Below are 55,919 nucleotides of genomic sequence, written 5' to 3'. Positions count from 1 at the left end.
GCGCTGCGCTACGCCGTGCGGGCCGTCAGCGAGTCCCGGCGCGGCCTGACACTGCGCGGGCGCCGCGGCCGGGTGCTCGCCGGAGTCTTCGCCGACCTGCTCGCCTGCGACAGCCTCGCCGTCACCGGTCTGAGGCTGCTCGACCTGGCGCCCCAGCACGCACTGGTTCCCTCCGCCGCCGTCAAGTACGCCGTGTCGGCACTGCTCCACGAGGACCTCGACGAACTCGCCGCGGTACTCGGCGCCCGCGGCTACGACACCGGCCCCGCCTACGGCGGCTTCCCCAAACTCGTGCGCGACCTGCCGGTGGCCGGGCTCGGACACGCCGGCACCGCCGACACCCAGGCCGTCCTCGTCCCCCATCTGCGCACCCTCGCCCACACGGCCCGCGACGCAGACAGCGGGCAGGAAGCACCCGGCGCCCTGTTCACCCCGGGTGCCGGGCACAGCACGCTCGACTTCACACGGCTCGACGCCAAACCCCGCGATCCGCACAGCGGCTGCGACGGCCTGCTCGCCGCACTGCCCCACGCCGCCGCCCGCCTCGACGGCACCCGGGACCGCGGCCCCAGGTGGGCCGCGCTCGCCGACCTCGCCCGCGCCTTCGCCGCCGAGGTGCACAGCCTCGCCGAACGGTGCGCCGCCCTCCTGGAGCGCCCGGACACCGGGGCGCTCGCACCGGCCGCCTACGTCCTCGTCGACCGGTACTGCCTGCTGCTCGCGGCCGCGTCCTGCCTCGGAGTCCGCGAGAACGCCGGCCCCGCCACCCCCGACGGCCACCTGCTCGCCGAGCCCGAGTGGGCGCTGACCGCCCTGACCAGGTTCGGCCGCCGCCTGGGACTGGACGTGCCCGACCTGCCGGACGGCGTCACCCAGGAACTGGCGGCCCATCTCGTGGACCGCTACCGCGACGGGCGCAGCTTCGACCTCTACGGGATGCGGCTCGCGTGAGACCCAGGCCCGGCAGAAACGATCCGGCCCGGAATGCCGGCCGGCCCGGGAGCCGGCCGCCGGGCCCGCAGGACGACGCTGGGAGGCGAACACCATGAACCACAGGGAGCCTGTGGCCGCACGCGGCGACGACGGCCGCGTCACCGACGACATCGACACCCGTGACGCCGTGGGCGTCCTGGGCACCCTGCGGCGTCTGAGCGCACTGGGCGCCGCCGCCACCGCGCACGGTCGCGCCGTCGCACCGCCCGTGCACATCCCGCGCCCGGACAGCTCCTGGCTGCGCATACGCGAGGACCTCCTGGACCGCGGGAGAACGGTGGCGTACGCGACGTGGACCGAGTGGTTTCCCGCGGTGCTCACCACGCCGCGCCTCAAGGCGCTGCTGGGGCGGGACTGGAACCGCTACACCGGCACGAACGACCCCGCCGTCCGCAGCCGGTTCGCCGCCTCCCGGCTGCTCATCAAGTACACCGCGGCGGCCGCGCTCGGCATCGGGCCCGAGGACATCGACATCGCCTACCGTCTCGGCGGCCGCCCCTACCTGCGCGGCCTGGACCAGGTGGAGGTCGCGCTGACGCACACCGGTGAACTGATGGCCGTCGGGATCAGCCGGATGGGCCGGATCGGACTGGACGCCGAGTGCGCGGACCGGCGCTTCGACCTGGACCTGATGCTCGGCCGGATGTGCACACCGGCCGAGGTGGCCGAACTCGACGCGCTGCCCGCGCAGCACCGGGCGGCGTGCGTGCTGCGGCTGTGGACCCTGAAGGAGGCGTACACCAAGGCGCTCGGGCAGGGCATGCGGCTCGCCTTCACCGAGTTCGGCTTCGGCCTCGCCCCCGGCGGCCTGCGCACCCCCGACGGTGCCGCGGCACTCGGCGAGGAGTGGGCGTTCGCCACCCATCCGGTGCTCGGCCGCTACCTGATCAGCGCGGCCTGCCACGACGCCGGGCTCGACCCGGCCGGGGACACCTCGGTCACCACCATGCTGGACCCGCGCCTGCTCACGGCGATGACCCCGCCCGGGCAGCAGGGCCCGGCCGTGGACATCTGAGCCGCGGGATCAGCCCCGTACGGGGGGCTCGCCCTCGGTGAACAGGACCCGGAACGACAGCTCGCCGATCCGCCACCCGGCAGCCGTCCTGCGGGCCTCGCCGGAGGCGAGCGTCCCCGCACGAAAGAGCGGCGGCCGGTCCCCGCCCGGGTGGTGCACGTGCGTGGTCAGCACGTTGGCGCGGAAGACCGCGCTGTCCCCGGTGACGCTCACCACCGCCGGCGAGCCCAGGTGCTGGGTGCGCGCGAACGCCGCGAGCGAGGCGCGGTGCCACTGGGCGAGTCCGGCGCACCCCTGGTGGCGGCTCATCGGGAAGGTGACGGCCGCGTCCTCGGTGAACAGGCTCCGGGCCCACGCGTCGTCAAGCTCCTCGTCGTCGAGCGTCACCAGATAACGGCCCACGAGTTCGGCGACCACTGCGGCGTCCGCGGAATCGGCGGCCGCGGCCGGATCGGCGGGCAAGAAAGGGGAAGTCACCGCTCGAGCATGGCGCCGGGCGCGGCGGGCGGACCAGTCCCCTGCCAGAGATCTGACATTACCGGCGAAGTTCTGTCATGGATTGCGCAAATCCTGTACCGGACTCGCTTTACCGTTCCTCCATGGCCCGGCAATACTCATCAAACACCAGTCGGAAGAGGGAAGATGGACACCTTTGACGCGGACGTGATCATAGTAGGAGCAGGGCCCACCGGACTCATGCTCGCGGGCGAGTTGAGTCTCCATGGAGTCTCCGCCCTGGTCCTGGACCGGCTTGCCGAACCCATCAAGGAATCCCGCGCCCTCGGCTTTTCCGCGCGCACGATCGAGGAATTCACACAGCGCGGACTCATATCCCGGCTCGGTGATGTCGACGTCATTCCGTTCGGTCATTTCGGTGGAGTGCCGCTCGACTACCGGGTCCTTGCGAACGGCTCGTACGGAGCCCGCGGAATCCCCCAGTCGCGCACCGAGGGCATGCTCGCCGGCTGGATCGCGGAGCGCGGCGTCGAGGTGCGCCGCGCAGTGGAGGTCACCGGCGTCGAACAGGACGACGACGAGGTCCGCGTCCACGTGGCCACCGCCGAGGGCACCGGCACGCTCCGCGCCCGCCACGTCGTCGGCTGCGACGGCGCCCGCAGCGTCGTGCGCACCAGCGCCGGCATCGACTTCGAGGGCACCGCGCCCACCGTCGAACTGCGCTTCGCCGACATCGCCGGCGTACAGCTGCGCCCGCGCTTCAGCGGCGAGCCGGTGCCCGGCGGCATGGTCATGGTGCTGCCGCTCGGTGCGGACCGCAGCCGCGTCATCTACTACGACCGCGCGCAGCCGATGCGCACCGGCCAGGGCCCGATCACCTTCGACGAGGTCGCCGAGGCGTTCCACCGCCTGTCCGGCGAGGACATCAGCGGCGCCACACCGCTGTGGGTCTCCTCGACCACCGATGTCAGCCGGCAGGCCACCCAGTACCGCAAGGGCCGCGTCTTCGTCGCCGGCGACGCCGCCCACATCCACCTGCCGATCGGCGCCCAGGGCATGAGCGCCGGCATCCAGGACGCCGTCAACCTCGGCTGGAAGCTCGCGCTGGACGTCAAGGGCCTGGCCCCCCAGGGGCTGCTCGACAGCTACCACCTGGAGCGCCACCCGGTCGCAGCCCGCATCCTCGCCAACACCCTCGCCCAGCGCACCCTTTACCTCGGCGGCGAGGAGGCAGCGCCGCTGCGGCAGGTCTTCGCCGAGCTGGTGCGGCACCAGGAGGTGCAGCGCCACCTGGTGGGCATGGTCACCGGGCTCGACATCCGCCACGACGTCGGATGCGACCGCCACCCGCTGCTCGGCCGCCGCCTGGAGGACAGGCAGGTCACCCGGGACGGCGTGAAGCAGGGCGTCCTCTCCTTCCTGGAGCCGGGCCGCGGCCTGCTGCTCGACCTCACCGGAAGCCAGGAGCTGCGTGCCGCCGGCCGGGGCTGGTCCGACCGCGTGGACACCGTCACCGTGCAGGACGCCGAAGACGGCTACGGCCTGGGCGCCGTGCTCGTCCGTCCCGACGGCTACATCGCCTGGGTGGGCGCCGGAGGTGAGGGACCGGCCGCCGGTGCCACGGGCATGCCGCTCACCGACGCGCTCGCCCGCTGGTTCGGCCCCGCCGCCTGACCGGACCTGTTGACCGCACCCACGTATCTTGAGGAAGCGAAAAAGCCATGCCGATCATCTCCGCCGAGGACAACTACCTGACCGTCCTCAACCTGTTCACCACCGACACCCCCGAGCACCAGGAGCAGCTGCTCACCGAGATGGGCAAGATCGTCGACGCGGCTGCCTACGAGGGATGGATCTCCTCGACCGTGCATGCCGGGCAGGACACCCCCGGCACCGCCAACCTGATCCAGTGGCGCAGCGGCGAGGACCTGGAGAAGCGTTACGACGGCGACGAGTTCAAGCACCGCACGCTGCCCGTCTTCCGCGAGATCACCACGGCCATCCGGCTGCTGCAGAACGAGATCGTCTTCTCCCAGACCCACCCCGCTCCCGGCGGCCGCGTCGAGGTCTCGCCGGGGCGCGACGACTACACGGCCATCGAGGTCCACCGGGTCGCCGAGGCCGACCAGGCCGAGCTGGTCAAGCTCCTGGGCGAGGGCCAGCAATGGCTGGTGAACGTCCCCGGCTACCGCTCGCACAGTGTCTTCAAGGGGCTGCGCGCCATGTTCGTCGAGGGCGCCTTCGCCGTCGTCTACTCCCAGTGGGACAGCAAGGAGAGCTACGAGGCGTTCCGCGACCTGCCCCACGCGCGCAAGCCCAAGCCGCGGCAGACCAACGACGAGCGCATCGCCGAGCTGCAGACCGCGTGCGACGCGAACACCTACCGCGTCGTGCACACGCGCGCCGCAGGCGAGTAACCCGGCCCGCGCACCGGGTGGCGCGCGCCGGCCCCACGGGTGCCGGCCGCCGGCCGGCACCCGCGCCCCGCGCACCCCAACGGACCCGCCAAGGAGCGAGAACTATGCACAGCACGCTGATCGTGGCCCGCATGGCGCCCGGCTCGAGCGCGGACGTCGCCGACCTGTTCGCCGCGTTCGACGCGACCGACATGCCGCACCGGATGGGCACCCGGCGGCGCCAGCTGTTCGCCTTCAACGGCCTCTACTTCCACCTCCAGGACTTCGACGAGGACAACGGCGGCGAGCTGATCCAGGGCGCCAAGGACGACCCGCGTTTCGTGCGGATCAGCGACGACCTCACACCGTTCATCGACCCCTACGACCCGGCGACCTGGCGCTCCCCGGCCGACGCCATGGCACGGCGCTTCTACCGGTGGGAGGCGTCCGCCTGAGCGGACGGCACACCACCGGCGGGCCGCCGGCCGGCCGGTGCGCACCACACAACGATCAGCTGGGGCGCGCCACCGCCCCGAGACCGAAGGAAGCACCCCATGGCCAGTACCCAGTTCACCCTCGACGACCTCCGGCGCATCCTTCGCGAGGCCGCGGGCGCGGACGAGAACGTCGACCTCGACGCAGACATCCAGGACACCACGTTCGCGGTCCTCGGCTACGAGTCCATCGCGCTGCTGGAGACCGGCGGCCGCATCGAGCGCGAGTACAACATCGTCCTGGACGACGACGACCTCGGCGACGACCTCACGCCGCGCGACCTGCTCGACATCGTCAACGCCCAGCTGTCCCCCTCCGGGGCCCGGGCCGCCTGAAAGGGAGCACCCCATGTCCGACTCCACCCGCAGGGTCGCCCTCGTCACCGGCGCGACCAGCGGCATCGGCCTGGAGGTCGCCCGGCTGCTGGCGCAGCAGGGACACCAGGTGTTCATCGGCGCGCGCGACGCGGACAACGTCGCCCACACCGTCAAGGCGCTGCGCGAGGAGGGCCTCGACGTGGACGGCCGGCAGCTCGACGTCCGCGACGCCGCCTCCGTCAAGGAGTTCGTGCTCGGTGCCCTCGCCGCGTTCGCCACCGTGGACGTGCTCGTCAACAACGCCGGCCGCTCCGGCGGCGGTCCCACCGCGGACATCACCGACGAGCTGTGGAACGACGTCATCGACACCAACCTCAACAGCGTGTTCCGGATGACCCGTGAGGTCCTGACCACCGGCGGCATGCGCGCCAAGGACCGCGGCCGGATCATCAACATCGCCTCCACCGCCGGCAAGCAGGGAGTCGTCCTGGGCGCCCCCTACTCGGCCTCCAAGCACGGCGTCGTCGGCTTCACCAAGGCCCTCGGCAACGAACTCGCGCCGACCGGCATCACCGTCAACGCCGTCTGCCCCGGATACGTCGAGACACCGATGGCCCAGCGGGTGCGGCAGGGCTACGCCGCGGCGTACGACACCAGCGAGGACGAGATCCTCAAGAAGTTCCAGGCCAAGATTCCACTCGGCCGCTACTCCACGCCCCAGGAGGTCGCGGGCCTCGTCGGCTACCTCGCCTGCGACACCGCGGCGTCCATCACCGCCCAGGCACTCAACGTCTGCGGCGGCCTCGGCAACTTCTAGGCCGCCCACCCACCGGGAGCCCGCGCTCCCGCCGCCCGCGCACAGCCGGTACCACCGAGGAGAAGCCGTCATGACGACTCGTGAGGTCGAGCACGAGATCACCATCAGCGCGCCTGCCGCCGCCGTCTACCGTCTCCTCGCCGAGGTGACCAACTGGCCGCGGATCTTCCCGCCCACCATCCACGTCGATCGCGAGGACAGCGGCGGCGGCCAGGAACGCATCCGCATCTGGGCCACCGCCAACGGCGAGCCCAAGACCTGGACCTCGCACCGCACCCTCGACCCCGGGGCCCTGCGCATCACCTTCCGCCAGGAGGTGCCGGCACCGCCGGTCGCCGCCATGGGCGGCACCTGGATCGTCGAACCCCTCGACGAGGGCACCTCACGCGTCAGGCTCCTGCACGACTACCGGGCCATCGACGACGACCCCCACGACCTGCTGTGGATCGAGCGGGCCGTGGACAAGAACAGCACCAGCGAACTGACCGCGCTCAAGGAGAACGTCGAGCGCGTCCACGCCGCCGACGCGCAGGAACTGACCTTCTCCTTCACCGACACCGTCACGATCCACGGCTCGGCCAAGGACGCCTTCGCCTTCGTCAACGAGGCCGGGCTGTGGCCCGAGCGGCTGCCGCACGTGGCCCGGGTCCGCTTCACCGAGGACACCCCGGGCCTGCAGGAACTGGAGATGGACACCCGCGCCAAGGACGGCTCCACGCACACGACGAAGTCCTACCGGGTCGTCCTGGGCCACCACCGCATCGCCTACAAGCAGGTCACGCTGCCGGCCCTGATGACCCTGCACACCGGAGTGTGGACCTTCGAGGAGACCGAGGGCGGTACCACGGCCAGCTCCCAGCACACCGTCACCCTCAACACCGACAACATCGCCCGGATCCTCGGCCCCGAGGCAACCGTCGCCGATGCCCGGGCCTATGTGCACGGCGCGCTCAGCACCAACAGCCTCGCCACCCTCGGCCACGCCAAGGACCACGCGGAGCGGAACCGCTGACATGGCCGGCGCCCCGCACCCGCACGGCCGGCCCTCGCACACCGGGCCCGCCGAGACGCTCGACACCCAGGTGATCGTCGTCGGCGCGGGCCCCGTCGGCCTGCTGCTCGCCGGTGAACTGGCGCTGCGCGGCATCCAGGTGACCCTCGTCGAACGGCGCCACGGCCCGACCACCGAGTCGAGGGCCTCCACCCTGCATGCCCGCACCATGGAACTGCTGGACAGCCGGGGTCTGCTCGCGGACCTCGGCAGCCCGCCGTGCGAGCCGCGCGGTCACTTCGGCGGCATCCCCCTCGACCTGACCCTGCCCGGCCCCTACCCCGGACAGTGGAAGGTGCCGCAGACCAGGACCGAGGCCATCCTGGAGGAGTGGGCCCTCGGCCTCGGCGCCGACCTCAGATGCGGCCACACCCTGCACGCCGTGCGGGACCACGGCTCCCACGTCGAGGCGGCCGCCACCAGCCGCCACGGCACCCGTGTCACCCTGCGCGCCGCCCACCTCGTCGCCTGCGACGGCCAGGACTCCACGGTGCGCCGCCTGACCGGCGCCGATTTCCCCGGCACCCCGGCCGCCCGCGAGCTGCTGCGCGCCGACGTCGAGGGCGTCGACATTCAAAACCGGCGCTTCGAACGCCTCCCCGGCGGCCTCGCCGTCGCCGCCCGCAACCGGGCCGGCGTGACCCGCGTGATGGTGCACGAGTTCGGTGCCGCGGTCCGCGAACGCGCCGGCGCCCCCCACTTCGACGAGATGGCGGCCGCCTGGAAACGCGTCACGGGGCAGGACATCACCGGCGCCACCCCGCTGTGGGTGGGCCACTTCGACGACGAGAACCGGATCCTGGCCCGCTACCGGCACGGCCGCGTCCTGTTCGCCGGGGACGCCGCCCACCGGCAGATGCCCATCGGAGGCCAGGCACTCAACCTCGGCCTCCAGGACGCCTACAACCTCGGCTGGAAACTCGCCGCCGCCGTCGACGGCACCGCACCCGCCCCTCTCCTCGACACCTACGACACCGAACGCGCCGCCGTCGGCGCCGCCGTCCTCGGCAACATCCGGGCCCAGGCCCTGCTGCTGCTCGGCGGCCCCGAGGTGGAAGGGCTGCGCACGGTCCTCGCCGAACTCGTCGCCCACGAGGAGGTGCGTGCCCCTCTCGCCGCAATGATCAGCGGCCTCGACGTCCGCTACGACGTCGGGGGACCCGAGCACCCACTGCGGGGAGCGCGGCTGCCGCACATGCGGCTGCGCGTCGGCGAGACCGTCTGCACCACGGCCGAACTGCTGCGCTCCGGGCGCGGGCTGCTCCTGGGGCTCGGCGCCCCGCCACCGCGGCTCGACGCCACCGCGGCCGGCCGTGTCGACACGGTCACCGCGCACCCGGCCCCCGGCTCACCGCCCGAACGGACACCGGCCCTGCTGGTGCGGCCCGACGGCCACGTCGTCTGGGCGGGCGGCAGAGACGGCAACGGGCTCGCCGAGGCGGCCGGGCGGTGGTTCGGCATTGCCTGAGCCCTCGTCCCCCAACCGCAGACCTCCCGTCCTCGCCGCCCCCCCCGCCGAGCACGGACCACTGATGATGAGAGGGATTTGACGACCATGCAGGACACCACGATGGACGCCGACGTCATCGTCGTAGGCGCAGGCCCGACCGGACTGATGCTCGCGGGCGAACTGCGCCTGGGCGGGGCGGAAGTGATCGTCCTCGACAAGCTGCCCGAGCCCACCGGCCAGTCCCGCGGCCTGGGATTCACCGCCCGCGCGATGGAGGTCTTCGACCAGCGCGGGCTGCTCCCGCGCTTCGGGCAGGGCGAGACCCTGGAGGTCAGCCCCGTCGGCCACTTCGGCGGAGTCCAGTTCGACTTCACCGCCCTTCAGGGCGCCCACTTCGGCGCCCGCGGCATCCCGCAGAGCCAGACCGAGGCCGTCCTCGCCGCATGGGCCACCGACCTCGGTGCCCAGATCCGCCGCGGGTACGAGGTCCTCGCCGTCGCCGACGGCTTCCTGGACGGCGACCACGTCGAGGTCACCGTCAACACCGCCAACGGCACGCGGCAGCTGCGCGCGCCCTACCTGGTGGGCTGCGACGGCGGCAAAAGCACGGTGCGCAAGCTCGCCGGCATCGACTTCCCCGGGACCGAGGCCACCCGGGCGATGTTCCTCGCCGACGTGACCGGCCTCGACCTCAAGCCCCGCTACCTCGGCGAAACCCTGCCCAACGGCATGGTGATGGCCGCCCCGCTCAAGGAGGGCGTGCACCGCATCATCGTGTGCCCGCACGGCGCCGCCGCCCGCAGCGCCGACGACACCGTCACCTTCGAGGAGGTCGCCAAGGCCTGGGAGCACATCACCGGCGAGGACATCAGCGGCGGCGGCGCCGAGTGGGTCAGCTTCTTCAGCGACGCGACCCGCCAGGCCGCCGAGTACAGACGCGGCCGCGTGCTGCTGGCCGGCGACGCCGCGCACATCCACCTGCCCGCCGGCGGCCAGGGCCTGAGCACCGGCGTCCAGGACGCCGCCAACCTCGGCTGGAAACTCGCCGCCGTCGTCACCTCACGCGCCGGCGAGGCCCTCCTGGACACCTACCACGCCGAGCGCCACCCCGTGGGGCGCCGCCTGCTGATGAACACCCGCGCCCAGGGCATGGTCTTCCTCGGCGGCGACCAGGCCGAGCCGCTGCGCCGGATCATCACCGAGCTGACCGGCCACGACACGGTCCGCCGCCACCTCGCGGGCATCGTCTCCCACCTCGACATCCGCTACGACGGCATCGACGGCGGCGAGCCCGGCGACGGCGGGAGCACGCACCCGCTCCTGGGGCGCCGCCTGGGCAAGACGCCGCTGACCGGACCCGGCACAGACACCGACACCTTCGCCCTGCTGCACACCGGACACGGTGTCCTGCTCGACCTCGCCGGCGACCCCGGCCTGCGCGAGGCCGCCGCGCCCTGGGCCGGCCGCGTCGACGTCGTCACCGTCACCGCCCGCACGGCCGACCACGAGGCCGTGTTCGCGGGCGCACAGGCGGTGCTGGTCCGGCCCGACGGACACGTCGCGTGGACCGGCGCCGGCACCGTGGACGGCCTCGCCACCGCCCTCGCCCGCTGGTTCGGCGAGAGCGCCAAAGACTGACCTGTGCAGTGAGGGGTGCCGCCCAAACCAGCGGGCGGCACCCCTCACTGCTGCGCGGGAGCTACCGGCAACTGGCCTCCACCACCGAGATCGCCGCGGGCGTCTGCACCACCCGCTCCAGCCGGAAACCGGCCTTCGCCAGCAGTTCCCCGTACTGCCCGGCCGTCCGCTCCCGGCCGCCCACCAGCAGCATCAGCCACAGGTCGACCAGCTTCGAGGAGTGCGCGGCGTTCGGCTTGTCGGGCACCACCATCTCCATCAGCAGCAACCGTCCGCCCGGCCGCATCGCGGCCCGCACGTTGCGCAGGATGCGCAGGGCCTGCTCCTCGGGCCAGTCGTGCACGATGTGCTTGAGCACATAGGCGTCCCCGCCCTCGGGCACCGGCCCGAACAGATCGGCGGACACCACCTCGCACCGCTCGGCGACCCCCTGCCCGGCCAGGTAGCCGGCCGCACCGTTGTCGTCCACCCGGGGATCGGCCAGGATGCCGCGCACACCCGGCGACTTCCCCAGGATCCCCGCGAGCAGCTCACCGCGGCCCCCGCAGAAGTCGACGACCGTGCCGAAACGCGAGAAGTCGTACGCCGCGACAACCGGCTCGGTCTCGGTGGCCGACATCGCGCCCATGCCCTTCATGAACACCTCGCCGTACTCCGGCTTGGCCTCCATGAACTCGAAGGCGGTCATACCGCGCAGCTTCGGCAGGCTCGGCTCGCCGGTGCGCACCGCCTCGACGAAGTGCGACCAGTCCTCCCAGTGGATCGGGTGGCCCATGAGCACGGCGATGCCACGCATCGACATCGGCGCGTCCTCGAGCAGCGCCGCCCCCATCGGGGACATCTCGAAACAGCCGTCCGCGCGCTCGGCGAACACGCCGTTCGAGGCGAGCAGCCGCATCAGCCGCTGCAGGGTCTGCGGATGGGCGCCGACGCGCTCGGCGAGCCGTTCGGCGGACAGCGGACCGTCTCTCAGCGCCTCGGCCACGCGCAGCTGGGCGGCGGCGTAGAGGGCCTGGCTGAGCATGGCGCCCTGGACCATCTCGAGCAGCGAGAACGGTGCCGGGGCCAGCTTGCGTGCCAGCCGCTGCAGACCGGTACGCACACCTTCGACGACCCGCACGACGCGGGCGGGCGGCAGGGGCATGGGTTCCTCCGTGGTGGGCGGCGGGCGGCCAGAGGGCCTGCCCGCGGGCGGGCGGGGGCGACGCGCAGCGGACGCGACGGTCCGCGTGCACGAAGGACACCAACGCTCCGGCGGCGCGGACGGGCCGCGCTCGCAGCCGACTCGAGCAGACGCCGCGGCCCTCCAGCTGGTCCCCACCCGCGCTCCGGGGGCAGTCGAGGCAGCCCGGTGACGATCGGGACCGTCCGGCTCGGCCTGGCCGAGCAGAGTCCCGTAAGGGGGCCGATCCCGTGAAGAAGCTTGCTTCGTCCGCCGCGCTGTCGGAGCGCGCCGATCGCATCGCCGCACGCTCCCGCGCCGGCAACTGGAAGAAGCCCCCGCGACGCATCGAGGCGTCCGAGTGCATCACCTGCGACAGCTGCCTGCGCGGCTGCCCCGCGGAGTTCGGCGCGATCTTCGACCGGGGCCTCGACGTGGTGATCGTCCCGGAGCTGTGCTCGGGCTGCCCCGCCTGCGTGCTCGAGTGCCCGGTCGACTGCATCTACGTCGACGAGGACTGGACCCCCACCGGCGACGCGATGTGGAACCACGTCGAACTCACCGCCGCGAGGGCCGCATGAAGGAGCCCGCCGGGCGCCCCGAATCCCGCCGCGCCGCCCACGCGAAAAAGCGGATCAGCCGCCGTCCCAGCCGGCTCGGCACCCCCGCCGGCAGCACGGCCAAGCCGGACCGGGTGAGCGACCCCGACGCGGGGTTCTCCGGGCTGCTGCGACGCGTGTGGCGACGGGCGAGCGAGGCCGGGGACCCGCGAGCCGCGCTCGACGTCCTGCTCACCCTCGACGGACACGTCCCCGCGGACGTCCCGCTGCGGGCCCTGAACCGTGCCGAACAGGCGGCCCTCGTCGCGCTGTTCAACCTGAGCTGGCGCGACCCGGACAACCTCGGTGACAGCCCCGCCGACCCGCCCGGGGCCCCTGCGGCAGCGCCCGCGCGATCGGCCTCCCCGCTGTCCGAACGCCCCGCCTTCCTCGGCGAGATCGGGCTCACCACCCACGGCCGCATCGCCCTGCGCACGCCCGGCGCCCGCCCCCTGGACCCCCGCGACCTGGTCGGCGGAGTGCTCCGCGTGCCCTACGACCGCGCCGCGCTCGACGCCTACCGGCGCGAACTCGAGCGCGCCCGCCAGCACAGTGCCGACAGCGTCGCCGACTGCCGCTCGTGGCTGGCCGGGCAGGGCCCCCAGGGCCGGGCCGCGCTGGTCGACCAGGCCCGGGAGGCGGCGCTGCGCACCGCACCGTTCGTCCTCCACCAGGAGGACACGCAGTACACGAACTTCCGCGGGCAGAACACGCTGACCGGCAAGACCCTGTGGCCCGGCCACCCCGACTGCGCGCTGAGCGCGCTGCAAGACCTCCCCCTCGACCTGTGGTCGGACCAGGACGTCCAGCTCGTCGTCTGCCTGACCCTGCTCATCCACTCGGCCGGCTTCGGACGGATCGAAGAGGCCAACGGCACCCAGCTGAGCGTCGACCACGTCGCGTACACCCTGGAGCGGGTGCGCCGCGCCTACAACGCCGTACCCGGGCCCGAACCCGTGCCCGCGGCGGCCTCGCGGCGCGTCGCCGACCTGGACCGGCTCGCCGTGGCGCTGCGCGAGCGACGCCTGAAACTGGGTGGACGCGCCCAGCTGTACCGCGAGATCCACGGGGCCTTGATGCACAAGGTGGAACGGGTGGCCGCTCCCGCGGGGCCCCTCGCCGGGGCCCGCGAGGACGCCGTCACCGCACGCCTGCGCGCGAGGCTGCCGCTGGCCGGCGCCACGCTCACCGAACTCGGCGGGGAACTGGCCGCCGCGCCCGGCTGGCTCGCCCAACCGCACGCAGCCTTCGGCACCGGCCTGGAGTCCCTGGTGTACGAGACCGTGGCCGCCACCGCCGACGCCTTCGGTGCCGACTTCGCGATGAGCCGCGGCATGCGCTCCCTGCCCAACCTGGTGCGCGCGCTGCGCGGCGCAAGCTGGGCGGAGATCTGCGACTGGGACATCACGCACTTCTTCTGCTGCGTGGTGCCGCGGCCGGCGGCCGCCGCCCACTTCGGCGGCTCCGAAGCCGCACTCGCCGACGCCGCCTGGGCGATGTCCTCGCGCATGCAGTACAACTCCTGGCACTTCGTCGCCGGCAATCTGCCCCAGGTGCCCGAGGTGGTGGCCCGCGACCACTTCGTGCCGCCCCTCATCCCGGACGTCGCGTTCTTCTCGGACCAGCACCACCACGGGCACGTCAGCAACAACGTGCGCTTCTCGCTGCGCTCCCCGCAGTCCGTCGAGGTCGACGGCCGCCGCTTCGACGGCTTCATGGACCTCAGACTGCTGCGCTGCGCCGGGGACCCGTTCGGCGAGCAGGACCTGCTTGCCGCCCACCGGGTGTCGGGGTTCATCGCCCGCGCCACCTCGCTGGCCGCCGACCTCGTCGCCGCCGGAACGGACCTCGAGGTCACCGCGTTCGACGCCGGCTGGCACTGGAACGCCGTCACCGGCCGGCAGCCCGCGTCCGCGGCCGGCCCGGAACGCCGAGCGTCGTGAAGGGAGAGCGATGACCGCCCACGGCGTCAGCCGCACCAGGGAACTCCTGCGGCGGGGCGAGGTGTCCGCCGTCGAACACACCGCCGCCGTCCTGAGCGCGGCGCGCGAGCGCGACACCCTCGACGCGTACGTGGCCGTCGCGGGCGAGGAGGCACTGCGCGCCGCACGGCGCGCGGACGCCCGCATCCGGGAACTGGGCGCCGACGCCTGGCGGACCATGCCGCTGCTGGGGACCACCGTCTCCGTGAAGGACCTGCTGCAGACCCGTCACCTGCCCACCCGGCGGGGCTCGCTGCTGCCCAACGACCGTCCCCGTGAGGATGCGCCCGCGGTGGCCCGGCTGCGCGCCGCCGGCGCCGTCGTCGTCGGCAAGACCGCCACCTCCGAGTACGGCTGGAGCGCCTCGACACTCAGCCGCGTCGCCCCGCCCACCCGCAACCCCTACGACCCCCGCCTGACCGCGGGCGGCTCCAGCGGCGGCGCCGCCGCCGCCGTCGCGACGGGCCTGTGCGACGCGGCCCTGGGCACCGACGGGTCCGGGTCGATCCGGATACCGGCGGCGTTCTGCGGCGTCGTCGGCTTCAAGCCGTCCCTCGGCCGCATCCCCTACGTGCCCAACAGCGCCGACCGTCTCGCCCACCAGGGCCCCATCGCCCGCACCGTCGCCGACGCCGCGCTGCTCGCACAGGTCATGGCCGGCCCGCACCCGGCCGACCCCGACTCCGGCCTCGGCTCCCTCGACGCGCCACGCACCGCGCGGGCGCTGCGGATCGGCTGGATCGAGTACGACGGCACCGCCGGCGAGGTCCGCCGCGTCACCGAACAGGCCCGCCTGGCCCTGACGGACCAGGGACACCTGGTCGAGGACGTCGAGGTGCGCTGCACCCACCTGTACCCCGCGCTCGTCGACCTCCTCGCCGCCTCCGAGGCGGCCGGGGCCCGTCCCGAGGACGACGAGCGGGCCGACCCCGGCCGCCTGGCGGTGATCCGGCACGGACGCACCCTCCCGGGCGCCGACGTGATCCGTGCCGAGGAGGTCCGCCAGAACCTGCGCGCCACCCTGCGCACGGTCATGGACCGCTACGACATCCTCGCCATGGCCACCGTTCCCATCGAGCCGTTCGCCGCCGACGCCGTCGGCCCGCCCTGGGCGGCCGATGCCCATGACCTTCAGTGGCTGGCCTGGGCACCCGCCTCGTACCCCTTCAACATGACCGGCCAGCCCGCCCTGTCGCTGCCCGCCGGACTCACCCGCGCCGGCCTGCCGGTGGGAGTCCAGCTGGCCGGCCCGGTCGGCGCCGACGACCTGGTCGTGCAGCTCGCCGGACGCCTGGAGGCCGACCTCGGCACACCAATCCCGCCGGGCGCGCGCGTACCGGAACCCGCGATCGCCCGATGACGCACGCCCATGGAAAGGACGCTCCCATGTACGCCAGGTCATGGTCCTCGCCCGCAGCGCAGGGCAGTGTCGGGCAGCCTTCGTTCGTGGCCGACCACGGGCTGTGGGACGAGGCCCGGACCGCCGCGGCCGAGCAGGTCGAGGCGAGCCTCGCCGACCTCGACTTCGTGCGCCTCGTCTTCGGCGACCCGCACGGCCTGGCCCGTTCCAAGACCCTCACCGCCGAGGCGTTTCGCACCGTGCTGCGCAACGGCATGAACTTCAGCCCCGGGCCGTTCGTCTTCGACACCGCACACGCCGTCGCCGTCGACTTCCTCGGCGACCACGGCATCGGCGTCGACGAGATCGCCGGCGCCGGGAACTTCGTCCTGGTCCCCGACCCGCTCACCTTCCACCCGCTGCCGGGCGGCGACGCACGCACCGCCTGGGTCATCGGGGACGAATACCTGCGCGACGGCAGCCCGCACCCCCTCTCGTCGCGGACCGTGCTGCGGCGCGTCGTCGACCGGTACACCGAGCGGGATCTCGCGCCCGTCCTCGGCCTCGAGGTCGAGTGGTACCTCACCCGGCGCCTCGACGACGCCCCCGGCAACACCGGCAACGGCTTCGGCCTGCAGGGCGGGGCACCACGCGTGTCCGCCCTGAACGCCGGCTACCAGTTCAACCTCGACGCGTACTACGACACCGTCGCCCCCCTCACCGACCCGCTCGCCCTGCACCTGCTCGCCCTCGGCCTGCCGCTGAGGTCGATGGAGCACGAGTCGGGGCCCGGCCAGGTCGAGACGACGTTCGCCCCGATGTCCGCCCTGGACACCGCCGACGCGATGCTGCTCTTCCGCACGCTCACCAAGAGCTGGTGCGCCCGACGCGGACACCACGCCTCCTTCATGTCGCAACCGCTGCTGGACGCCGCCGACCCCAGTGGCTGGCACCTCAACCAGTCGGTCACCGACCTCACCACCGGCACCAACCTCTTCGGCACCGAAAGCCCCTCCGGCGGGCTGTCCCCGCACGGCAAGGCATACGCGGAGGGGCTGCTGAACTGGGCCCGCGAGCTGTTCCTCCTCTCGGTGCCCACCGTCAACGGCTACCGGCGGCTCGCCGCCGAGCACACCCTGGCGCCCACCCGCCTCGGCTGGAGCGAGGAGGACCGCAGCGCCATGCTCCGCGTCGTCGGCCGCGGCGCGGGGGCGCACATCGAGAACCGGATCGGCGAGCCGTGCGCCAATCCGTATCTCGCCGTCGCCGCCCAGCTGTTCGCGGGCCTCGAAGGGATCGCTGCGCCGGCCGCACCCGCGCAGGCGGCCGGGGCCGCGGTGCCGGGCGACGCCGGCCTCGTACCGCAGCACCTGCGCGAGGCCCTGGACGCCTTCCGCACCGGCCGTGCCGCCCGGCTGCTCGGCGCACCGCTCGCGGCCTGCCTGGTCAAGCTGAAGGAGAGCGAACTGCGCCGCTTCGACGCCTGGTGCCTGCAGGCCGCGCCCGCAGCCGGTCGGGTCACCGAGTGGGAGCAGCGCGAGTACTTCGGCGTCTACTGAGCCCGGCCCCCGCTCGGGCCGGCCCCCCTGGCTCCCGCCCCTGCTCAGCCGTCCCCCGTCCGACCGGCCCCCTGACGAAGGCGTCGCATGATTGCCCGATACACGCTGCCCGAGATGGCCCACCTCTTCTCCGACCGGTTCCGCTACGCCACCTGGGTGCGGGTGGAGATCCTCGCCTCCGAGGCACAGGCCGCCCTGGGCCGCGTACCGCACGAGGCGGTCGAGGACATGCGCCGTGCCCGCGTGCCGGAGCCGGAGCGGGTCGCCGAGATCGAGCGGGAACGCGACCACGAGGTGCTCTCCTTCCTCGCCGCCTACTGCGAGGACATCCCCCAGTCCTCCGCACGCTGGGTGCACCACGGCATGACCAGCTACGACCTCGTCGACACCGCGCTCGGCCACACCCTGGCCCGGGCCACCGACCTGCTCACCGGCGCCGCGCGGCGACTGCGCCGGGTGCTGACCGGACGGGCCCTGGAGCACTGGGACACCGCGATGGTGGGCCGCACCCACGGGGTGCACGCCGAACCCACCACCTTCGGACACAAGCTCGCCGGGCACGCCTTCGCCGTCGACCGCTCGCTGCGCCGGCTCGCCGCCGCCCGCGAGGCCGTGGCCGTCGGCACCGTCTCGGGTTCCGTGGGCACCTACGCGCTGATCGACCCGCGCGTGGAGGAACACGTCCTGGCCGCCCTGGGCCTGGCCGCCGAACCCGCACCCAGCCAGGTCGTCGCCCGTGACCGCCACGCCCAGCTCCTGCAGGCCGTGGCCACGCTGGGCGCCTGTGTGGAACAGATCGCCCTGGAACTGCGGCTGTTGCAGCGCACCGAGGTCCGCGAGGTCGAGGAACGGCGCACCGGCGCGTACCAGGGCTCCAGCGCCATGCCTCACAAACGCAACCCCACCACGAGCGAACGGCTGTGCGGCCTGGCCCGCCTGCTGCGGGGCTACGCCGACACGGCCCTGGAGAACGTGGCGCTCTGGCACGAACGCGACCTGGCCCACCAGTGCGTGGAGCGGGTGATCCTGCCCGACAGCCTCTGCGTCGGCCACTTCCAGGTGACCAAGGCCGCCGATCTGGTGGCCTCGCTCACCGTCGACACCGAACGGATGCGCGCGCACATCGACCAGACCGACGGGCTCGTGCACAGCTCCTCGGTCCTCGCCGGCCTCCTCGGCGACGGCATGGAGCGCGAACGCGCCTACCGCAGCGTGCAGGCCGCGGCCGACCACACCCTGGCGACCGGCGAGCACTTCGGCGCGTCCCTGGCCAAACAGGGCATCGACGTGGCCGGTCTCGGTCCCGAGCGTTTCCTCGCCCACCACGGGGTGATCCGCACCCGATTGGAGAAGCTGCATGAGCTGGAAGATTGACCGCGTCGAGGGCTCCGCGCTCGACCTGGAGGAGGTACTCGGCGTCTACCACGCCTCCGGCCTCGGCGAACGACGCCCGGTCGCCGACCGCGAGCGGTTGTCGGCCATGGTGGAGAACGCCAACCTGGTGCTCGTCGCCCGCGACGACGACGGAGCGCTCATCGGCATCCTCCGCGCGGTGTCGGACTTCTCCTACGTCACCTACGTCTCGGACATCGCCGTCGTCCGGGACCGTCAGCGTTCCGGCGCCGGCCGCGCCCTGATCGACGCCGCCAGGGACGCCGCCCCGGCCGCCAAGCTGGTGCTCCTGTCCGCGCCCGCGGCCGTCGGCTACTACCCGCACATCGGGTTCACACGCCACGAGTCGGCCTGGGTGCTCAACCCGTAGGACGCGCCTGCCACCGGGTCAGCAGGGCTGTACCGGGGCTCCACCGCGCTTGCCTAGGTTGACGCTCGGGGCGGGCCCACGCGTCCGCGGCGCCACGGGCGGTCCGCGTCCGTGCCGCGCCCCCACGGCCGCACGCACCGCGCGCCCCGTACCGGACCCCCGGGGGAGGCATGACCCAGACATCGGCACAGGCCCTGCTCGACACCCGCCCGCCCACCGCCCCGGCCGTCCCGGCCGTCCCACGGGCCGTCCAGGAGCGCGAGCCGGCCGCCACCGGCAACGGCGCCACCGTCGCGATGCCCTCCGGGCGCCGCGTGCTCGTCGTCGACGCCGACGCCGCATGCGCCGACTCCCTGGTCACCCAGTTGCGCCGGCACGGCCACGAGGCCCTCGGCGTGCGGCGCGGCGCAGACGCGCTGCGTGCCCACGAGGACGCCGACCTGGTCCTCCTCGACCTCGAGCTGCCCGACCTGGACGGCCTGGAGGTCTGCCGCACGCTGCGGGCCGTCAGCCGGGTCCCCGTCATCATCGTCACCGCCCGCGCCTCCGAACTGGACTGCGTCCTGGGCCTGCAGGCGGGCGCCGACGACTACGTGGCCAAGCCCTACGGCCTGCGCGAGCTGATGGCCCGGATCGAGGCCGTGATGCGCCGGGCGGAGTGGCAGCCCGCCGCCGCCCGTGAGATCCGGCACGGCCGTCTGCACATCGACGTGGGCTCCCGCGAGGTCCTGGTCGGGGACGAGGAAGTCGCCCTGACGCGCAAGGAGTTCGACCTCCTGTGCCTGCTCGCCTCGCACCCCGGCACGGTCATTGCGCGCAAGCAGCTCCTCCAGCAGGTCTGGGGCGACTCCTGGTCCCGCCGCACCGTCGACACCCACGTCAGCAGCCTGCGCGGGAAGCTGGGCGACAGCGGCTGGATCGTGACGGTGCGGGGCGTGGGATTCATGCTGGGCAGTCCCTAGCGGTGGTCAGCGGCGGTTCGAGCGGTTCTCGAGCCGGTCTCATGCGTTCCGGCCGACGCTGAGTGAGGCGTGATCACAAGAGCGCGCCGTTCCGCTTACCGCACCCCCTGGGGAGACGAACATGCAGATCCGCTCGCGTCTGACCAAGTCCGGCCTGCTGGGCGCCGCCGCCGTGGCCGCCCTCGCCTTCGCCGCGGCCCCCGCCTCGGCGGCCGCGGCGGTGACCGCCTCGCCCGGCAGCAACCTGGCCGACGGCCAGTCCGTGACCGTGTCCGGCACCGGCTTCCCGGCCGGCTCCGAGGTCGCCGTGTCGCAGTGCCGGGAGAACACCACCTGCACCGACACGCTGGCGAGGGCCACCGTCGGCGCCGACGGCAGCTTCAGCACCGCCTACACCGTGCGCAAGCAGTTCACGGCCACCGACTGGAGCACCGGCACGGGCTCCACCGTGACCGTCGACTGCGCCGCGCAGCAGTGCCAGCTGGTCGCCTACCAGGAGGGCACCGGTGCGGTCGGCACCGGCATCTCCTTCGGCTGAGGCGGCCCGTCCGAGAGCCGAGCCCACCGCGCGGTGCCCGCGACCGGCACCGCCCGGTGGGCTCGCTCGTGTCCCGCCGCACGGATCAGGCGGACGCGGACGTCACCGGCGCGGGCTCCCGGGCGAACCCGTCCGGGCCGGTGAAGGCACCGGTGGCGGCGCCGGGGACGATCCGGTGCGCGCCGCCGCCGTCTTCGGGCACACCGACGCCCCTGGCCGGGCCGCGGCGCTTGTACAGCGCCGGCTTGACGGGCCCTGAGGCGTCCGAGGCGAACTCGACGTACGTGCCGCCGAAGCTCTTCGCCACGGCCAGGCCCCGCCCGGCGTAGAACTGCCTGCTCGCCTGGACGTCCTGCGCTCCCGGCAGGAGTACGAGGCCGTCGGCCTCGCGGGTGGCGGGGCCGGTGTTCTTCGACGAGGCGGCCGGCTTCCAGATCGTGCCGTCATGACGATCACGCCGGCCGCGGTGCGGTCGCCGGGGCTTGTTCGGTCCTGCTCGATGACGGCACCGGTGCCGTCACACACCACGGCAGCCCGGCGGACCCCGCTGCCGCGCGGCGCCGGTAGACCTCGGGCGGCATGCCGGCCAGTTCGGTGAAGCGGGCGACGAGGACGGCCGTGGACGGGCAGCCGACCGCGAGCCGGAGGCCGGCCGGGCTGTGGTCGCCGTGCCGCAGCAGCTCCATCGCCCGCTCGACGCGCCGCACCGTCAGGTAGGCGTACGGCGACAGGCCGTACGCGCAACGGAACCTCCGGCCGAGCTGACCGGAGGACATGCCCGCCTCGCGGGCCAGCGCCTCGACGTCGAGCGGCCGCGTGAGGTCCCGGTCGATCCGGTCGCGCACGCGGCGCACGTGCGCGAGGTCGAGCAGCTGCTGCGCGGCGATCAACGCCTGCCTGCGGCCGGGGTGGCACATGAGGGACCCCTCTCAGCCGATGTCGGAACGCAGTTCCCGGATGCGGACCAGGTTGCCCGCGGGGTCGCGGAACGCGCAGTCGCGGACGCCGTGGGGGTGGAGGACCGGCTCCTGGACGACCTCGGTGTCGGCGGCCTGCACCCTGGCGAACGTGGCGTCGAGGTCGGGGGTGGCGAGCACGATCCAGCCGTAGGTGCCCTTGGCCATCATCTCGAGGACGGTTCTGCGCTCCGCGCCGGTGATCGACGTGTCGGCGGCCGCCGGGGCCAGGAGCAGGGAGGTGTCCGGCCGGCCGGCGGGACCGACCGTGATCCAGCGGGTCCTGCCCCGTCCCACGTCCTCGCGGACTTCGAAGCCGAGGACGTCCCGGTAGAAGGCCACAGCGGCGTCCGGGTCGTCGTGCGGCAGGGAACTCGTATGAAGGGTGAGGTCCATGACCGCACGCTAGCCGCGGTCCCGCGGGGCGGGCTTCTCCGTTCCTGACCCCTTCCCCCTCACGGTCCTGCACCGGTTCCCGAGCGCGGCTCGAGCCGGCCGCGACGCTCTCGAGTCACCCTGTCGAGCGGACCGACACGTGGTGAGGTGGTTATGGACGCAGCAGTGGAAAGGGCGGCCGGGTACATCCGCGAGTGTTTCGGCGATCCGCTGACCGTCTCCGGCATCGCCGAGAGCGCACGGCTCAGCCGTTTCCATTTCTCGCGGGTATTCAAGGAGGAGACGGGGCTCAGCCCCGGGGAATTCCTCACCGCGGTGCGTATTCACGAGGCCAAGCGGCTCATCGACCGCTCGTCGATGAGCATCGCCGAGGTCTCCGCCGCGGTGGGCTACAGCAGCCTGGGATCGTTCACCGACGCCTTCACGGCCGGCGTCGGGCTCTCCCCAGGCCGCTTCCGCAGGCTGTGCCGCGACATGGGCCAGGCGCCGCCCGGGCCGGACCCGGGGCCGGGGCCGGAACGCGGGGCGGTCGCCGGCACGGTCAGGCTGCCGGAGGGCCACGGGAACGCGCGGGTGTATCTGGGCGCCTTCGCCACGGCCGTCGTCCAGTACCCGGCCGTCGCCGCGGCCGTCGTCGACGTGCCGAGCGACCGGCCGTCCTGCTACTGCCTGCAGAACGTGCCCGAGGGGGAGTGGCACCTGCTCGCGGTGGCGGTGGCCGCCGGTACCGGCCGGGACCCGCGGGCCGCGCCGGCCCCGCTCCTCGGGAACCACGGCCCGGCGACCGTGACCGTCACCGCGAACACCGTCACCAGCGCGGCGGTGCGGCTGCGCCCGGCACGCCCGGCCGACCCCCCGGTCCTGCTCGCCCTGCCCCCGCTGCGGCCCCCGGCCACCGTCGTGCCCCACCCCGGGTGCGCCGCGGCGGCCGCGGGAGCGGCGCCCGCCGGCCGGCTGCGGGCGGTGCCCGCCGCGCCGGTGCGGTCAGGACCCTGAGGGCGACGGATTGCGGCACAGCTCCTGCCGGGCCTTCAGCCGCTCCGCGAGCACTAACCACTCCTTGCCGATGTGATCGGCGATCGGGGCGATGACGCCGAGCCAGTGCGGTGGGACCGCGTCGACGAACCGCCGCCCGTCCTCGCCGGGCTCGGTGGCGTGGGTCTGCATCCAGCGCAGCAGCTCCCGGCCGCCGGCGGTGTAGCGGACGGCGGGGTCGGTGGCCATCTTGGCCGCCACCGCCGCCCACGTGGGCGGGACCTCGGTGTGGTTCCTGCGCTGGGGCGCGGCGGTCTCGCCATGCCCGGCCACCCGCAGCGGTGCCCGGCGAGCACCCTCGGAGACCGCCTCGGCCGGCGCCTGCGGACCGTCGGGCAGCGGCACGCTCGGTACCGGACGCACGTGCTGCGGACGTGCGGCATGCGTCTGGCGCCCGTTCCGCTCGGGTCCCTCTCCGCGCCGCAGGCGCGCGCTGACGTCGTGCACCGTGCCCAGCGAGACGTCCGTCGCCCTGGCGACCTGGCGCAGCGGGGCGTCTGGATGGGCGGCGATGTACTCCGCGGCCCGCCGCCTGCCCTCGCCCGCGTCCACCGGACGCCGCCTGCCGTCCTGACCGACGCGCTTGCCGCCCAGCGGCGCCGCGACGGCCGACCGCTCGCGCAGTGAGGCGATCGTCTTCGCGCTCAGACCGGTGATGCCGGCGATGGCGCGGTCGGACCAGTCGGGGTGGGAGCCGAGGACCCGCTGGGCGCCGGCGACGCGGTCCGCCTTCGACAGCGGCAGGCCGTGCGCGCCGTTGGCCTGCATGGCGATGACGAGCGCCTCGGAGTTGGAGCAGTCCAGGAAGCGGGCCCTGATGCTGTCGTCGCCCATGAGCCTGGCGGCCTCCAGGCGGTGCAGCCCGTCGATGACACGACAGCCGTCCACCTGGACGAGGATGGGGGGCAGGTCCGCCGAGTCCGCCGCGTCCACGAGCAGCCGGACATGAGCGGCGTCCGTTCCGCCCTGGCGCAGGGAGACGCCGGGAGCGAGCGCGGCGACGGGAACGTCGCGTGCCGGCAGTTTCTCGAAATTGCTCAGGTCGAATTCGCGGTGCGCCGGCGCGGCGACGCCCTCCATCCGGACGGGACTGAATGCACTCGTTATCGAGACGGCTTGCGCGTTGCTCTGAGCCATTCCTGTAACTCCCTCTCTGCTGCCGCTGCCGATGAGGGTCGCAGGAGGGTCTTTAGCCGTAGTGGAGAGCAGGTCGACGTCGCCTGGAAACCAGAGGCCGCGGGTGCCCGCCGGAGCGGCGGGCACCCGCGGGCGGTCAGGCGTCGCGGCGCCGCAGCAGCACCGCCGCGACGGCCAGCAGAGCGGCGGTCCACAGCGCGAGGACCCCGAGGCCCTGCCACGGCCCCAGCAGATCACCCGCGCGCTCGTGCTGCTGAGTGATCATGAAGCCGGCCTCGGTCGGGAGGTAGGCGTACACGTGCTCGCCGACGCTGCCGGGCAGCAGGCCCGCCATGGGGGTGAGCACCAGGACGAATCCGACGACGGCGGTGATGCTCGCCGCCGTGTGCCGGATGATCGCGCCGACGGCCAGGGCGAACAGGCCGAGCAGGGCGAGGTACAGCCCGCAGCCCACCACGGCCCGCAGGGCGCCGGGGTCGCCGATCGCGACCGGCGCCTTGCCCTCCAGGATCGGCGCGCCGATGAAGAAGGAGCCGAACGCGGTCACTTCGCCGACCACCAGGACCAGCAGCCCGAACACCGCGCCCTTGGCCGCCAGCACGTGCACCCGCCTGGGCACCGCGAGGAGGCTGGCGCGGATCATGCCGGTGGAGTACTCGGAGGCGATTGCCATGACGCCCAGCACGCAGACCGCCAGCTGGCTGAGCAGGATTCCGCTGCCCAGGATCGTGCCCGTCGGGTCCGCCCTCATCTCGGCCTGCTGGGACGGGTCGGTCTTGTCCCAGTTCGCGATGCCCATCTGCATGAACAGTGCGGTGAACACCAGGGTGAGCACCACCAGGACGGCGAGCGACCAGACGGTGGAGCGGACGGAGCGGATCTTCGTCCACTCCGAGAGCATCAGGCTCGCGAAGCCCGGCGCGCGGTCCTCGGCGGCAGACGCGGACGCGTGGGTGGACGCGGTCGTGGTGGTCACTTCACACCTCCGGCGGTGGGCACGCCGGCGTCGTACTCGACGGCGTCCTTGGTCAGTTCCATGAAGGCGTCCTCGAGGGAGCCGCGCCGGGTGGACAGCTCGTGCAGCACCAGACCGTCGGCGGCGGCGAGTTCGGCGATGCGCGCGGACTCCAGCCCGGTGACGTCCAGGTCTCCCGCGTCGGTGACGGTGACGGTGGCGCCCTCGCCGCGCAGCAGTGCGGCGAGCTGTGTCCCGTCCTCCGTCCTGACCAGGACGGACTGGTGCGTGCTGCGCTCGATGAACTCCTCGGTGGAGCAGTCGGCGACCAGCCTGCCGCGCCCGATCACGATGAGGTGGTCGGCGGTCACGGCCATCTCGTTCATCAGGTGACTGGAGACGAAGACGGCCCGGCCCTCCGCCGCGAGCGACTTCATCAGGTTCCGGATCCACAGGATGCCCTCGGGGTCGAGCCCGTTGACCGGCTCGTCCAGGACCAGCGCCGCCGGGTCGCCGAGCAGCGCGGCGGCGATGCCGAGGCGCTGGCCCATGCCGAGCGAGAAACCGCCCGCGCGTTTGCGGGCGACCGAGGTCAGCCCCACCTGCTCGATGACCTCCTCGACCCGGCGCCTGCCCAGGCCCTGGGTCTGCGCGAGGCAGAGCAGGTGGTCGTAGGCGCTGCGGCCGGTGTGGACGGCGCGCGCCTCCAGCAGGGCCCCGACCACGCGCAGGGGCCGGGACAGGTCACGGTAGGGCACACCGTTGACGGTGGCCTCACCGGCGTCGGGCCTGTCGAGTCCCAGCAGGAGGCGCATCGTGGTGGACTTGCCTGCGCCGTTGGGGCCCAGGAAGCCGGTGACCCGGCCGGGCTCGACCGTGAACGACAGGTCGTTCACGGCGGTCTTGTCGCCGTAGCGTTTCGTGAGGTTCTTGGCCTCGATCATGGTCACCTCGGTTGAATGGCCTGCGAGAGTTTCGCTGGGGCAGAAAAACTCCCCGGCCCCCTGTGATAGCAGGATCGCTATCTGTTCAGTAGTCGCGTCCTGGAGTGGCCGTGAACGATGGCCCGGGTGTCACGGCGTGGATATTTTGACAGCTCCGACTGTCTGGGGAAGCTCGTGTTTCATCTGCTGACTTTCCTCAGTTGAACCCGGAAATCACGAGGTTGGTCATGAATTCAGACACGAACCGGCCGGTGCGCGCCGGGCGGCGGCCGGTGGTCGGGATCTGCGCCCGGACGGCGCCCGTCACCCTCCAGGGCAGCGACCTGGTCGTCTCCCTGGCGCTCCAGGCGCACGTGGCCTTCCTGTCCGAGGCGGGCTGCACCCCCCTGCTGCTCCCGCTGCTGCCCGGAGCCGAGGACCTGGCCGGCCGCCTCGACGGGCTGCTGGTCCCGGGCGGTCCCGACCTGGACCCGACGCTGTACGGCGCGCACGCCCATCCGGCGACCCGGGCGCTGGACCCGGACGCCGACCGTGTCGAACTCGCCCTGGTCGGGCGGGCTCTCGAGGCGAAGGTGCCGGTCCTGGCGGTCTGCCGCGGCATGCAGCTGCTCAACGTGCTGCACGGAGGCACCCTCCACCAGCACCTGGCGGACGTCACGGGCCACGACGGCCACCGTCCGCGGACGCCGTCCTTCACTCTCGGACGTCGCCCGCTGAAGCTGCTGCCCGGCAGCCGGATCGCCGGCATCCTCGACGAGGCCGATCCCGTCACGGCCTGCCACCACCACCAGGCGGTGGACCGGCTCGGCGAGGGCCTCAGCGCCACCGGATGGGCCGAGGACGGGACCGTCGAGGCCGTCGAGGTCACGGACCATCCCTTTGCGGTCGGTGTGCAGTGGGAGTGCGGGCAAACGGCCGACAAACGACTTCACCAAGCTCTCGCGGGGGCAGCCGGAGGTGCGAACCATCAACCGGCCGCCGCAATTTTGAGAAATTGAGAAAAGGCGCCCCCGTGCGCAGAATGTTTTCGATCCCCATGCGAAGGAGAATCATGTCGCCGCGGATGCCCAACCCCTCGTTGGTGGTTCCCGACGTTCTTCCGCCCATGCGCGCGCTGGTCAAGGCCGTCAACAGCGTCGGTGTGCCGCTGCAGACGCTCGTGCTCATCCACTTGAGGGTGAGCCAGATCAACGGCCGCACGGTGGAACTCCCCAAGAAGCAGAAGGAGTTCGAGGAGGCGGGGGAGGAGGACCACCGTCTGCCGGTGGTGGAGAGCTGGCGTGAGCAGACCTGCTTCACCGACGCCGAGCGCTCCGTGCTGGCGCTGGCCGAGGCCGCCACGCGCATCAACGACCGCGAGGACCCGGTGTCGGACGAGGTGTGGGAGGAGGCCGCGCGGCACTGGAGCGAGGTGCAGCTCGCCGCCGTCGTCATGCACATCGGCCTGGTGAACCTCTGGAACCGGGTCAACGTCGTCACCAAGCAGGAGCCGGTGGACTGGCGGATCAACCCGAAGAAGTGGACCCCGATGACCAGTCGGCTCACCCCGGCGCAGTAGACCCGCAACGGCATCGGCCCTGTCCGGCGGCTCACCGCCGGACAGGGCCGATGCCGTTGCGGGCACGCCCGGCTCAGCCGGCGCCGGCGCCCCGCGTGACCGTACCGAGGACGGCGAGCAGCGTCCTGGCCTGCACGTTGACGTAGCGGCTGTGCCCGGCGAGCCAGTTCAGCTGGCCCGGCGTGACCCACAGGTACCCCGGGGGCGGCTGGGCGGGTGTCGTCGCCTCGTCGGTCTCCACGATCAGGTAGCGGCTCTCGGCGTTGAGGAACCGGCCGCCCTCCTCGGAGTGGACCGTCGAGTACCGGACGCGGCCGGGGGAGGCGTTCAGTACCGCGTCGAGGAAGGGCGGGCGCTGCTCCGCCGGCAGCGGGGCGTAGTTCGACGGGGCGCACTGCACGGTCGGCGCCAGTTCGACGGTGTCGAGGAAGCCGCCCTCCACCCGCGCGTGCGCGAGGACGTGCGGCACCCCGTCGAACACCCGGTAGGCGAAACCGACGACCCCCCTCTCCACCGGCTCGATGATCGGCTGGCTCCAGCCGGCGACCTCACGCCCGGCGCCCTCGACCGACACCGCCACCACCCGGAAGAACCTGCCGTCCTCCCGGCTGACGGCGTCCTCGCCGGTCCGCCAACCGGCGATCTCACGCAGGGGCATGCGACGGGCGTGGACGTCGTGGCGGGCCCGCTCTCCCGTGAACCAGGTCAGCAGGCCGGAGTCGGACGACAGCGCCCTGCTCCCGTCCGGCACCGACGGAGCGCTCGCCAGGACGGTGCGCGCGTCCATGTTCACGACGTTGTCGTGCCCCAGCAGCTCAAGGATCTGCCCGAGGGTGAGCCAGCGGAACGTGTCGTCGGCCGGTACGTCGCCGTCCACCTCGACGATCATGTTGCGGTTGCGCTTGCGGTAGAACCAGGCGCCGTGCTCGGACTGCAGGACGTCCGTGAGCACCCGGCCTTGCTCGGGGGCGAGGAAGTGCTCCAGGTACTTCACCGCCGTCCCGCCGTGGGCCTTGGTGTAGTTGCTGCGGGTGGCCTGGACGGTGGGGGACAGCTGCACCAGGTTCGGGTTGCCGGGCTCCATCTTCGCCTGCATGAGGAAGTGCAGGACCCCGTCGAACTCCTTGGCGAGGATGCCGAGGATGCCGATCTCCGGCTGCACGATGATCGGCTGCTGCCACTCGGCGCCGGGCCGGGTGACGTGCAGCCCCTCGACGGTGAAGAACCGCCCGCTGCTGTGCCGCAGGTCGCCGGTGTCCGGCGCGAACGACCAGTGGCCGAGTCCGGCGAAGGGGATGCGGCGGACCACCGTCCCGGCGGCCCTGCGGTGCCGGTCCAGCCAGCCCCGCACCTCGGAGGCCTGGATGTGGACCCCGGCCGTCGTCGCGGCGGACCGGGCGAGCCGCTCGGCGGTGCCCGCCCTGGAGCGCGGGACCAGCACGGCCGGCGCGCTCACGGCCGACCACCGCTGTCCTTGACCGGCTTCCACCAGCGGGGGTTGTCCCGGTACCAGGCCACGGTCTCGGCCAGGCCCGCGTCGAAGGAGGTCAGCGGCAGGTGGCCGAGCTCGCGCTCGATCTTGCCCTGGTCCAGGGCGTAGCGCCGGTCGTGGGCCTTGCGGTCGCTGACGTGCCGGATCATGTCCGCGTCCGCTCCGCACAGTTCGGCGACGCGGTGGGCCAGCGTGAGGTTCGCCACCGCCGTGCCGGCCCCGATGTTGTAGACCTCGCCCGCCCGGCCCCCGGTGAGCACCCGGTGCACCGCCCGGCAGTGGTCGTCGACGTGCAGCCACTCACGGACCTGGCCACCGTCCCCGTAGACGGGGATGGGGCGTCCCTCGAGCAGGTTGGTGACGGCGAGCGGGATGAACTTCTCGGGGTGCTGGTAGGGGCCGTAGTTGTTGGAGCAGCGGGTGACCGACAGGTTCAGCCGGTGCGTGCGGACGTAGGACAGGGCCACCAGGTCGGAGGCCGCCTTGGACGCCGCGTAGGGCGAGTTGGGAAGGAGCGGGGACTCCTCGGTCCACACGCCCTCCTCGATGGAGCCGTACACCTCGTCCGTCGAGACGTGCACCACCCGCTCGACGCCGGCCGCGAGGCACGCCTCGAGCAGCGCCTGGGTGCCCTCCACGTTGGTGCGGACGAACACCGCGCCGCCGGCGATGGAACGGTCGACATGGCTCTCGGCCGCGAAGTGGACCACCGCGTCCTGACCGCGCAGCACCTCCCCCAGCAGGCCCCGGTCGAGGATGCTCCCGCGCACGAAGGTGAGCCGCGGGTGGGAGGCGGGCAGGTTGTCGCGGTTTCCCGCGTAGGTCAGTTCGTCCAGAACCGTGACGTGCGCGTCCTCGAATTCCGGAAACTTGCCGTCGAGCATGGTCCGTACGTAATGCGAGCCGATGAATCCGGCGCCGCCTGTGACGAGAACCATCATGAGACCACACCGCAGTCGCCGCGGCCGGAAAAACCCGCTCGGAACATGTCCTCTTCCCCTTTCGACGAGGGGACTCATGACGGGCGTCCCCGTCCGGTGAGGCTGAACGGCCGCCCTCGAAACCCTCTCGAGACGGGCTCGAAGAGCTCGGGGCGGCCGGTGGCGGGCCGGGCGTCAGCTGTCCTGCAGCAGCCCGACGACGTTGCCGTCCGGGTCGGTGAAGGTGGCCACCCGGCGGCCGCCGCCGACGTCCTTGGCGGGGCTGGTCACCGTGGCGCCCGCAGCCGTCACCTCGGACAGCTTCGCCTCGATGTCGGCCACGTGCCAGTACGCGACCTGCGCGTCCTGCGCCCCCGCCGGCACCAGGCCGACGTGCTGACCCGCGACGTCGAAGCCGACGTAGTACTCCGAGTCGGTCTGCGGCTCGATGCCGAACAGGACGGTGTACAGCTTCTTGGCCGCCGCCACGTCCGCTACGGGATGCAGCACGGTCTTGATTCCCTGGATGGCCGAGTCAGCCATTTTCACTCCCGGGGGTTGGGATTCTGTCGCCTCATGCTAGGGAAATCCAGGGACCCGCTGCATCTTCGCGCATATCGCCTCGAGCGGTTTTCCAGGCGTTCTTGACCGTGAGCCGACAGGCCGGTGCCACGCTGCCAGCGCGCTGAATTCAGGAGGGGAATTGTGAGAAGACTTGCGTTGGTCTCAACAGTGATCGCGACCGGTCTGGTGGCCCCGGCCGTCGCTCCGGTGGCGGTGGCGGACGAGGCACCGTCCGCTCCCGCCGCCAGTGTGGCGTGGGTACCGTGTCCGGGCGGGGACCCGGTCCTCGGCGACATGCTCCAGGGCCTGGAGTGCGGCACGGTGCAGGTGCCGCTCGACTACGACGACCCCGAGGGCAGGCAGATCAGCCTGGCGCTGACCCGGGCCAGGCACACCGTCCCCGACCACGAGTACAAGGGTGTCGTCGTCCTCAACCGCGGCCAGTGGCCGGGCGGCATCGGCCGGGACCTGCCCACCCGGTACGCCGAGGGCACCACCGGGCTGGCCAACGACGTCGGCGACGCCTACGACTGGATCGGCTTCGACCCGCGCGGTGTCGGCGCCAGCGAGCCGGCCGTCGTCTGCGACAGCGACTACCTCGACCCCGGGCACGCCCAGCCCGACCCGGTGCCGGCCACGCCGGCCGCCGAGCAGGAGTGGACGGAGCGGGCCCGCGCGTACGCCGAGAGCTGCGGCGACAAGTACGGGGACGTGCTGAAGCACCTCGGCACCCAGGAGGCCGCGCGCGACCTCGACCGGATGCGCGTCGCGCTCGGCCAGGACAAGATCACCTACTTCGGCACCGACTGGGGCACCTACCTCGGCTCGATGTACGCCACGATGTTCCCCAACCGGGTGGACCGGATGGTGCTGGACAGTGTGGTGCGCCCCAGCACGGTGGGCTACCGCGGCAGCCTGCGCAAGAACGTGACGTCCGAGCGGAACGCCGAGATCTTCTTCGCCTGGGTCGCCAAGTACGACGCCGTCTACCACCTGGGTGACACCGCGGCCGAGGTCGAGGCGAACTACTACGAGGGCCAGGACGCGCTGCGCGCCGCGCCGGTCGACGGCAGGATCGGCCCGTCCGAGTGGGCGGACGTCTTCGAACCGGTCGTCTACCGCAGCTGGACCTGGCTGTCCCGCGCGCAGATACTCTCCGACTGGGTGGTGGACGGCGACCCGGCCTCGCTGCGGGCCAACTACTCACCTCCCGGCTTCCCCCACCAGAACCGGCACGCGATGACCAACGCGGTCAACTGCCTGGACGGCCCCTGGCCGACCAACTGGAACCGGTGGCACCGCGCCCACACCCGCCAGTACGACGCCGGTAACCGTTTCCTGACCTGGACCAACGCCTGGTACAACGCGCCGTGCGCCTTCTGGCCGGAGCCCGCCAGGAGTGAACCGCGCGAGATCGGCGACGACGGCGTGGACGTCCTGCTGGTGCAGCCGCAGTACGACACCGCGCACGGCACCGCCGGCGCCGTCGAGACGCACGCGCTGTTCCCGAACTCCCGGCTGGTCCTGGAGAAGGGCGGCCACAACGTCGGCGCGGCGCTGTCGGCCAACAACAACGCCTGCCTCAACAAGTACGTCGGTGACTTCCTGAGGGACGGCACCCGCCCCGCCTCCCGCAGCGGGGCCGACGCCACCTGCAAGGCGTCACCGGACCCGGTTCCCGCGTCCTGACCCCGCACCGGACGGGCCCCGCACGGTCACCGTGCGGGGCCCGTCGGCCGTGCTCCACGCGTCAGCGCGGGGCGGGCGCCGCCTGCTCGCGGTGGGCGGTGACCACGTCCCGCAGGGTGTGCGCCAGCTCGTTGGGCGTGGGCATCACCAGCATCTCCTCCCGCAGCCGCCGGGCGTTCGCACGCAGGGGCCCGTCCTGGAGCAGGCGGACGAGCGCGGCGCGGACCGCGGGCCCGTCCGCCTCGGCGGGGGTCATGGCCAGGCCCGCGCCCGCCCGCTCCAGGCAACGGAACTTCAGCGGGGCGTCGAAGGCCCGCCCGATCAGCAACTGGGGCACGCCGTGGCGCAGGGCGCAGCCGAAGGACCAGGTGCCGCCGTGGTGCACCACGGCCGAGCAGGTCGGCAGCGCCTCGGACAGGGGAACGGACTCCACCAGGCGGGTGTTGGCCGGCACGTCGCGCAGGTGGCGCCGCGAGTCCGGCGGCAGGGCCAGGACCAGTTCCACGTCCAGGTCGGCCACCGAGTCGAGGATCCGCTGAATGCGTTCGACGGGCAGCAGCAGCCGTACCGGCCCGTCGTTGACCGAGTCGCCGAAGGTCATCAGGACTCGCGGTGCGCGCGGCGGCCGGGCGAGCCATCCGGGCACGACGGCCGGACCGTTGTAGGCAACGAACTGCACGGGAAGCGTGGTCGGCCGGGGGTCGGGGCGGAACGCCTCGGGGAGCGGGGCGACGGTGAACTGGCCGTTGACCAGGTCCTCGGAGAACTCCACGCCGTACTTGCCGGCCCAGCCCGTCAGCCAGTCGCGCAGGGTGTCGACGCGCCGCTCCGGCGGCTGCAGGGCCCGGGCGTGCAGGAAGTCCTCCCGCAGGCGGGTGTAGACGTCGACGGAGTACAGCACCCTGGCGTGTGCCGCGCCCACCGCCGCGGCGGCCACCGCCCCCGCGAACGCCTTCGCGCCCCAGAGCACCAGGTCCGGCTGCCACGCTCGGGCGGCGGCGACCAGGTCCTCCATCATCGGGTCGTTCGACCGCCGGGCCTGGGGCAGCACCAGGTCGTCGACGACCCTGGACACCTGCTCCCAGCCCAGCCGCTCACGGTCCGGCCGGATGTCGAACAGCGGTTCCAGACCCGGCCCCTGTCGCGGCGCCAGGCGCGCGGACTGCGCGCGGTCCGAGGACTGACGCCGGTCCCGCTGCCTGCGTACCTCGGGCGTCTCACCGGGCCCGACGGCCACAGCGGTCAGCCCCGCCCCGGTGACGGCGTCGAGCAGGTCGGGCCAGCCGGCCACCCGCACCTCGTGCCCGGCGGTCTGGAGCGACCACGCCAGCGGCACCAGGTTGAACACATGCGTCTTCCACGGGAACGGCACGATGAGGACCCGCACGATGGCACTTCCTTGACGTCGGGGATCAGGGACGGACTGGCGGGCGAGGGCCGCGCTCCGCGGCCTCGCCCGCCAGTCCGTCCCTGATCACGCGTCCTGCATGTGTCTTCTCCACGTGTGCCGTGTACCGCCGGTCGAGGCGGTGACGAGGAGGGTGACCGCGGCGACGGCGAAGGCGGTGGCCAGGGGGCCCACGAGGTCGCAGAGCGCGCCCGTCGCCAGGATGGAGAGCGCCACGCCGGAGGGGAGCAGGGTGGCCCGGAACGTCACGACCGACGGCAGCTGCGCGTCGGATGCCGTGGCCAGCAGCCGGTTGTTGAAGTGGACGTAGGCCATCTCGAACAGCACCAGGAAGAGTGCGTACAGCGTGAGCGTGGGCACCGTGCCGCCGGCCAGCACCGCCGCCAGCAGGGGTGGCATGGGAAGCACCGCCCAGGCGGCCGACGGCACCCGGTCGAGGTACCGCTGGGCCGGCAGGGCGGCGAGGGAGCCGGCGAACAGCGCCACCGAGGAGACGGCGACGAAGACGCCCACCAGGCGGGTGCCGCCGCCGAGCAACTGGACCGGGACGACCGTGACGGCCACCGTGTGGAAGCCCTGCCAGAAGGACACCAGCAGGAACCGGGCGAACAGTCTGCGCAGCACCGGGTCGTCGACGCGCGGGCGCGCGGGCGCCGCGGCCCGGGAGCCGTCCGGGGTGCCCGCGGGGGCCGGCTTCGCAGACGCCGGCAGTGCCCAGGCGAGCAGGGCGGAGACCACCAGGGTCGCCGCGTTCACCGCGAGCAGTCCCCGCAGCGGGAGGGCGGACGCGGCCGGACCCGCCAGCGCGGCACCGAGGCTGAGCCCGGTCAGCTTGCCTATCTCCGCGACGGTGTTGGCCCGGTCCAGCCGTTGCGGCCGGACCGTGTCGCGCAGGACGACCGCCGTCGCCGCGCGGGTCACCGCCTCGAAGTAGCCGCGGGCCAGCAGCAGTACGACGGTGACCGCGAGCAGTGAGCGCCCCGGCGCCACGAGCGCCGCCGCCGTCAGTACCAGGCTCGCCGCCTCGGCCAGCCGGACGAGGCGTTGCGGGGCGTGCCGGGCGAGCAGCCGGTTGAGCGGGCCGGCCAGCAGCAGCGCGGGCAGCCACGGCGCGCTCAGCACGGCCCCGGCCAGCAGACCCGACCCGGTGACCGACCCCACGTGCGTGGAAAGGCTCACCAGCACAAGGAAGCTTCCGCAGGTGTTGACGAAAAGCAGTACCGGAGTGCAGTGCGGCGAGCGGAAATTCGCGGAAAAGGACGTCATCAGGTATTCCTCCGAAGGGGGAGGATCGCAGAGTTGAACGGCTTTTCGCGAGGGAAAGGTCTCTCTACTTTGAACACATGACAGCAGCCATCGAGGGCCGCCCGTGCATCGTAATGGTCGACGCGTACGCCGCGGTCCGTTCACTTGTCCTGGCATTTTTGGAGCAGGGATGCTCCATCGTCCGCGTGCAGAGCACCCGGGAAGTTCCCTACGTCTACCGCACGGCCCCGTACGTGCCCGGCGACTTCGTCGCCGACCTCGTGCACGACGGTGACCTGGAGGCCACCGTCGCGGCCGTCGCGGGGTACGGACCCGTCGCGGTGGTCTCGGGAGGCGAGAGCGGGGTGGAGTTCGCGGACCTGCTCGCACAGCGGCTGGGTCTGCCCGGCAACGGGACCGACCTGAGCGCCGCGCGGCGGGACAAGCACCTCATGGTCGAGGCCGTGCGCGCCGCCGGACTGCGCGCCGCCCGGCAACTGCGCGCCACCGACGCGGGCGAGCTGGCCGCCTGGCACCGTGACCTCGGCGGCCGTGTCGTCGTCAAGCCGCCCCGCAGCTCGGGCAGCCAAGGGGTCTTCTTCTGCGACACCCCCCAGGAGTCGGTCGCCGCCTTCGAGGCCCTGGCCGGTGCCGACGACGTCTTCTCCCGGCCCAACGAGGGAGCCGTGGCGCAGGAGTACCTGCCCGGCACCGAGTACATGGTGAACACCGTCAGCCGGGACGGCCGCCACCACCTGTGCGACGTCTGGCGCACCGGCCGTCTCAGCGCGAACGGTGTCGTCGACCTCTGCGACGCCCTGATGCTCATCGACTCGGCGAGCCGGGTGGTGGCGCCCCTGCGGGAGTACGCCTTCGACGTGCTGGACGCCCTCGGCATCCGCCACGGTCCGGCGCACCTGGAGATCCGGATGACGCCGTCGGGGCCGTGCCTGGTGGAGGTCGGGGCCCGGGTCGCCGGCGGGGGCATCCCGGCCTGCGCCGGCCTGGGCATCGGCGAGTCGCAACTGGAGTGGACCGTCGACGCCTACCTGCACCCGGACCGTTTCCACGCCCGGGCCGGAACGCCGTACCGCGTGCGGCGCTACAGCGCGATCGCCGGCATGATCTCACCGGCCCAGGGGGTGCTCGGCGCGTACCGGGGGATCGAGGAGATCGAGCGCCTGGAGAGCTTCCACGGCCTGGCGACCCTGGTGGAACCGGGGCAGGAGATCTCCCGGACGGTCGACGACCTCACCTACCCGGTCATCGTGACGCTGCTGCACGACCTCGAAGAGGTCGTGCAGCGGGACCTGAACACGATCCGGCACCTCGACGGCGCCGCGTTCTACGCCCTGGACCACTCGGTGAGCGCCTGAGCACGCCGTTCGACTGCCGACCTGCCGCGGTCGAACGTCACAGCCGGGCGACGGCGGCAGGCTCCATCCGCGTCCAGGCCGGCCGCGGCACCCGGTAGACGAAGCTGACGGCCGTACGCGGCTGCGCCGCCGTCGTGTTGGGCGCCGAGCGGTGCAGCACCATGCCGTCGAACATGACGGCGGAACCGGGTTCCAGGGGGACGGCGACCGGGCCGGTCCCGAGCGGCAGGTGCCGGTCCGCGACGTGCGGCTCCACCGCCCCCGTCAGCGGCGGCTCGCCCGGCAGCCGCTCGCGGTCCCCGGAGTGCGGGAACAGTCCGAGCAGGTGCGAGCCGGGGATGAACTCCAGGCAGCCGTTGTCCCGGGTGGCGGGTTCCAGCGCGATCCATATCGTCACGATGCCGTGCTCCTCGGCGCCGAACGACGCGGGCGCGAACGCGATGTCCTGATGCCAGGGCTTGGCCGAGCCCACCACGGGCGGCTTGGCCCACAGGAAGGCGTTGACCAGGGTGCCGGGGCTTGCGGCGGCCCCCGCGACCGGCCCGCCGCCCAGGTCCAGCGCCCGCTGCACGGAGTCGAACTCGGGGACGTGCTCGTGGATGCGGTCGGCCGAGCGCAGTACGCCCGTCAGGGCCCGGGCGCCCTGCTGCCAGGCCGCCCAGCCGCCGATGCCGGGCGCCTCCAGGACGAAGTCGTCGCTCGAGACCGTACGGTCGCGGGCGATCTCCTCCAGCCGGGCCACCGCCCCGCGGAGCCGGGCGAGCGCGTCGCCCGCCGCCACCCCGGGCAGGCGCACGAATCCGTTCTCCCGCAGTTCACGGTCATGGGTGTCGCCCATTCTTCTCTCCCTCTCCACACGTCGGCCGTCGCGAACCTACCGGCACATATCACGGGAATGTTCATGTTCAACTCCCGGTCTTCAAGGGCCGTTGCCGTGCCTTCCGGGACATCCCTATGCTTCCGGGCCGTGAGGATTGGGCCCACACAGAACTCGATACGGCGGAGGGAGTGAAAAATGACCGACCGCGACTTCATCGAAACCCGTGACGCTGACGAGGAAACCAGCAAGTGGTGATTCCCTGACCAGCGGAACGCGCCGCCCGTATGGAATCGAATCCGTACGGGCGGCGCGTCGTCACAGAGAGGCTGAGATGGTAGGAAATCGCGTTTCAGAAGTCATCGACGTTCCCGCCGATCTGCTGGTGACCGACGACTCCACCGACGACCGCTACTGGGCGTCGGTGGAACGCGTCGTCGCGCTGGCCGAGGACCGGGGGCAAACCGCCGACGGGATCCCGCTGCTGGCGTCTGTCGCGGTCTCCCACCCCGACTGGCCGGTGCGGGCCGGCGCGGTGCGCCTGCTGGCACGGCACCACGCGGGCGACCCGGCCGCCGACTCCGCGGTGGCCGCGGCCACCCACGACACCGTCGACTGGGTCGCCTTCACGGCGCTGAAGGTCATCGCGGAGCACCGGATCTCCGCCGCCGTCCCCGACCTCATCCGCATCTCCGGGTGGCCCAGCAACTTCACCCGGGCCGACTGGACCCGCAAGCCCGTCGGCTGCGGAGCGGCGCTCACCAAGCGGGCCCTGATCGCCGTCTTCGGCACCCGTGACCCCGCCGAGCTCCGCCGCCTGGAGGACGAGTACTTCTCGGACCTGCGGGCCCGGCTGGACACCGCGCGCAAGCGGCCCCGCCGCTCCACCGACGTCGTCCTGGTACCCGGCGGCCCGGCGGTCATCGGCGCCGACGAGCAGCCCGACGCCTTCCGCATGGCACAGGACGACAGCACGCTGCGCGCCGTGGACGTGCCCGCGTTCCTCATCGACCGCACGACGGTGACCAACGCCCGCTACCGCGAGTTCCTCGACGAGGTGGGCGACAGCGGCGAGTTCGACCACCCGGACCAGCCGCTCCAGCGCTCGCACCGCCCGGTGCACTGGCACGACCCGCGTTTCAACGCACCCGACCTGCCCGTCGTCGGCATCGACTGGTACGACGCCTACGCCTTCGCGAAGTGGGCGGGCGGTGCGCTGCCCAGCGAGGTCCAGTGGGAGAAGGCCGCGCGCGGCGTCGACGGCCGCCGCTTTCCGTGGGGCCAGGAGTGGGACCCGGACCGGGTGAACTACGTCGAGCGGTCGTTCGGCGAGGAGGTGGCCGACCTCGACTCCCTCGAGGCTCTGCTGGTCACCGTCTCGCAGGGCGACAACCCCTCCCACCCGGTGCTTCCCGCCGACGCCCTCCCGCAGGGCGCCAGCCCCTACGGCGCCCTGCAGATGTCGGGCAACGTCTGGGAGCTGACGCGGACCAACTTCTACACCGGCGACGACATGGACCCCTTCTTCAAGGGCCGGCACCCGCTGGACTTCATGAACCGCAAGGACGCTTTCCACGTGCTGCGCGGCGGCACCTGGACCTCCCCGCGCTCCTGCCTGACCACGTTCTACCGGGGCAAGGACCTGATCACCGACCGGCACAACGAGGTCGGCTTCCGCTGCGTGTACGGAACGGGCCTGTGATGCGACTGACCTCCCTCGGCCACGCGGCCGTCCTCGTCGAGACGGGGGCGGAGCGCATCCTCTTCGACCCGTGGCTCACCCAGCGCCTGGACCGCTTCTGGGAACACCACCCGCCGCTGCCGGACCAGCTGGTGCGCGAGGTCCTCGAGGACGGCGTGGACTACGTGGTGCTCAGCCACCACCACTTCGACCACCACCACTTCCCCTCCCTGCTGCGGCTGGTCGACGGCGCCGACGTGGACTTCGACGACAGCCCGCGCCAGAGCTCCGGGGTCACCTGCATCTACCCGGCCGGTCCCGTGCCGCCGCAGCTGACCGCGTCGGGGCTCGGGCACCAGGCGATCGCCTGGACACTGCGCCGCTTCGGCTACGAGAACCTCCAGCCGGTGACGCCGGGCGACACGGTGACCCTGGGCGGGGCGACCCTGAGGACGTTCCCCTCGGCCGTGTCCTTCCCCGAGATGAGCGTGCTGGTGCAGACCGAGGACGCGGCCGTCATGCTGTGCGGCGACGCGATCCTGCACGAGGACACCGTGGCCGCCTTCGGCCGCCCCGACGCACCGCGCCTCGACGCGCTGTTCGTCCCGGCCCACAGCATCTCCCCGCCCGGGGTGCTCACCGAACGCCGGCCGCTGACCGACCCCGACGCGGTGCGCGCACGCGCCGTCGCCAACTTCGACCGGTACGTCGACGCGCTCCCCGCGTCCGTGACCGTGCCCTCCTCGTTCGGATGGCGGATCAGCGGCGAGGGCGAACGGGACTACGACTGGTGCAACCGCACCATCTTCCCCTTCACCCCCGCCGAGGCCCTGCGCCGCCTCGGCGAGCGGGACCGCGACGGCCTGCTGTGGGGCCCGGGCCAGGTGATCGAGGTCAAGGACGGAAAGGTCGCCCCGGCCGACGGTCCGGTGCCGCCCGGCGGGTACGACTTCGACGAGGTCTACGCGGCGGTCACCCTCGACCCCGGCACCGCCGTGCCGCCGTTCGACGCCTCCCACGACCGGTACGGGCGGCAGAGCCGCGGCTGCGAGGACATGCTGCGCGAGCTGCTGGACCGGCTGGTGGCCACCGACTACTGGTACCGGGCGCTGGACCACGGCGCGGGACGCCACGTCGTCTCGCTGTACGAGGACGACGGCACCGAGACCTCCTTCCTGCTCGACCCGGTGGCGGGCCGGGTGACCCGGCTCGGCCCGGGACCGGCCCGCGGCCACCTCGCCGGCGGCGAGGGCTGGACCGAGATCGCGGCCGCCACGCTGGAGGCGATGCTCGGCGCCGACCTGCTGTTCGGCAGTTCCTTCGGGCTGTGGGCCAGCGACGGCGTCCTGCTCTCCGCGGTCTTCCACCACCCGTCCTTCTACACCCGCCACGTGGAGCGCGCCCAGCGGGAGGCGAGCGGGTCATGAGCGAACCGGTCGTGCTGGAGCACACGAGCGCCTGCCTGCGCGGCAACCCGCTGGGCGACCCGTACCGCCGCCGCGTCGAGGTCCATCTGCCGCCCGGGTACGACGGCGTGCGGCGGTTCCCCGTCGTGTACTGGCTGCCCGGGTTCGGCGCCCATCCGAGCCTCGCCAACCGGGCGCTCGCCTTCGGCGGGTCCGTCGCCGACCGGCTGCGCCGGGCGATGACGGACGGCGTGGTGCCCCCCGCCCTGCTCGTGGTGCCCGACTGCACGACCGCCCACGGCGGTTCGCAGTACATCGACTCCGCCGCCTGTGGCCGCTACGCCGGCCACCTTGCCGAGGTCGTCGCCGAGGTGGACTGCCGCTTCGCGACACTGGCCGAGCCCGCGGGGCGTGCCGTGGCGGGCAAGTCCAGCGGCGGCTACGGCGCGCTGGTGGCGGGCATGACGTCCCGGCTGTTCGCGGCGGTGCTCGCCTTCTCGCCCGACGCCGGGTTCGAGCACTGCTACCTGCCGCTGCTGCCCGCCGCCCTCGACACCGTCCGGGCGGCCGGCGGTGTCGAGGGGCTGCTGGCCCGCCGCGACACCGGCCCGCACGACGTGCCCTTCATGGTCGCGATGAGCATCGTCGCCATGGGCATGTGCTACGCCGACACACCGGGCACCACCCCCGCCGACGCGCTGCCCTGCGACCCCGAGACCGGCCTGTTCCGGGACGAGGTGTGGCAGCGGTGGCTCGGCCACGACCCGGTGCGGATGCTGCCCGCCCACGCCGGCCGGCTCGCCGGACTCGGGCTGCTCCACCTCAGCGTCGGCGAACGCGACGACTACGGCATGCACTGGGGGGTCCGCGCGCTGCACGCGGCCCTGGACGCGCACGGCGTCCCCCACGGCTACCTGGAGCACGAAGGCGGGCACCACGGCATCGAGCACGTGTTCACCGGGGCGCTGGCCCGGTTGTGGGACCTGTGGGGAAAGGACGGCGCATGTGCGGCATAGCCGGGTTCGTCAGCTTCGAGGGACGGCGTGACACCGACTGGATGGCGGCGCTCGGCCGGACGATGACGGACGCCATGGCACACCGTGGCGAGGGGGCCCGCGCCCCGTACGTCTCGGCCTGCGGCACGGTGATGCTGTGCGCGACGCGCCTGGCGGTGCGCGACCGCACCGAGGCGGGCGACCAGCCGATGACCGACCCCACCGGGCGGGTCGTCCTGGTGCACAACGGCGAGGTCTACGGCTCCCGTTCACCCGCTCCGCCGCAGTGGCCCCGCCGCACCACCTGTGACACCGAGTTCGTCCTCCAGCAGGTGTGCCGCCAGGACGATCCCGCGGCCGCCCTGCGGCCGCTGTCGGGCATGTTCGCCCTGGCCTGGCACGACACCTGGACCGGCCGCGTCGTCCTCGCCCGCGACCACTTCGGCGTCAAACCGCTGTTCTACGCCTTCACGCACGGCGGGCTCCTCTTCGCCTCCGAGGCGGGCGTGCTGCTGCGCACCGGCCTGGTGACCCCCGAGGTGGACCCCGAGGAGTACGTCCTGCGGTCCTGGATCAGGATGGACGCGGCCGACGACCGCACCTGGCTGCGCGGCGTGCGCGCCCTGCAGCCCGCCGAGTACCTGTCGGTCGACCGGCCCGGGACGAGCACCCACCGCTACTGGCTCCCCACCCCGGTGGACGGGCTGGTGAGCCCCGAGGAGATCAGGGCCGCCTTCGACGGGGCGATCGCCCAGCGGGCCGCGTCCGACGTCCCGCGGGCGGCGGTGCTCAGCGGCGGCGTCGACAGCACCGCGGCCGTCGCGGGCCTGACCGCACTGGGCGTGCCCGTCGAGGGATACGTCCTGCGCTACCAGGACGGCATCGGCGGCTCGGGCGACGACGTCGCGCACGCGGCCGAGGCCGCCGAGCGCCTGGGCGTACCGCTGACCGTGTGCGACCTGGACCGGCACCGCGCCGCCGAACTCGTCCCCCTCCTGCCCACCCGGCTGATGCGGCCGCTGCTGCACGGCGCCGAACTGGCGATGCACCACCTCTACGGCGCCATCGCCCGCGACCGCAACGTGGTCGTGTACTCGGGCCACGGGGCGGACGAGCTGTGGGGCTACCAGGCCGGCCGCTACTTCCCCGTCGTCGACCCCTACGCGCCCACCTACATCCACGGACGCCACTACCTGACCCACCAGCTCTACTCCGACGAACGGCCGGTGTGGGCGAAGCTGGTGACGTGGATGGCGCGCGAGCTCGACGTCGACATGACGGCGGTGACCGACCTGGTGTGGGAGCGCACCATGGACGAGTACCGGGCGATCAAGACGGCGTCCCCGCTCAAGCGCGGCCGGCACCACCTGCTGCGCCGCTTCCTGGTCTACGTCAACGACATGGTGGACGCCACGTCGGCGACCTTCACCCTGGAGGACCGGCCCGTCTTCCAGGATGTCGCCCTGGCCGAACTGGCCTTCCGCTGCCCCGAGCATCTGAAGGACTCCGGTGAGCCGGGCAGCAGCCACAAGGGCCTGCTCAAGGAGGCGCTCGCCGACCTGCTGCCGGACTCGGTGCGCCACCGGCCCAAGCAGGGCTTCCCCACCCCCACCGACCCGCGGTACGTCCGGCAGCTCGCCTCCCTCGCCGACGAGCTCGGCAGCCCGTTCGCCCTGCCGCCGCTCCCGCCCGGGCTCCGGGACGAGCTGGGCGTGGGCGAGTGGATGTTCCTTGCCTCGACCTCCGCGTGGCTCGGCCACCTCGCGGAGCTCCGCACCGACCTGAGGAGTCATGGTGAGCAGTCCCGCAACCCTGTGGCGCTGGCAGTGCCTGGACCACGCGGCCGCTCTTGACCGGGTACCCCCGGCGATCGAGGAGGCGCGCGCCCAGGACTGGTGCAACTTCGTCCTGTGGCGGCCGTCCCGGCTGCCCGAGGGATGCGACACCAGCGTGGGAACCCTGCGCCGTGAGGCGCCCCCCGGACGGGTCGAGGCCCAGGGGCGCACCCCGTGGAGCGACGCGAACCCGGCCGGCTACCGCACCGAGATCTTTGGCGGGGGCCGGCGGCTGCGCCTCAAGCAGTTCCTGTACGACTGGGCGTTCCCGGCCGCCGACCATCCGTGCCTGTGGGGCAGCCGGACCCGGCCGGCGGAGATCGGCGAGGGCCGGGTGGTCTGGCTCGGGACCGACTACCTGGGCCACCGCGGCGCCAGCGCGCGGCTGGCCCGGACCACCGTCGAACTGTCGGTGACGGAAGGCGAGTTCTCCGACGAGGAGATCGTCGCGCTCTACGCCGCGCTGCGCCCGGCCGTGCCGGAGGCGGTGCCGAGGGTGCTGGGCACGCCGTTCGCCGAACTGAGCTACTGGGCCAGACACCCCGCCGGCATGGTGTCGGTGCCCACCGGCGTCTTCCGCTTCCACCGCCGGGGCCGTGAACACGAGGGCGACTGGGTCCCCTCAAAGAAGGCCGTGGACTTCCTCACCGCCCAGGGGGTGCCGGTGGCCGCGGGGGAGTTCCGCGCCGAGAGCGCCGCCGTCTTCGGCAACGGCGCCGACGTACGCGAACTGGACGTCGTCTACACGTCGCCGGCCGGCGCGGAGCTGCGCCTCACCGTTCAGCGCACCGGTGGCGGACGGCTCGCGTTCCCGCCGGAGCAGGACAAGCACCCCGCCACCACCGAGGAACGCGACCTCGGCGGACGCCCGGTCCGGCTCGGCCACCTCAGCGCCGACTACGGGGCCTGCGACGCCTGGTGGCAGCACCCGGACGGGTACGACCTCAGGCTGCTCGGCAGCGCCGGGGCGGGCCTGGGACCGGAGGCGTTTTTCGGCCTGGTAGCCGGGATCGACGGCGCCCTGCGGCTCGCGGGCAACGCCGGGGTCCTGGGATGAGCGCCGCGGGCCGGCCGGTCCTCGATCCCGCCACCGGCCGTACCGTCACCCACGTGCCGGACACCGACGCGTCCGGCGTCGCCGACGCGGTGGCGCGGGCCGAGGCCGCGTTCCACGGGGGCTGGGCCGACACCTCACCGGCCCGCCGCGGCGGGCTGCTGCGCGAACTCGCCAAGCTCCTGCGCCAGGACCGCGACGAACTCGCCGCACTGGAGCGGCGGGACGCGGGCAAGCCCACCCGGCGTGCCCTGGGCGAGGTGGACTTCGCCGCCGAGGTCGCCGACTGGTTCGCGGCGGCGGCCCGCTACCCGGTGGGGGAGAGCCACCCGGCCGGCCCCGGCATGCGCACCTACACCGACCGGATGCCGGTCGGGGTGTGCGCGGCCGTCGTCCCCAACAACTACTGGGTCAACACCTGGGGCGACACCGAGGAGACCGTCAGCGTCTCGGGCCTGGGCCAGTCCGGGTACGGCCGCGAGCTGGGCATCCACGCGGTGGAGGGCTGCACCAGGCCCCGTGCCGTCTGGATCGCCCACCGGCCGGGACGGTAGGCCCCCGTGGCGTGGACCGGCTCCCCGCGGCTCGACTTCCGCAGCGACACCCGCACGTCGCCGGACGCACGGATGCGCGCGGCGATGGCCGCGGCCGACGTCGGTGACGACGTGTACGGCGACGACCCGACGGTCGCCCTGCTGGAGGAGCGGGTGGCCGCACTGCTGGGCACCGATGCCGCGCTGTTCACGCCGACCGGCACGATGGCGAACCTGCTCGCCCCGCTCGCCGCGAGCGGCGCCCGGGGCACGCCCGCACCGCGGGTGATCGCCGGCGTGGACACCCACATGGCCTTCCTGGAGGCGGACGGGCTGCGCCGGTTCGGCGGGGTCGAGCTGGTGCCCGTGGTGCAGCGTCCCGACGGCCTGCCCGACCCCGGGGCCCTGGCCGCGCTGCTCACCGCAGGCTCGGGCGCACCGGCCGTGGTCTGTGTCGAGAACACCGCCATGATGCACGCAGGCAACGCCCTGAACGCCGAGGCGACGCGTACGGTGGCCGCGTTGGCCCGCCGGCACGGCGCCCACCTCCACCTCGACGGAGCCCGGCTCGCGAACGCCGCCGTGGCGCTCGGGGTCGCTCCCGCGGAGCTGGCCGGTCCGGCGGACAGCGTCGCCTTCTGCGTCTCCAAGGGGCTCGGCGCCCCGGCCGGCGGACTGCTGTGCGGACGACGCGAGTACATCGCGCGCGCCCGCGAGCTGAGGGGGTGGCTCGGCGGCTCCCTGCACCAGACGGGGGTGCTCGCGGCTCCCGCCCTCGTCGCGCTCGGCCGGCTGCCCGACCTGGCCGCCGATCACGACAGGGCCGCCGCGCTGGCCCGTGCGCTGGCCTCGGTGCCCGGCGCCGAACTGAGGATCGCGCCGCGGCCGACCAACATCGTCATGGCGCGGCTCGCCGGACTGTCCGCCCAGGAGTGCGCGGCGCGCCTGGCCGGGCACGGGGTCGGCGTCCTGCCGCTGCCGAACGGGTACGTGCGCTTCGTGGTCCACCGGGAGCACGACATGATCGGGGTGCGCGCGGCCGCCGGCGCACTTGAAGCCGTGGCGGCCGGCGCCCCGCAGGCGCGGTCCGCGCCCGGCCAGGCCCACCAGGACGGGCAGACGTCCCGTCAGGAACGGAGGAAGCATGACAGCGAAGAGTGAGGCGCGTGGACTCGAGGAACGGCTCCGGGACACTCGGGCACGGCTCGAGAACGACGTCGATCTGTGGGTGGCGACCGCGGATGCCTCGCGCGGCGTCCACCTCGTGCCCCTGTCCTACCTCTGGGACGGGACGGCCGTCCTCGTCTCGACGCCCCGTGACTCGGTCACCGGCCGCAACCTGCTCGCGGACGGCCGGGTCAGGCTCGGCCTGGGCCCGACGCGCGACGTCGTGATCGTGGACGGTACGGCCGAGCCGGCCGACGTCGCCGAGCTGGGCCAGGAGGCGGCGGACGCCTTCGCGGCGAAGACCGGCTTCGACCCCCGCAAGCTCGACGAGCCCTACCAGTACTTCCGGATCAGGCCCCGGCGCGTCCAGGCCTGGCGGGAGGCGAACGAGCTGGCCGGACGCGGCCTCATGCGCGACGGCGTCTGGCTCGGCTGACCCCGGCCCTCCAACCGGCAACCTTCCCGTCCCCGCCGTCCGGCGCGGCGCCGCGTTCCAGCCGTGCTTGACCGGTGTTGAAGAGGGCTTTGCCAGGCTGCGAGTGGCAAGGCATCTGTCGATCTCAAAGGGGCGAATATGGGAGCCATCGAGGTTCCGGTTCTGATCGTGGGCGGTGGCGGATGCGGCCTGTCCGCCTCCGTCTTCCTGTCCGACCAGGGCGTCGATCATCTGCTGGTGGAACGGCACTCGGACACATCGAGGGTCCCGAAGGCGCACTACCTCAACCAGCGCACGATGGAGATCTTCCGCCAGCACGACGTGGCCGACGACGTGTTCGCCGAGGCCGCTCCGCTGGAGAAGTTCGGCAAGGTGCGCTGGCAGACCACGCTCGCCGGCGACGGGCCGCTGGACCGGCGCCTGATCCACGAGATGGATGCCTTCGGCGGCGGTGAACTGCGCGAGACCTACGCGGCGGCCGGGCCCGTCCTGCCCGCCAAGCTGCCGCAGATGTGGCTGGAGCCGATCCTGCGCCGTCACGCGGAGGACCGCAATCCGGGCCGCGTCCTCTTCCACCACGAGGTGGTCTCCTTCTCGGACGAGGGCGACCGCGTCGTCGCCGAGGTGCGGAACCTGGACACCGGGGAGACCACCACCGTCACGTCCCAGTACCTCATCGGGGCCGACGGCGGCCGCATGGTCGGAGCCGCGGTCGGCATCGAGATGCAGGGCCCGCCCGGACTGGTCAACACCACGACCGCGTACTTCTCCGCCGACCTGTCCCAGTGGTGGGAGGAGGGAACGCTCATCACGCACTTCCTCAGCCCGGAGGACCCCGACCTGTCCAGCAACCTCATCGAGATGGGGCCGAGCTGGGGCAAGGACTGCGAGCAGTGGGGCCTGCACTTCGCCCCGGGCCCGCCCGGACGCTGGGACGCGGAGACCGTCGTCCCCCGCATCCGGGAGCTGCTGCGCATACCGGACCTCGAGATCACGGTGCACAAGGTGACGGACTGGATCGTGCACGCGCACCTCGCCGACCGCTACCGGGCCGGCCGGGTCCTCATCGCCGGCGACGCCGCGCACCGCCAGCCGCCCGCCGTCGGCCTCGGCCTCAACACCGGCATCCAGGACGCGCACAACCTCGCCTGGAAGCTCGCCGCGGTCCTCGGCGGCCGTGCCACCGACGGCCTGATCGACACCTACGAGGCCGAACGCCGGCCGGTGGGCCGCGAGAACGTCGACTGGGCGGTGTCCGCCGCCGTGCACCACCAGGCCGTCATCGACGCCGTCGGCGCCGGCCACAACATCCCCGCGGGGCGCCGCAAGCAGCGCCTGGAGGCGTACTTCGACCCCTCGCCGCTCGGTGACACCGTGCGGGAGCGCGCCCTGGAGATCTTCCACACGCACCGCGGGGGCTGCCAGTCCCTCGACATGGAGGTCGGCTTCCACTACGAGGACGGTGCCCTCGTCCCGGACGGCACCGAGGCGCCGGCCCGCGTCCCGATGCGCAACGAGCACCGGCCGGCCTCCCGTCCCGGGCACCGGCTGCCGCACGCCTGGATCACCCGGGACGGCCGGCGCCAGTCCACGCTCGACCTCGCGGGCCGGACCGGCTTCACGCTGATCACGGGCCCGCAGGGGGCGCCGTGGCGCGAGGCGGCCGCGCGGGTCGCGGAGAAGTTCTCCGTCGGCCTGCGCACGGTGTCCATCGGCGCCGGAGGCGACTGGGCCGACGTGGACGGTGGCTGGGAGGCCGTTCGCGGGATCACCGACGCCGGCGCGCTCCTGGTCCGTCCCGACCAGCACGTCGCCTGGCGCGGCACGGACGGCGGCGAGGACGCCGAGCAGGTCCTGGCGCAGGCGTTCGCCGCGGTCCTGGACCGCTGACGGCACGTCACCGCACGGCAGCGGCCGTGCCCGGGGAACCGGGCACGGCCGCTCGCGTTCGCGCGGGACCGCTCAGGCACCGACCGGGACCGTGGGGGCCGCGGCGTTCTGCCCGATCCACGCCAGGATCTGGTCGGCGGCCTGCCGGGCAGAGGCCATGCACACCCCGACGCCCACACCGTCGTACAGCGCCCCGCACACCGCGAGGCCGGGCTGGGCGGCCACGGCCTCGCGGATGCGCCGGACCCGCTCGAAGTGGCCGACGGTGTACTGCGGCAGGGCGTCCTCCCACCGGCTGACCCGGCTCGCGACCGGGACGCCGCCGACACCGGTGGCCTCGGCCAGCTCGGCCGTCGCCAGTGCCACGAGGCCGGCGTCGTCGCGCTGGAGCAGGTTCTCCTCGCCGAACCGTCCCATCGAGCAGCGGACGATCTCCACCTCGCCGGCCAGGTGCGGCCACTTCACGGTGGTGAACGTGACCTCCTTGACCGCCCTGCCCTCCACGGCGGGCACCCGGTAGGCGGCGTACCCGCGACCCGACAGACCGCCGGGGAACGCCGCGCGGGGGTAGGCGAGGGTGACCACCGCCACGCTCGAGTACGGCACCTCGGCGAACGCCGAGACGGCCGGGGACAACCCGGGAACCGAGGCCAGCAGCCTGCCCGCGGGGCCGGCCGGGACGGCGACGACGACGGCGTCGGCGTCGATGTGCTCCGCGCCGGCGGCGTCGCCCACGGTCACCCGCCAGCCGCCCGCGGTGCGGGACAGCTCCCGCACGGGGGCACCGGTACGCACCCTTGCGTCGGGCGCGGCCGCCAGCACCTGCCGCACGAGCACGGGGGGCAGCGAACCGAACCCGCCGTCCAGCGTCGCCACCCGCACCGGCGGCGGCTTCTGGCCCTCGGCGAGCACGGGCGTCAGCGAGGCGGCCGCGTCCGCGAGCGAGACATGCGCGCGGGCCGCCTTGGCCAGCGGCGTCAGCGTGGCCTCGAACGACAGGTCCGTGGCGCGGCCGGAGAACACGCCGGCGAGGAACGGTTCGACGAGGCGGTCCACGACCTCGCGGCCGAAACGCCCGCCGACGTAGTCCGCCACCGACATGTCGCCGTCCCGGTCGAAGGACGGCAGGACGAGGTCCTGCCGGGCCCGGTCGACGCCCTGGGCGGACACGACACCCGACCTGGCGAGGTCGTCCATGTCGCAGGGCACGCCCATGAACTGACGGTCCGGCTGCTGCCGGATCTCCCCCCTGGTCCAGATCGCCGACGCGGTCACCCCCGCCGACATGATCTGCTCGCCGAGCCCGGCGTCCTGGATCAGCCCGGTGGTCCTGCGCCGGTTGGCGTACAGGGACTCGGCGCCCTCGTCGACCGCGACGCCCGCCACCTCGGAGACCGACAGCTTCCCGCCGAGCCGGGACGACGCCTCCAGGACGGTCACCCGGACCGGCTGGTCGCGGAGCCGGAACGCCGCCGCCAGACCTGCGATACCACCCCCGATGACGACGACATGGGGCTTTCCACTCACCTGATCCTGTTCGGTGCCAGCCATTCCACCAGATCCTTCGTGGTTAGGGTCGTAGAGGCCGTCCCGACGCCGGCGCCCGGCGTCAGGACAGGTCCCGGCAGTCTCGCGGTCAGGCCCAGCCCTGCGGTCGAGGGCGGCTGGAGGACCGGTGCCCACTGCCGAACCAGCGGTGGAGGGCGTCGGTGAGGTCGTCGGTGGTGCCGGGTGAGGTCCAGGCGACGTAGCCGTCGGGGCGGATCAGGACGGTGTCGAGGGCGGGGTCGGGCGGTGCGGTCCAGGTGGCGGTGACGACGTCGAGGTGGCCGGTGTGCTCGCGTGCCGTGCCGGCGGTGGTGCGGTCGGTGGTCAGGAGCAGGCCGCGTCCGGTGCGCAGGAGTTCGGCGACGCGGGTGCGGGTGCCGTCGGGCAGGGTGAGGGTGCGGTCGGGCGGCATGCGCCGGCCCAGCAGCGGGTGGTCGCCCTTGGCCAGGTCGTAGCGGACACCGAGGTTGCTGAGCATGCCGGCCGCGTACTCGGCGGCGTCCTGGTGGGACAGCAGCTCGCCCACGACCTCGCGGACCGGGTCCATCTCCTCCCCGGTGAGCCGCAGCTCTATCGCCGCGCGGGCATTGCGCGCCAACTGCTCGCCGACGGGGTGGCGTTCGGCGTGGTAGGTGTCGAGCAGGTCCTCGGGAGCCCGCCCGGTGACCACCGCCGCCAGCTTCCAGCCGAGGTTCACCGCGTCCTGGACACCCACGCTGAGTCCCTGCGCCATGGCGGGCGGCTGCACGTGCGCCGCGTCGCCGGCCAGGAACACCCGCCCGCGCCGGTACTCGGCGGCGGCCCGTGAGGTGTCGGTGAAGCAGCTGATCCAGCGGCACCGCCCGTGGTGGAGGGACTCGCCGGTGAGGCGCTGCCAGGCGTCGGCGAGGTCGGTGAAGGTGAGCGCGTCGCGGTCGCGGGGCGGCGGCGTACCGGCCTCGTGGACGACGACCCGGGTGACACCGTCCTCCAGGTCCATGGCCATCACCATGCTGCCGCCCGGCAGGTTCTCGCCGATGCGCCGCTTGCGGGTGTCGATGCCGGTGACGTCGGCCGTGAGGAAGCCGCGCCGGCCGTCCGTGCCGGGGAAGCCGATCTGGGCCAGCTTGCGGACGGTGCTGCGCCCGCCGTCGCAGCCGACCAGGTAGGCGGCCCGCTCCTCGGACGGGCCGTCGGGGCCCTCGACGCTCACCACGACGCCGTCGCCGTCCTGCCGCAGGGCGGTCACCTCCCGGCCGCGCAGGACCGGTACGCCGAGTTCGCCCACCCAGTCCTCCAGCATCCGCTCGGTGCGGAACTGGGAGACGCCGCGGTGCCCGTAGTGGTCCTGCGCCAGCATGCCGAGATCGATGGGCACCCCGCCGAAGTGGCTGTCGGCGGGTTCGGTGCCGCCGAGGCGGTCCAGCAGGCCGCGCTGGTCGAAGCACTCGGCGGTGCGTTTGGTGAAACTCGCGCCGCGCGACTGGTGCGTTGGTGCGGGCAGGCGCTCGTGGACGACGACGTCGGCGCCGCCGAGCCTGAGTTCCCCCGCCGTCATCAGCCCGACCGGTCCGGCCCCCACGACGATGACATCCCTGGCCATGTGTCAGCTCCTTCTGAATGGGTGCGGTGGGACGCTCACCGGTCGGCGTACTGCCCGACGCCACTGCCGAACCAGCGGTGGAGGGCGTCGGTGAGGTCGTCGGTGGTGCCGGGTGAGGTCCAGGCGACGTAGCCGTCGGGGCGGATCAGGACGGTGTCGAGGGCGGGGTCGGGCGGTGCGGTCCAGGTGGCGGTGACGACGTCGAGGTGGCCGGTGTGCTCGCGTGCCGTGCCGGCGGTGGTGCGGTCGGTGGTCAGGAGCAGGCCGCGTCCGGTGCGCAGGAGTTCGGCGACGCGGGTGCGGGTGCCGTCGGGCAGGGTGAGGGTGCGGTCGGGCGGCATGCGCCGGCCCAGCAGCGGGTGGTCGCCCTTGGCCAGGTCGTAGCCGACGCCCAGACCGCTCACGATCCCGGCGGCCTGTTCGGCGGCATCCTTGTGGGACAGCAGCTCGCCCACGACCTCGCGGACCGGATCCATGGGCCCGTCACCGAGGTACAGCTTCGACGCCGCGCGGGCGTTGCGGATCAGCTGCTCGCCGACGGGGTGGCGTTCGGCGTGGTAGGTGTCGAGCAGGTCCTCGGGGGCCCGCCCGGTGACCACCGCCGCCAGCTTCCAGCCGAGGTTCACCGCGTCCTGCAGTCCGGCGCTCAGCCCCCACGCGGCCAGCGGCGGGATTTCATGCGCCGCGTCGCCGGCCAGGAACACCCGCCCGCGCCGGTACTCCCCGGCCAGGGCGGCCGCGTTGCCGCACGCCCACAGCCACTGGCAGTCCGCGTCGTCGATGGACTCGCCGGTCAGCCGCCGCCACGCGTCCGCGACCTGGGCGAAGGTCAGCGCGCCCGGCTCCGGACGGGCCGGCAGATCGGGGTCGTGGACGACGATCCGGCAGCGGCCCGCTCCCACCGGGGTGCACACCACCATGCGTCCGCCGGGAAGCCGCTCGCCGATCGGCCGGGGGCGCGGGGCGGCGCCGGTGATCTCCGCGGTGAACATGCCCCTGGTGGGCTCCCAGACACGGGTGGGGACGCCGGCCAGCCCGCGCACGGTACTGCCCGCTCCGTCGCAGCCGACGACGTAGCGGGCCGTCTCCTCGCCGGGCCCGTCGGGGCCCGTGAAGGACACCACGACCCCGTCGGGCGTCTGGCGCAGGCCGGTCACCTCGCGGGACCGGCGCACCGGCACGCCGAGGTCGTCCAGCCAGCCGCCGAGCGCCGCCTCGGTCCTGGCCTGGGACAGCCCCAGCACACCGCTGTGGTCCTCGTCGAGCATGCCGAGGTCGAACCGGACCCCGCCGAAGTGGCCCATCGGGCCCCACCGGAGCTCGCCCAGCCGGCTCAGCAGGCCGCGCTGATCCAGCGACTCGGCCGCTCGCCGGTTGAAGCCGAGCGCCCTGGACTCCCCGGCGGGGGCGGGCAGCCTGTCGTGGACGGCCACGTCCACTCCGCCCAGGCGGAGTTCCCCGGCCAGCATCAGGCCGGCCGGCCCCGCACCGACCACTATGACGTCAGTTCTCTTCATTTCATGAGGCCCTCTGCACTGTGGCAACGGTTGGCCTTTGTGAAGCTACTCAGGGCGATGTCCGGTCGCAACGATTCCGAATTCCGTTGGGCTCCGGCGCCGGTGTTCAGACGGCGACCCTTTTGAACGCGGCGGTGAACGCTTGAGCGCGGGGAGCGCACCGCAGCAATATCTTCGGGCGTCTTCAGGAATTTCCTGTCCGCGGTGAATGCGCGCCGCGACGGCCGCAGAAAGGAAGTCGACGTGACGGTCGAGAAGGTCGCCCTCGTCACGGGTGCCAACAAGGGCATCGGGTTCGCCGCCGCACGGCAACTCGGTGAGCGGGGGATCGTCGTCCTCGTCGGCGCGCGGGACGAGGTGCTCGGCAAGCAGGCCGCCGACGCGCTGGCCGCCGACGGCATCGCCGCCGCACCGCTGAGGCTGGACGTGACGGACCCGGTCTCGGTGGCCGACGCCGCCCGCGAGATCGAACGGCGCCACGGGCGCCTGGACATCCTGGTCAACAACGCCGGCACCGCCGGGGGCCACACCGGCGCACCGAGCCGGGCGACCGCGGCCGACATGCGCGAGGTGTACGAGACCAACGTCTTCGGGGTGGTCACCGTGACCCACGCGATGCTGCCGCTGCTGCGCCGCTCCCCGGCCGGCCGCGTCGTCAACCTGTCCAGCCACCTGGGTTCGCTGACGCTGAACTCGGATCCCGGTTCCCCGACGGCGGGCGTCAACATGATCGCCTACCAGTCGTCGAAGACCGCGCTGAACGCGGTCACGGTCGCGTACGCCAAGGAGCTGCGGGGGACCACGGTCAAGGTCAACGCAGCCCTGCCCGGAGTGGTGGCCACCGACATCAACCACCGTCGCGGTCACCGCACGCCGGCCGAAGGGGCCGCGATCGTGGTCCGGCTCGCCCTGCTGGACGAGAGCGGCCCGTCGGGCGTGTGCCTGGCGGACGAGGGGCCCGTGCCCTGGTAGCGCACGGCCCCGACGCACTAAGGCCGCCTTGCGGTCACCGCTTCCGACCGCACCGCCGGGCCCGACCGCGGCGGGCACGAGACTTGGAGAAGACAGTGGCGCTTGACGCAACGATCCTGGTGCTGGGCGGCACCGGCCGGCAGGGCGGGTCCGTGACCCGCGAACTGCTGCGGCGCGGGCACACCGTGCACGCCCTGGTCCGCGACCCCGACAAGGCGCAGGCGAGGCAACTGCGGGAGGCGGGCGCGGTCCTGGTCCGCGGCGACATGGACGACGAGGCGTCGCTGACCGCCGCGATGCGGGACGTCCACGGGGTGTTCAGCGTCCAGACCTTCCGCGGCCCGGGCGGTGTCGAGGCCGAGGTGCGGCAGGGCAGGGCGGTGGCCGACGCCGCGGTGCGCGCCGGGGTGCGGCACTTCGTCTACAGCTCGGTCGGGGGCGCGGACCGCGACACCCGGGTCCCGCACTTCGAGAGCAAGCACACGGTGGAGCGGTACCTGCGGACGCTCGACCTGCCGGTGACGGTGCTGCGTCCGGTCATGTTCCACGACATCCTGCTCGACATCGCCCCCCGGCCGGCCGGGGGCGAACTCGTCCTGGCCATGTGGCTGGACCCGCGCGTCCCGGTGCAGCTCATCGCGTCCGGCGACATCGGCGTCTTCGCCGCGGACGCCTTCGAGAACCCGGACGCCTGGCTGGGCCGGGTGGTCGAGATCGCCGGCGACGAGCTGACCGGACCGCAGATGGCCGCGGCGTTCGAGGCGGTCGCCGGTGTCCCGGTCCGCTACCAGCAGCTGCCGATCGAGCCGCTGCGTTCGGCCCGTCCGGACCTCGCCAACATGTTCGACTGGTTCGAGCGGGACGGTTACCGCGCCGACCTCGCCGCACTCCGCGCCACCAGGCCCGGTCTGGTGACGCTGGAGACCTGGCTGGCCGGCAACTGGACGGCTCCCGTCGCCGCGGCAGGACGCTGACGGCGCCTCAGGTGAAGACCGGCTGCCGGGTCCGGGTCCGCTTGAGCTCGAAGAACCCGTCGGTCGCCGCCACGGCGAGCACGCCGTCCCACAGCCGTACGGCCGCCTCACCGCGGGGGGCCGGGGACACCACCGGTCCGAAGAACGCGACGCCCCCCACCGCGACGACGGGCGTGCCCACATCGGTGCCGACCCGGTCGACGGCCTCCTGGTGCGAGGCGCGCACCGCGTCGTCGTACGTGTGCGAACCCGCCGCCTGGGCCAGGCCGGCGTCGAGGCCCGCGGCGGTCAGGGCCGCGGCGTAGGTGGCGGGTTCCTTCGGCGCCCCCTCCAGGTGGAACCGGCTCCCCAGCTCGCAGTAGAGCCGGCCCAGCACCTCGGGGCCGTACGTCCGCACGGCGGCGGCGCAGACCCGCACCGGCTCCATCCGCACCGCCAGGTCACGGTGCCAGCGCTCGGGCAGGTCCGCCCGCCCCTCGTTGAGCACCGTCAGGCTCATCAGCCGCCAGCGGACCTCGAGGGGCCGCTGCCGGGCGACATCGAGGACCCAGCGGGAGGTCAGCCACGCCCAGGGGCAGGTCGGGTCGAACCAGAAATCCACCGTGGTCGGGGTGTCGTGCCGCAACGGGGCCTCCTCGATGTAGCCGGGCCGGAACAATTTGACAAGCGGCGCCGGAATCACGCTGGAGTGCCGCTGGACATGGCCTGTTCAACCGCTCAATTTCCACGGTTGAACGCCCGCTGGGCAATTGCGCCAATACTGAGGTTGCGGTTTTGAGAAGCGCCCGCCTATCGTCTGGAATCCGCGAGAAAAGGCGCTCCGAAAGGAAAGGCATGTCCGTGCTGCCCGAGGTTCGTGATCAGTCCGACTCGTACACACTGCTTCATCTCATTCAGGGCGCCGTGATCACACAGGCGATTTCCGTCGCCGCCAGGCTCGGGATCGCGGACGTGCTGGCCGACGGCCCGCTGGCCGCCGAGGACATCGCGGCACGCGTCGGGTCCCACCCCGGGGCGACCCACCGCATCCTGCGCGCGCTCGCCGGCCACGGGGTGTTCGCCGTCCGCCCGGACGGCCGGTACGAGCACACGCCGCTGTCCGACAGGCTCCGTGAGGACGCACCGGACTCCATGCGCGGCTTCGCCCTGCTGATGAACCACCCCACGCTGTGGGAGGAGTGGGGCCACCTGTCCGCCACCGTGGAGACCGGCGAGGCCAATCTGCCCAGGCTGCGCGGCATGGGCGCCCTGGACTTCTTCCACGCCAACCCCGACTACGCGAGGGTGTTCTTCCAGGCGTTCGGCG

General features: G+C 73.1%; 53 protein-coding genes (2 of these 53 only partly in view). 35 read left to right on the top strand and 18 right to left on the bottom strand.

The window, feature by feature from the left end; translation table 11 throughout:
• Window positions 1-951, top strand: the 3' portion of a protein-coding gene (locus ACGF3J_RS35850; protein WP_393855701.1) for an acyl-CoA dehydrogenase. It extends 861 nt beyond the left edge of the window; 951 of the gene's 1,812 nt are visible here — the last part of the coding sequence; the start codon falls outside the window, past its left edge; it ends in the stop codon at window positions 949-951.
• Window positions 952-1,045: 94 nt separating this feature from the next.
• Window positions 1,046-2,008 carry a 4'-phosphopantetheinyl transferase superfamily protein gene (locus ACGF3J_RS35845; RefSeq protein ID WP_161326188.1) on the top strand — a complete coding sequence of 321 codons (963 nt, stop codon included), beginning with the start codon at window positions 1,046-1,048 and terminating at the stop codon, window positions 2,006-2,008.
• 9 nt (window positions 2,009-2,017) lie between these two features.
• Here the strand turns inward: ACGF3J_RS35845 and ACGF3J_RS35840 are convergent, their stop codons facing one another.
• Window positions 2,018-2,485: a nuclear transport factor 2 family protein gene (locus ACGF3J_RS35840; RefSeq protein WP_161326187.1), complete on the bottom strand. Its 468-nt coding sequence runs from the start codon at window positions 2,483-2,485 to the stop codon at window positions 2,018-2,020.
• 165 nt (window positions 2,486-2,650) lie between these two features.
• Between ACGF3J_RS35840 and ACGF3J_RS35835 the strand changes: the two genes are divergently transcribed.
• The 8 genes from ACGF3J_RS35835 to ACGF3J_RS35800 all read left to right on the top strand — a co-directional run bounded on the left by ACGF3J_RS35835 (window position 2,651) and on the right by ACGF3J_RS35800 (window position 10,628).
• Window positions 2,651-4,138: an FAD-dependent monooxygenase gene (locus ACGF3J_RS35835; RefSeq protein WP_393855700.1), complete on the top strand. Its 1,488-nt coding sequence runs from the start codon at window positions 2,651-2,653 to the stop codon at window positions 4,136-4,138.
• A gap of 47 nt (window positions 4,139-4,185) precedes the next feature.
• Entirely contained in the window at window positions 4,186-4,881 is a 696-nt protein-coding gene (locus ACGF3J_RS35830) for an antibiotic biosynthesis monooxygenase family protein (RefSeq protein WP_393855699.1), read from the top strand.
• Window positions 4,882-4,985: 104 nt separating this feature from the next.
• Complete coding sequence (locus ACGF3J_RS35825) at window positions 4,986-5,315, top strand: TcmI family type II polyketide cyclase (RefSeq protein WP_161326184.1); 330 nt, start codon at window positions 4,986-4,988, stop codon at window positions 5,313-5,315.
• Between the two features lie 99 nt (window positions 5,316-5,414).
• Window positions 5,415-5,690, top strand: coding sequence for a phosphopantetheine-binding protein (locus ACGF3J_RS35820; RefSeq protein WP_393855698.1), 276 nt, complete (start codon window positions 5,415-5,417; stop codon window positions 5,688-5,690).
• A 13-nt stretch (window positions 5,691-5,703) separates the two neighbouring features.
• Window positions 5,704-6,489: a 3-oxoacyl-ACP reductase FabG gene (gene fabG, locus ACGF3J_RS35815; protein WP_393855697.1), complete on the top strand. Its 786-nt coding sequence runs from the start codon at window positions 5,704-5,706 to the stop codon at window positions 6,487-6,489.
• 70 nt (window positions 6,490-6,559) lie between these two features.
• Window positions 6,560-7,501 carry an aromatase/cyclase gene (locus ACGF3J_RS35810; protein ID WP_393855696.1) on the top strand — a complete coding sequence of 314 codons (942 nt, stop codon included), beginning with the start codon at window positions 6,560-6,562 and terminating at the stop codon, window positions 7,499-7,501.
• A 1-nt stretch (window position 7,502) separates the two neighbouring features.
• Window positions 7,503-9,008: an FAD-dependent oxidoreductase gene (locus ACGF3J_RS35805; protein WP_393855695.1), complete on the top strand. Its 1,506-nt coding sequence runs from the start codon at window positions 7,503-7,505 to the stop codon at window positions 9,006-9,008.
• A gap of 87 nt (window positions 9,009-9,095) precedes the next feature.
• Window positions 9,096-10,628: an FAD-dependent monooxygenase gene (locus ACGF3J_RS35800; protein ID WP_237552270.1), complete on the top strand. Its 1,533-nt coding sequence runs from the start codon at window positions 9,096-9,098 to the stop codon at window positions 10,626-10,628.
• Between the two features lie 61 nt (window positions 10,629-10,689).
• On the opposite strand, the gene ACGF3J_RS35795 is transcribed toward ACGF3J_RS35800, so the two are convergent.
• On the bottom strand, window positions 10,690-11,772 hold the full coding sequence (locus ACGF3J_RS35795; protein WP_161326179.1) for a methyltransferase: 1,083 nt from the start codon (window positions 11,770-11,772) through the stop codon (window positions 10,690-10,692).
• A gap of 269 nt (window positions 11,773-12,041) precedes the next feature.
• Between ACGF3J_RS35795 and ACGF3J_RS35790 the strand changes: the two genes are divergently transcribed.
• The 8 genes from ACGF3J_RS35790 to ACGF3J_RS35755 all read left to right on the top strand — a co-directional run bounded on the left by ACGF3J_RS35790 (window position 12,042) and on the right by ACGF3J_RS35755 (window position 20,531).
• The gene (locus tag ACGF3J_RS35790) at window positions 12,042-12,371 is read left to right on the top strand and encodes a 4Fe-4S dicluster domain-containing protein (protein WP_161326178.1); all 330 of its coding nucleotides are present in this window, start codon (window positions 12,042-12,044) and stop codon (window positions 12,369-12,371) included.
• Window positions 12,368-14,332: a hypothetical protein gene (locus ACGF3J_RS35785; protein ID WP_161326177.1), complete on the top strand. Its 1,965-nt coding sequence runs from the start codon at window positions 12,368-12,370 to the stop codon at window positions 14,330-14,332. Before ACGF3J_RS35790 ends, ACGF3J_RS35785 begins: the two co-directional genes overlap by 4 nt.
• A gap of 10 nt (window positions 14,333-14,342) precedes the next feature.
• The gene (locus ACGF3J_RS35780; RefSeq protein WP_161326176.1) at window positions 14,343-15,731 is read left to right on the top strand and encodes an amidase; all 1,389 of its coding nucleotides are present in this window, start codon (window positions 14,343-14,345) and stop codon (window positions 15,729-15,731) included.
• An 86-nt stretch (window positions 15,732-15,817) separates the two neighbouring features.
• Window positions 15,818-17,269 carry a glutamine synthetase gene (locus ACGF3J_RS35775; protein ID WP_393855694.1) on the top strand — a complete coding sequence of 484 codons (1,452 nt, stop codon included), beginning with the start codon at window positions 15,818-15,820 and terminating at the stop codon, window positions 17,267-17,269.
• A gap of 87 nt (window positions 17,270-17,356) precedes the next feature.
• On the top strand, window positions 17,357-18,643 hold the full coding sequence (purB, locus tag ACGF3J_RS35770) for an adenylosuccinate lyase (RefSeq protein WP_393855693.1): 1,287 nt from the start codon (window positions 17,357-17,359) through the stop codon (window positions 18,641-18,643).
• Window positions 18,627-19,031, top strand: coding sequence for a GNAT family N-acetyltransferase (locus ACGF3J_RS35765; RefSeq protein ID WP_393855692.1), 405 nt, complete (start codon window positions 18,627-18,629; stop codon window positions 19,029-19,031). Before purB ends, ACGF3J_RS35765 begins: the two co-directional genes overlap by 17 nt.
• Window positions 19,032-19,201: 170 nt before the next feature.
• Window positions 19,202-19,993 carry a response regulator transcription factor gene (locus ACGF3J_RS35760; RefSeq protein ID WP_393855691.1) on the top strand — a complete coding sequence of 264 codons (792 nt, stop codon included), beginning with the start codon at window positions 19,202-19,204 and terminating at the stop codon, window positions 19,991-19,993.
• Between the two features lie 121 nt (window positions 19,994-20,114).
• Window positions 20,115-20,531: an enediyne antibiotic chromoprotein gene (locus ACGF3J_RS35755; protein WP_393855690.1), complete on the top strand. Its 417-nt coding sequence runs from the start codon at window positions 20,115-20,117 to the stop codon at window positions 20,529-20,531.
• A gap of 85 nt (window positions 20,532-20,616) precedes the next feature.
• On the opposite strand, the gene ACGF3J_RS35750 is transcribed toward ACGF3J_RS35755, so the two are convergent.
• The 3 genes from ACGF3J_RS35750 to ACGF3J_RS35740 all read right to left on the bottom strand — a co-directional run bounded on the left by ACGF3J_RS35750 (window position 20,617) and on the right by ACGF3J_RS35740 (window position 21,883).
• Window positions 20,617-20,838, bottom strand: coding sequence for a hypothetical protein (locus ACGF3J_RS35750; RefSeq protein WP_202557431.1), 222 nt, complete (start codon window positions 20,836-20,838; stop codon window positions 20,617-20,619).
• A 145-nt stretch (window positions 20,839-20,983) separates the two neighbouring features.
• Entirely contained in the window at window positions 20,984-21,448 is a 465-nt protein-coding gene (locus ACGF3J_RS35745; protein WP_161326171.1) for a helix-turn-helix transcriptional regulator, read from the bottom strand.
• A 12-nt stretch (window positions 21,449-21,460) separates the two neighbouring features.
• Window positions 21,461-21,883 (bottom strand): VOC family protein, encoded by a 423-nt coding sequence (locus ACGF3J_RS35740; RefSeq protein WP_161326170.1) that lies wholly within the window; start codon window positions 21,881-21,883, stop codon window positions 21,461-21,463.
• A 153-nt stretch (window positions 21,884-22,036) separates the two neighbouring features.
• Here ACGF3J_RS35740 and ACGF3J_RS35735 point away from each other — a divergent pair, with 153 nt between their 5' ends.
• On the top strand, window positions 22,037-22,879 hold the full coding sequence (locus ACGF3J_RS35735; protein WP_393855689.1) for a helix-turn-helix transcriptional regulator: 843 nt from the start codon (window positions 22,037-22,039) through the stop codon (window positions 22,877-22,879).
• Here ACGF3J_RS35735 and ACGF3J_RS35730 read toward each other — a convergent pair.
• The 3 genes from ACGF3J_RS35730 to ACGF3J_RS35720 all read right to left on the bottom strand — a co-directional run bounded on the left by ACGF3J_RS35730 (window position 22,868) and on the right by ACGF3J_RS35720 (window position 25,954).
• Window positions 22,868-24,055, bottom strand: a complete 1,188-nt coding sequence (locus ACGF3J_RS35730; RefSeq protein ID WP_161332709.1) for a ParB N-terminal domain-containing protein — start codon at window positions 24,053-24,055, stop codon at window positions 22,868-22,870. The genes ACGF3J_RS35735 and ACGF3J_RS35730 overlap by 12 nt on opposite strands.
• Before the next feature lie 136 nt (window positions 24,056-24,191).
• Window positions 24,192-25,031: an ABC transporter permease gene (locus ACGF3J_RS35725; protein WP_346346347.1), complete on the bottom strand. Its 840-nt coding sequence runs from the start codon at window positions 25,029-25,031 to the stop codon at window positions 24,192-24,194.
• The gene (locus tag ACGF3J_RS35720; protein WP_161332710.1) at window positions 25,028-25,954 is read right to left on the bottom strand and encodes an ABC transporter ATP-binding protein; all 927 of its coding nucleotides are present in this window, start codon (window positions 25,952-25,954) and stop codon (window positions 25,028-25,030) included. Before ACGF3J_RS35720 ends, ACGF3J_RS35725 begins: the two co-directional genes overlap by 4 nt.
• Window positions 25,955-26,181: 227 nt before the next feature.
• On the opposite strand from ACGF3J_RS35720, the gene ACGF3J_RS35715 reads away from it, so the two are divergent.
• Both ACGF3J_RS35715 and ACGF3J_RS35710 read left to right on the top strand, forming a co-directional pair.
• On the top strand, window positions 26,182-26,952 hold the full coding sequence (locus ACGF3J_RS35715) for a gamma-glutamyl-gamma-aminobutyrate hydrolase family protein (RefSeq protein ID WP_393855688.1): 771 nt from the start codon (window positions 26,182-26,184) through the stop codon (window positions 26,950-26,952).
• A 53-nt stretch (window positions 26,953-27,005) separates the two neighbouring features.
• Window positions 27,006-27,512 (top strand): carboxymuconolactone decarboxylase family protein, encoded by a 507-nt coding sequence (locus ACGF3J_RS35710; RefSeq protein WP_161332712.1) that lies wholly within the window; start codon window positions 27,006-27,008, stop codon window positions 27,510-27,512.
• A 73-nt stretch (window positions 27,513-27,585) separates the two neighbouring features.
• Here the strand turns inward: ACGF3J_RS35710 and ACGF3J_RS35705 are convergent, their stop codons facing one another.
• From ACGF3J_RS35705 to ACGF3J_RS35695, 3 genes are all read right to left on the bottom strand, one after another.
• Window positions 27,586-28,968, bottom strand: a complete 1,383-nt coding sequence (locus ACGF3J_RS35705) for an NDP-hexose 2,3-dehydratase family protein (protein ID WP_161332713.1) — start codon at window positions 28,966-28,968, stop codon at window positions 27,586-27,588.
• Window positions 28,965-29,945 (bottom strand): dTDP-glucose 4,6-dehydratase, encoded by a 981-nt coding sequence (gene rfbB / locus ACGF3J_RS35700; RefSeq protein ID WP_393855687.1) that lies wholly within the window; start codon window positions 29,943-29,945, stop codon window positions 28,965-28,967. Before rfbB ends, ACGF3J_RS35705 begins: the two co-directional genes overlap by 4 nt.
• Window positions 29,946-30,119: 174 nt before the next feature.
• On the bottom strand, window positions 30,120-30,467 hold the full coding sequence (locus ACGF3J_RS35695) for a VOC family protein (protein ID WP_393855686.1): 348 nt from the start codon (window positions 30,465-30,467) through the stop codon (window positions 30,120-30,122).
• Between the two features lie 177 nt (window positions 30,468-30,644).
• Here ACGF3J_RS35695 and ACGF3J_RS35690 point away from each other — a divergent pair, with 177 nt between their 5' ends.
• On the top strand, window positions 30,645-32,177 hold the full coding sequence (locus tag ACGF3J_RS35690) for an alpha/beta fold hydrolase (RefSeq protein ID WP_202559113.1): 1,533 nt from the start codon (window positions 30,645-30,647) through the stop codon (window positions 32,175-32,177).
• A gap of 61 nt (window positions 32,178-32,238) precedes the next feature.
• Here the strand turns inward: ACGF3J_RS35690 and ACGF3J_RS35685 are convergent, their stop codons facing one another.
• Together ACGF3J_RS35685 and ACGF3J_RS35680 are read right to left on the bottom strand one after the other, a co-directional pair.
• Window positions 32,239-33,564 (bottom strand): nucleotide disphospho-sugar-binding domain-containing protein, encoded by a 1,326-nt coding sequence (locus ACGF3J_RS35685; RefSeq protein ID WP_161332351.1) that lies wholly within the window; start codon window positions 33,562-33,564, stop codon window positions 32,239-32,241.
• 87 nt (window positions 33,565-33,651) lie between these two features.
• Window positions 33,652-34,851: an MFS transporter gene (locus tag ACGF3J_RS35680; protein ID WP_393855685.1), complete on the bottom strand. Its 1,200-nt coding sequence runs from the start codon at window positions 34,849-34,851 to the stop codon at window positions 33,652-33,654.
• 77 nt (window positions 34,852-34,928) lie between these two features.
• Here ACGF3J_RS35680 and ACGF3J_RS35675 point away from each other — a divergent pair, with 77 nt between their 5' ends.
• A complete protein-coding gene (locus ACGF3J_RS35675) occupies window positions 34,929-36,206 on the top strand; it encodes an ATP-grasp domain-containing protein (RefSeq protein ID WP_393855684.1) in 1,278 nt (425 codons plus the stop codon).
• Between the two features lie 37 nt (window positions 36,207-36,243).
• Here ACGF3J_RS35675 and ACGF3J_RS35670 read toward each other — a convergent pair whose 3' ends face one another.
• A complete protein-coding gene (locus ACGF3J_RS35670) occupies window positions 36,244-37,044 on the bottom strand; it encodes a phytanoyl-CoA dioxygenase family protein (protein WP_393855683.1) in 801 nt (266 codons plus the stop codon).
• Window positions 37,045-37,357: 313 nt separating this feature from the next.
• On the opposite strand from ACGF3J_RS35670, the gene ACGF3J_RS35665 reads away from it, so the two are divergent.
• From ACGF3J_RS35665 to ACGF3J_RS35625, 9 genes are all read left to right on the top strand, one after another.
• Window positions 37,358-38,725 (top strand): SUMF1/EgtB/PvdO family nonheme iron enzyme, encoded by a 1,368-nt coding sequence (locus tag ACGF3J_RS35665; RefSeq protein WP_393855682.1) that lies wholly within the window; start codon window positions 37,358-37,360, stop codon window positions 38,723-38,725.
• Complete coding sequence (locus ACGF3J_RS35660) at window positions 38,725-40,131, top strand: MBL fold metallo-hydrolase (RefSeq protein ID WP_393855681.1); 1,407 nt, start codon at window positions 38,725-38,727, stop codon at window positions 40,129-40,131. Before ACGF3J_RS35665 ends, ACGF3J_RS35660 begins: the two co-directional genes overlap by 1 nt.
• Complete coding sequence (locus ACGF3J_RS35655) at window positions 40,128-41,126, top strand: alpha/beta hydrolase-fold protein (RefSeq protein ID WP_393855680.1); 999 nt, start codon at window positions 40,128-40,130, stop codon at window positions 41,124-41,126. Before ACGF3J_RS35660 ends, ACGF3J_RS35655 begins: the two co-directional genes overlap by 4 nt.
• Window positions 41,114-42,958 carry an asparagine synthetase B gene (locus ACGF3J_RS35650; protein ID WP_161332356.1) on the top strand — a complete coding sequence of 615 codons (1,845 nt, stop codon included), beginning with the start codon at window positions 41,114-41,116 and terminating at the stop codon, window positions 42,956-42,958. Before ACGF3J_RS35655 ends, ACGF3J_RS35650 begins: the two co-directional genes overlap by 13 nt.
• Window positions 42,897-43,997 carry a hypothetical protein gene (locus ACGF3J_RS35645; protein WP_393855679.1) on the top strand — a complete coding sequence of 367 codons (1,101 nt, stop codon included), beginning with the start codon at window positions 42,897-42,899 and terminating at the stop codon, window positions 43,995-43,997. Before ACGF3J_RS35650 ends, ACGF3J_RS35645 begins: the two co-directional genes overlap by 62 nt.
• Complete coding sequence (locus tag ACGF3J_RS35640; protein ID WP_393855678.1) at window positions 43,994-44,548, top strand: aldehyde dehydrogenase family protein; 555 nt, start codon at window positions 43,994-43,996, stop codon at window positions 44,546-44,548. The genes ACGF3J_RS35645 and ACGF3J_RS35640 overlap by 4 nt, the downstream gene beginning before the upstream one ends.
• 6 nt (window positions 44,549-44,554) lie before the next feature.
• Window positions 44,555-45,688 (top strand): threonine aldolase family protein, encoded by a 1,134-nt coding sequence (locus ACGF3J_RS35635; protein WP_393855677.1) that lies wholly within the window; start codon window positions 44,555-44,557, stop codon window positions 45,686-45,688.
• The gene (locus ACGF3J_RS35630) at window positions 45,672-46,130 is read left to right on the top strand and encodes a pyridoxamine 5'-phosphate oxidase family protein (protein ID WP_393855676.1); all 459 of its coding nucleotides are present in this window, start codon (window positions 45,672-45,674) and stop codon (window positions 46,128-46,130) included. The genes ACGF3J_RS35635 and ACGF3J_RS35630 overlap by 17 nt, the downstream gene beginning before the upstream one ends.
• A gap of 138 nt (window positions 46,131-46,268) precedes the next feature.
• On the top strand, window positions 46,269-48,020 hold the full coding sequence (locus ACGF3J_RS35625; protein WP_393855675.1) for an FAD-dependent monooxygenase: 1,752 nt from the start codon (window positions 46,269-46,271) through the stop codon (window positions 48,018-48,020).
• A gap of 72 nt (window positions 48,021-48,092) precedes the next feature.
• Here ACGF3J_RS35625 and hemG read toward each other — a convergent pair whose 3' ends face one another.
• The 3 genes from hemG to ACGF3J_RS35610 all read right to left on the bottom strand — a co-directional run bounded on the left by hemG (window position 48,093) and on the right by ACGF3J_RS35610 (window position 52,667).
• Window positions 48,093-49,571, bottom strand: coding sequence for a protoporphyrinogen oxidase (hemG, locus tag ACGF3J_RS35620; protein ID WP_393855674.1), 1,479 nt, complete (start codon window positions 49,569-49,571; stop codon window positions 48,093-48,095).
• Window positions 49,572-49,656: 85 nt separating this feature from the next.
• Complete coding sequence (locus tag ACGF3J_RS35615) at window positions 49,657-51,150, bottom strand: FAD-dependent monooxygenase (RefSeq protein ID WP_393855673.1); 1,494 nt, start codon at window positions 51,148-51,150, stop codon at window positions 49,657-49,659.
• A gap of 35 nt (window positions 51,151-51,185) precedes the next feature.
• Window positions 51,186-52,667, bottom strand: coding sequence for an FAD-dependent monooxygenase (locus tag ACGF3J_RS35610; RefSeq protein WP_393855672.1), 1,482 nt, complete (start codon window positions 52,665-52,667; stop codon window positions 51,186-51,188).
• Between the two features lie 243 nt (window positions 52,668-52,910).
• Between ACGF3J_RS35610 and ACGF3J_RS35605 the strand changes: the two genes are divergently transcribed.
• On the top strand, window positions 52,911-53,639 hold the full coding sequence (locus ACGF3J_RS35605) for an SDR family oxidoreductase (protein ID WP_393855671.1): 729 nt from the start codon (window positions 52,911-52,913) through the stop codon (window positions 53,637-53,639).
• Between the two features lie 95 nt (window positions 53,640-53,734).
• Entirely contained in the window at window positions 53,735-54,613 is an 879-nt protein-coding gene (locus ACGF3J_RS35600; protein ID WP_393855670.1) for an NmrA/HSCARG family protein, read from the top strand.
• Between the two features lie 7 nt (window positions 54,614-54,620).
• Here the strand turns inward: ACGF3J_RS35600 and ACGF3J_RS35595 are convergent, their stop codons facing one another.
• Window positions 54,621-55,238: a DsbA family protein gene (locus ACGF3J_RS35595; RefSeq protein ID WP_393855669.1), complete on the bottom strand. Its 618-nt coding sequence runs from the start codon at window positions 55,236-55,238 to the stop codon at window positions 54,621-54,623.
• A gap of 209 nt (window positions 55,239-55,447) precedes the next feature.
• On the opposite strand from ACGF3J_RS35595, the gene ACGF3J_RS35590 reads away from it, so the two are divergent.
• Window positions 55,448-55,919, top strand: the 5' portion of a protein-coding gene (locus ACGF3J_RS35590) for a methyltransferase (protein ID WP_393855668.1). 557 nt of this gene lie beyond the right edge of the window; 472 of the gene's 1,029 nt are visible here — the first part of the coding sequence; it begins with the start codon at window positions 55,448-55,450; the stop codon falls past the right edge of the window.

Origin of the sequence: Streptomyces sp. NPDC048171 (genome assembly GCF_043202655.1) — a bacterium.
Taxonomy (GTDB): Bacteria; Actinomycetota; Actinomycetes; order Streptomycetales; family Streptomycetaceae; genus Streptomyces.
This window is presented reverse-complemented; position numbering and strand designations above follow the sequence as displayed.

Coding starts and splice junctions, on each gene's coding strand:
- ACGF3J_RS35780 (WP_161326176.1), top strand. CDS start 14,343: ATGACCGCCCACGGCGTCAGCCGCACCAGGGAACTCCTGCGGCGGGGC.
- ACGF3J_RS35615 (WP_393855673.1), bottom strand. CDS start 51,150: ATGGCCAGGGATGTCATCGTCGTGGGGGCCGGACCGGTCGGGCTGATG.
- ACGF3J_RS35795 (WP_161326179.1), bottom strand. CDS start 11,772: ATGCCCCTGCCGCCCGCCCGCGTCGTGCGGGTCGTCGAAGGTGTGCGT.
- ACGF3J_RS35630 (WP_393855676.1), top strand. CDS start 45,672: ATGACAGCGAAGAGTGAGGCGCGTGGACTCGAGGAACGGCTCCGGGAC.
- ACGF3J_RS35660 (WP_393855681.1), top strand. CDS start 38,725: ATGCGACTGACCTCCCTCGGCCACGCGGCCGTCCTCGTCGAGACGGGG.
- ACGF3J_RS35610 (WP_393855672.1), bottom strand. CDS start 52,667: ATGAAGAGAACTGACGTCATAGTGGTCGGTGCGGGGCCGGCCGGCCTG.
- ACGF3J_RS35695 (WP_393855686.1), bottom strand. CDS start 30,467: ATGGCTGACTCGGCCATCCAGGGAATCAAGACCGTGCTGCATCCCGTA.
- ACGF3J_RS35845 (WP_161326188.1), top strand. CDS start 1,046: ATGAACCACAGGGAGCCTGTGGCCGCACGCGGCGACGACGGCCGCGTC.
- ACGF3J_RS35645 (WP_393855679.1), top strand. CDS start 42,897: ATGGTGAGCAGTCCCGCAACCCTGTGGCGCTGGCAGTGCCTGGACCAC.
- hemG (WP_393855674.1), bottom strand. CDS start 49,571: ATGGCTGGCACCGAACAGGATCAGGTGAGTGGAAAGCCCCATGTCGTC.
- ACGF3J_RS35765 (WP_393855692.1), top strand. CDS start 18,627: ATGAGCTGGAAGATTGACCGCGTCGAGGGCTCCGCGCTCGACCTGGAG.
- ACGF3J_RS35710 (WP_161332712.1), top strand. CDS start 27,006: ATGTCGCCGCGGATGCCCAACCCCTCGTTGGTGGTTCCCGACGTTCTT.
- ACGF3J_RS35735 (WP_393855689.1), top strand. CDS start 22,037: ATGGACGCAGCAGTGGAAAGGGCGGCCGGGTACATCCGCGAGTGTTTC.
- ACGF3J_RS35810 (WP_393855696.1), top strand. CDS start 6,560: ATGACGACTCGTGAGGTCGAGCACGAGATCACCATCAGCGCGCCTGCC.
- ACGF3J_RS35820 (WP_393855698.1), top strand. CDS start 5,415: ATGGCCAGTACCCAGTTCACCCTCGACGACCTCCGGCGCATCCTTCGC.
- ACGF3J_RS35715 (WP_393855688.1), top strand. CDS start 26,182: ATGAATTCAGACACGAACCGGCCGGTGCGCGCCGGGCGGCGGCCGGTG.
- ACGF3J_RS35720 (WP_161332710.1), bottom strand. CDS start 25,954: ATGATCGAGGCCAAGAACCTCACGAAACGCTACGGCGACAAGACCGCC.
- ACGF3J_RS35830 (WP_393855699.1), top strand. CDS start 4,186: ATGCCGATCATCTCCGCCGAGGACAACTACCTGACCGTCCTCAACCTG.
- ACGF3J_RS35785 (WP_161326177.1), top strand. CDS start 12,368: ATGAAGGAGCCCGCCGGGCGCCCCGAATCCCGCCGCGCCGCCCACGCG.
- rfbB (WP_393855687.1), bottom strand. CDS start 29,945: ATGATGGTTCTCGTCACAGGCGGCGCCGGATTCATCGGCTCGCATTAC.
- ACGF3J_RS35655 (WP_393855680.1), top strand. CDS start 40,128: ATGAGCGAACCGGTCGTGCTGGAGCACACGAGCGCCTGCCTGCGCGGC.
- ACGF3J_RS35675 (WP_393855684.1), top strand. CDS start 34,929: ATGACAGCAGCCATCGAGGGCCGCCCGTGCATCGTAATGGTCGACGCG.
- ACGF3J_RS35745 (WP_161326171.1), bottom strand. CDS start 21,448: ATGTGCCACCCCGGCCGCAGGCAGGCGTTGATCGCCGCGCAGCAGCTG.
- ACGF3J_RS35800 (WP_237552270.1), top strand. CDS start 9,096: ATGCAGGACACCACGATGGACGCCGACGTCATCGTCGTAGGCGCAGGC.
- fabG (WP_393855697.1), top strand. CDS start 5,704: ATGTCCGACTCCACCCGCAGGGTCGCCCTCGTCACCGGCGCGACCAGC.
- ACGF3J_RS35740 (WP_161326170.1), bottom strand. CDS start 21,883: ATGGACCTCACCCTTCATACGAGTTCCCTGCCGCACGACGACCCGGAC.
- ACGF3J_RS35825 (WP_161326184.1), top strand. CDS start 4,986: ATGCACAGCACGCTGATCGTGGCCCGCATGGCGCCCGGCTCGAGCGCG.
- ACGF3J_RS35760 (WP_393855691.1), top strand. CDS start 19,202: ATGACCCAGACATCGGCACAGGCCCTGCTCGACACCCGCCCGCCCACC.
- ACGF3J_RS35650 (WP_161332356.1), top strand. CDS start 41,114: ATGTGCGGCATAGCCGGGTTCGTCAGCTTCGAGGGACGGCGTGACACC.
- ACGF3J_RS35625 (WP_393855675.1), top strand. CDS start 46,269: ATGGGAGCCATCGAGGTTCCGGTTCTGATCGTGGGCGGTGGCGGATGC.
- ACGF3J_RS35755 (WP_393855690.1), top strand. CDS start 20,115: ATGCAGATCCGCTCGCGTCTGACCAAGTCCGGCCTGCTGGGCGCCGCC.
- ACGF3J_RS35805 (WP_393855695.1), top strand. CDS start 7,503: ATGGCCGGCGCCCCGCACCCGCACGGCCGGCCCTCGCACACCGGGCCC.
- ACGF3J_RS35670 (WP_393855683.1), bottom strand. CDS start 37,044: ATGGGCGACACCCATGACCGTGAACTGCGGGAGAACGGATTCGTGCGC.
- ACGF3J_RS35730 (WP_161332709.1), bottom strand. CDS start 24,055: ATGGCTCAGAGCAACGCGCAAGCCGTCTCGATAACGAGTGCATTCAGT.
- ACGF3J_RS35640 (WP_393855678.1), top strand. CDS start 43,994: ATGAGCGCCGCGGGCCGGCCGGTCCTCGATCCCGCCACCGGCCGTACC.
- ACGF3J_RS35835 (WP_393855700.1), top strand. CDS start 2,651: ATGGACACCTTTGACGCGGACGTGATCATAGTAGGAGCAGGGCCCACC.
- purB (WP_393855693.1), top strand. CDS start 17,357: ATGATTGCCCGATACACGCTGCCCGAGATGGCCCACCTCTTCTCCGAC.
- ACGF3J_RS35680 (WP_393855685.1), bottom strand. CDS start 34,851: ATGACGTCCTTTTCCGCGAATTTCCGCTCGCCGCACTGCACTCCGGTA.
- ACGF3J_RS35665 (WP_393855682.1), top strand. CDS start 37,358: ATGGTAGGAAATCGCGTTTCAGAAGTCATCGACGTTCCCGCCGATCTG.